Raw genomic sequence first — 57671 nt, forward strand, 5'->3', positions numbered from 1 at the left:
GGGGGGGGCGGGGCCGGCCCCGCCCCCCGCGCCCACGCCCGGTTGCGCGCTTTGTTGGCGGCCGAAAACACGCCGGTACGGCCCCCCCCCCAAAACGGGCCGGTTCCGCTCGGCTGAGCGGAACGGCCCTTTTCAGTTCGGCGTGGTTACTGCTCGGCGCCAGCCTGCTGCTCGGCGAGCTGCTTGCGCACCTCGTCCATGTCCAGCTCCTTCACCTGGGTGACCAGGTCTTCCAGCGCGGCGGGCGGCAGGGCGCCGGGCTGCGCGAACACCAGCACGCCCTCGCGGAAGGCCATGATGGTCGGGATGGAGCGGATGTTGGCGGCGGCCGCGAGCCCCTGCTCGGACTCGGTGTCGACCTTGCCGTGCACGACATCGGCGTGCTTCTCCGAAGAGGCCTCGAAGGTCGGCGCGAAGCTCTTGCACGGGCCGCACCACTCCGCCCAGAAATCGACGAGTACCACGTCGTTTCCGGTGACTACCTCATCGAAATTCTGCTGGGTCAGCGTCTGGGTGGCCATGACGTCCTCTCGTATACGGTGTGCCAGCTACAACGCCGACAGTTGCCTATATCTTCCACGGTCGATGGCGCGCGGACATTACTCACCCGCGATCGCCGACCGTCCCTACTACGGTTCTTCCCCGGCGAGCGCCGCCTGACACCCCGTGATCCGATCTCCAGGACATAGCGGTCCGCGCGCACGGTGGGTCGGTTCGCCGGCACTCCGGGCGCGGCGCGAAGATGAGGCGGTGAACGAGTGTGGCGTGCGACCCATGACGACAGGTCCGAAGTCGTGACCGAAACCGCATTGCGGCTGGGCCTCATCGACGGCGACGGCATCGGACCCGAGGTCGTCCGCGCCGCGCGACAGGTCGTCGACGAGGCGATAGCGGCGGCCGGCGCCGCGCCGATCGACTGGGTGCCGCTGCTCATGGGGCACCGGGCCATCGCCGAACACGGCGACCCGCTGCCGGAACCGACCCTGACCGCGCTCGACGGCCTGGATGCCTGGATCCTCGGCCCGCACGACAACGCCTCCTACCCGGCCGAACACCGCACCGCGGTGGCGCCGGGCGGCGCCATCCGCAAGCGGTTCGGGCTCTACGCCAACATCCGCCCGGCCCGCGCGTTCGCCGGGATCCGGGCCATCGCGCCGAAGATCGACCTGGTGATCGTCCGGGAGAACAGCGAAGGCTTCTATGCCGATCGCAACATGTTCGCCGGGTCGGGGGAGTTCCGCCCGACCGAGGACGTCGCCATGATGGTCGGCGTCGTGACCAGGCAGGCCTGTGCGCGGATCGCCCACGAGGCGTTTCGGCTCGCTTCGGCCCGGCGCAAACGGCTGACCATCGTGCACAAGGCCAATGTGCTGCCGATGACCATGGGCCTGTTCCGCGACGTCTGCTATGAAATTGCCCACGCCTACCCCGGCGTCGAAGTCACCGACGAACACGTCGACGCGACGGCCGCCCATCTGGTCCGCGCCGCCGCCGACTACGACGTCCTGGTGACCGAGAACCTCTTCGGCGACATCCTCTCCGACCTCGCCGGCGAGCTGAGCGGCTCGCTCGGCCTGGCCGCTTCGCTCAACTGCTCGGCCACCCACGCCATGGCCCAGGCCGTGCACGGCGCGGCGCCCACGATCGCCGGACACAATCGCGCGAACCCCGCCGCGCTGCAACTGTCCTCGGCAATGCTGTTGCGGTGGTTGGGGACTCGCGATAGCAAAAGCGCACTGCTGCACGCCGCCGAGCGGGTCGAACGAGCCGTCGCGGCCACGTTCGAAGCGGGCATCGCCACCGCGGACCTGGGCGGACTGGCGTCGACCAGCGAGTTCACCGAACAAGTTTGTGCTAGGGTCCACCGCCGGTAGTCAGAGTGTGCTAGCCCGGAGTGTTCAGCAAGGAACGGATGAAAGTTCCGTTACTGTCCAGCACGAAGCGTCTCGGTCGCTTAGATTGCCAACGGGTGGTGACACCCGGGTTTCTTGAATCCGAAATGTGGAGGGCTGCTGTGTCTGTTCGATCGGTTCTTGGCAGGCGCGCCCTGCAGGCGGTGTGCGTACTCGCCGTAGGCGCACTCGCCCTGACGGGCTGTAGTAATTCCGAAGACTCCGGACCAGCGGTCGAGAAGGTGAAGGTCGACAAGGTCGACTCCATCGCGGCGCAGCTCCCCGACAAGATCAAGCAGTCCGGCAAGCTCGTCGTCGGCGTCAACGTGCCCTACCAGCCCAACGAGTACAAGGACCCGAGCGGCAAGATCGTCGGCTACGACGTCGACCTGATGGATGCCGTCGCCGCCACCCTCGGCGTGAAGGCCGAGTACCTCGAGTCCGCCTTCGAGAAGATCATCCCGACGATCCAGGCGGGCACCTACGACGTGGGCATGTCCTCCATCACCGATACCAAGGAGCGCGAGGAGCAGGTCGATTTCGCGACCTACTTCAACGTGCGCACCCAGTGGGCGCAGCAAAAGGGCAAGCCGATCGACCCGGACAACGCCTGCGGTAAGCGGGTGGCGGTGCAGGCCACCACCATTCAGGACACCGACGAACTTCCGGACAGGAGCAAGAAGTGCGTCGCCGAGGGTAAGCCCGCCATCGACATCAAGTCGTTCGAGGAGCAGAGCGCCGCGACCAACGCGCTGGTGCTCGGCCAGGTCGACGGCATGGCCGCCGATCTGCCGGTGACCGTGTACGCGATCCAGAAGAGCGACGGCAAGATCGAGAAGGCCGGCGCCGCGTACGGTGCCGCGCTCTACGGCTGGGCCACGCCGAAGGGTTCGCCGCTGGCCGGTGTGTTGCAGAAGGCCGTGCAGAGCCTGATCGACAACGGCAAGTACCTGGAGATCGCCAAGAACTGGGGCGTCGAGGAAGGCGCACTCACCAAGTCGGTCGTCAACGGCGCAACGAGCTGATCGATGACGTCGAACGAAACCATGCCGGCGCCCGGTGACCCCGGGCCCGGCGCGGCGGACCCATCCCAGGAGCCGGAACCGATCAAAGCGGTTCCGCTGCGCAGGCCCGGCCGGTGGATCGCCGCCGCGGTCATCCTGGTGCTCGTCGGACTCTTCCTCTACGGCGCCGCGACCAACGACGCCTACCAGTGGTCGACCTACCGGAAGTACCTGTTCGACAGCAGGATCGTCAACGGCGCGGTGGTCACCCTCGAGCTGACCGTGCTCGCCATGGCGATCGCCGTGTCGCTGGGTACCTTGCTCGCGGTCATGCGCTTGTCACCGAACCCGGTGCTGCGCGCCGCGGCCTGGGTGTATCTCTGGATCTTCCGTGGCACACCGGTTTTCGTGCAGTTGGTGTTCTGGGGCCTGTTCCCCTCGCTGTACAAGCACATCGTGCTCGGCATCCCCTGGGGGCCGCACCTGATCGACCTGGACGTGCAGAGCATGCAGGCGGCGTTCGCCTTCGCGGTGATCGGCCTCGGCCTCAACGAGGCCGCCTACATGGCCGAAATCGTCCGTGCCGGAATCAATTCCGTCGGTGAGGGGCAGCGCGAGGCGTCGACCGCGCTGGGCATGTCCTGGAGCCTGACCATGCGCAGGACGGTGCTGCCCCAGGCCATGCGGGTGATCATCCCGCCGACCGGCAACGAGCTCATCGGCATGCTGAAGACCACCTCGCTGGTCACCGCGCTTCCGCTGAGCACCGACCTCTACGGCCGCGCCCGCGAGATCTACGGGGTGAACTTCCAGCCGATCCCGCTGCTGCTGGTCACCGCGACCTGGTACCTCGCGATCACCAGCGTGCTGATGGTGGGGCAGTACTACCTGGAGCGCTACTACTCGCGCGGCCTGTCCCGGCAGCTGACCGGCAAGCAGTTGCAGGACCTTGCCGATGCCCAGACGATTGTGAAGGCGAAATGAGCACGGACAGCGTCAAAGACGCTCAACCCATGATCCTCGCCGACCGGGTGTGCAAGAACTTCGGCGCGTTGCAGGTGCTCAAGGGCGTCTCGCTGGAGATCGGCCGCGGCGAGGTGCTGTGCGTGATCGGGCCTTCCGGTTCGGGCAAGTCGACCTTCCTGCGCTGCATCAACCACCTCGAAGAGGTCAACGCCGGCCGGCTCTACGTGGACGGCGAGCTCGTCGGCTACCAGGAGAAGAACGGCAAGCTCTACGAGCTGCACCCGCGCGAGGCCGCCCGGCAGCGCCGCGAAATCGGCATGGTGTTCCAGCATTTCAATCTGTTCCCGCATCGCACGGTGCTGGAGAACGTGATCGAGGCGCCGATCCAGGTCAAGAAGGTGCCCAAGGCCGAAGCCGTGGCGAAGGCGCAGGAGCTGCTCGACCGAGTCGGCTTGGCGGAGAAGGCGAATGCCTATCCGGCGCAGCTGTCCGGCGGGCAGCAGCAGCGGGTGGCCATCGCCCGCGCGCTGGCCATGGATCCCAAGCTGATGCTGTTCGACGAGCCCACCTCGGCGCTCGATCCGGAACTCGTCGGCGAGGTGCTCCAGGTCATGCGCGAGCTGGCCCAGTCCGGCATGACCATGGTCGTGGTGACGCACGAAATGGGTTTCGCCCGTGAGGTGGCCGACAAGCTGGTCTTCATGGACGGCGGCGTGATCGTGGAGGCGGGGGTGCCGCGCGACCTGCTGGCCAACCCGAAACACGAACGAACCCAAGCGTTCCTGTCCCGGCTGCTCTGAGGCGGCCGTTCCGGGGGCCTGTGCGCCTCACTGAGCGTCCATGCGGTCCGCGGGGTCGGAGAATCCCGCGCTGACCGCATGGGCGCTCTGTGCGTCGCACTGGGTGTTGCGAGACAGGCAGGCGCTGTTCGGGATCCAGCGTCTTCTTCCGGCTTCGCACGTCGTTCCGGTGCGGCCGCAAATGGGGCCGATCCCCAGATGCGTGGAACCCGGGAATCGACCGCACGGTGGAGCTGCGTAACCGTTCAGGGTGTGGGTTGCGCAGCGGTTCGCTGTGTCTTCGCTTTGCCGCCCAAGGCGATACGTAGTTGGCCCAGTAGCACTTTGGCGGCGGGGCCGGCCGGGCGGTCGGTACGCCAGACGAGGGCGAGTCGCCCGCGCAGCTCCGGTTGGACGATCCGGATCGTGCGGACGCCGAAAGCCCGTGCCTCGTCCGGCGTCAGCCCGGGCACCACGGCGGTGCCGAGTCCGCGGGACGCGAGCTGGAGCAGCAGCGGGGGAGCGGCGGCCTCGAAGGCGATGTTCGGGACGAATCCCACCGCCGCGCAAGAGCGTTCGAAGACGCCGCGGAGCCCGGTGCCGGGCGGCAGGCAGATCAGCGAGTGGTCGCGGAGCTCGATCAACGGGATGTCGTCGCCGTGCGTCCGATCGTCGGCGGCGACCGCGGCCACCACGGCGGTTTCCAGCACCACGTCTACTCCGATACCGGAATCCATTGGCGCACCCGTCATTCCGATCAAGGCGACGTCCAGATCGCCCCGGCTCAGTGCGGCGAGCATCTGTTCCGAGGTGTCCTCGGTCAGGCTGATGCCGACCTCCGGATGGTCGTCGTGGAAGTCGGCGAGGACGGACGCGACATCGAGTTCCTCGGTGGCGGCCCCGGAGATCAACCCGACCCGCACATGCCCGCGCAGCAGCCCGGCGAACTCGTCCACCGTCTCGGTGATGCGCTCGGTCGCGTCGAGCGCGGCCCGCGCGTGCTTCAACACCGCCGCCCCGATCTCGGTCGGCGTGACCGTGCGCCCGCCCCGGTCGAGCAGCTGCTGCCCGAGCTCGCGTTCCAGCTGACGGATCTGCGCGCTCAATCCGGGCTGCGCCAGGTGCAGGCGGGCGGCGGCGCGGGTGAAGTTGGCTTCCTCCACCACGGTGACGAAATAGCGGAGCTGACGCAGTTCCATAACTGATGATTCTAGTTGCCAGAAGAACTATCTGTTGTACTTCTAGATCAACGCGGAGCATCGTCGAGGCATGGCAACCAACGCAGAAAACCTCACCGACACCTTCACCGGCCCGGTCTTCCGTCCGGGCGACCCCGGATACGACGAGGAGGTCGCCGGCTTTCAGACCGCCGATACGCACCGGCCCGCGCTGGTCGTCGGCGCGGTGCACGCCGAGGACGTCCGCGCCGCGGTGGAATACGCTGCGCGCCAGGGTCTTCCCGTCGCGGTGCAGGCGACCGGGCACGGCCTGTCGGTCGCGGCCGACGGTGGCGTGCTGATCAGCACCCGCCGCATGACCACCCTCGACATCGACCCCGAGGCCCGCACCGCCCGCGTCGGTGCCGGTGTTCGCGCCGGCGCCCTGGTCGAGGCGGCCGCGGTGCACGGACTCGCGCCGTTGAACGGTTCCTCGCCGTCGGTCGGCGTGATCGGCTATCTCCTGGGCGGCGGAACCGGCCTGCTGGCACGGGAATTCGGCTACGCCGCCGAGCACGTCCGAGCCATCGAACTGGTCACCGCGGACGGCCGGGTGCGCAGGCTGGTCCCCGGCGACGAACTGTTCGGCGCGGTCCTGGGCAGCGGCGGCAACTTCGGCGTGGTCACCGCGCTCGAGCTGGGCCTGCTGCCGGTCACCGAGGTGTACGGCGGCCAGCTCATGTTCGACACCCCGCTGGTCGAGCAGGCGCTGGAGGTCTGGCGGCAGTGGACCACCACGGTTCCCGACGAACTGACCTCCACCGTCGCCATGCTGGCCTTCCCCGACATCCCGCAGGTTCCGGCCCCGCTGCGCGGCCGCTACGTCGCGTCGTTCCGCATAGCGTTCAACGGTTCCGCCGAGGAAGGCGAGCGCCTGGTCGCTCCGCTGCGCGCGGTGGGCGATCGCCTGAAGGACGACCTGCGGACGATGTCCTACACCGCATCGCACACCATCCACAGCGACCCCGACCACCCGCACGCCTACGCCGCCACCAACGCGCTGCTCCGCGAGCTGAACGGAGAAACGTTGTCCGCCTTGCTGTCCGCCGCGGGTCCGGAGTCCGGCGCCGGCGCGGTCGTGGACATCCGTCATCTCGGCGGCGCGCTGAGCGCCCCGAGCCGGACCGGCACCGTCGTCGACCATCGTGACGCCGCCTACATCGTCCGCGTCATCACCGACCCCGACGACGACACCGCGGCCAAGGACAAGGTCCGCACCGCGCTCGCCCCGTGGACCATCGGCCACAGCCTCAACTTCCTCTACGGCGCGGGCGCCGAGGCCGACGAGGCCCAGACCCGGGCCGGTTATGCCGCCGACACCTACCCGCGCCTGGCGGAACTGAAGGCAAAGTACGACCCGCACAACATGTTCCGCTTCAACCGCAACATCCGCCCCGCGGCCCGGTGATCCGCCGTGCCCCGGACGCCTCGCCGCCGGCGAGGCGCCCGGGGCTTTTCGGTGGTGCCGTCGCCGCCGATCCTCTGCTATCTTCGTGATATCACTTTGATACTTGGAGGATGTCATGAAGCTTCGGCCCGCATTCCACGTCAACGGCTTCTCGGTGCTGGTGGCCTGGCTGGTGCTCACCCTCGTCTTCGGTGGCGCGGCCGCGCTCGGCTACGTCGCGATGGCGCAGAATCACAACGTGCCCGCGCTGGTCGGCGCGATCGTGGCCAGCTTCGTGGTGCTCGTGCTGCTGCTCGCGGCGACCGGGCTGGTCGTGGTGAACCCGAACGAGGCGCAGGTCGTCCAGTTCTTCGGCCGCTACGTCGGTTCGGTCAGCGAACCGGGCTTCTTCTCCGTGCTGCCGCTGACCGATCGCAAGCGAATCTCGTTGCGCGTGCGTAACTTCGAGACGCAGAAGCTGAAGGTCAACGACGCCGACGGCAACCCGGTCGAGATCGCCGCCGTCGTGGTCTACCGCGTGGTCGACAGTTTCAAGGCCGCGTTCGCCGTCGACGACTACGAGGAGTACGTGCAGACCCAGTCCGAGGCCGCGGTCCGCCACCTCGCCACCTCGCACCCCTACGACTCGCACGACAACACCCGCACCAGCCTGCGCGACGGCGCCGAGGTGGCCGAGGAACTCACCGTCGAACTGCGCGAGCGCACGCTGCTGGCCGGCATCGAGGTGCTCGAGGCCCGCATCACCCACCTCGCCTACGCACCGGAAATCGCCCAGGCCATGCTGGTCCGGCAGCAGGCCGCCCAGGTGGTCGCCGCCCGCACCCAGATCGTCGAGGGCGCGGTCGGCATGGTCGGTCTCGCGCTGGACCGGCTCACCGAGCAGGGGGTGGTGGAACTGGACGAGGAGCGCCGCGCCACCATGGTGTCGAACCTGCTGGTCGTCCTCTGCGGTGATCGAGCCATCCAGCCCGTCGTGAACACCGGCTCCCTCTACAACTGAGCGGCGGCGCCATGGCTGAGCGCAAGAAGCTCCTGCTACGGCTCGACCCGGCGATCCACGAGGCCATCGCCAAGTGGGCGGCCGACGACCTGCGCAGCATCAACGCCCAGATCGAATACGCCCTGCGGCTGGCGCTCGAGCAGGCGGGCCGCAAACCGAAGTAGCCGAAATGCGCACCCGCGAGGGTGCGCATTTCGCTGAACGCGAGGGTGGTTACGGTGAGGTGTGCCGATCTCGTTCGATACCAACGGACTACAGCCGGTCGATGGCAACTCGTGGCGCGATCCGAGTACCGGGGACATGGTGACGACGAACTATTTCGACCTGACTCCGGACCTGCCCGCCCCGCTGGACGACGTGGATGTGTTGCGGCGGGGGCTGGCCGAGCGGTCCGCCGAATCCGGTTGCCTGATCGAGGCTTTCGTCATCTGGGTGGACCGAGAGCCCGCATTGCTGCGGATGGAGAAGTTTCCGCTGCCGAATCAGCAGCACGGCCTGGCGTTCGTCGCGTCGATCATCGTGCCGAAGGATCGGTGCAGCGCGGTCTTCCAGATCCTCTGCTCGGAGACCGGCACCACCGGCGTCCGCGAGGCCGTGCTGATGACCCGGATCGGCTACGAGCACATGTTCCCGCCGCACCCGTACGCGCCCGGCCTCAGCGGTCGCCTGCCCTATAACGCCGCCGACGAAATCCGCTGGGACGACCAATTCCCCGACCACCCGCTCACCCGAGCCCGCCGCTGGGTCGCCCGCACCGTCCCCACCGCTCGCCTGGCGCCCGCCTTCGCCGCGCTGCCCCCATTCACCGGCCCGCGCACCTGATCCGCGGCGGCTCGGCTATGCGGGCTTCTCGGTGACGAAGATGGCGGTGCCGGGGAAGATCTCGCCGCGTAGCGGGCTCCACTGGCCCCATTCGCGGTCGAGCCATTCCGGCCAGTCCGGTTCCACGATGTCGATCACCAGCAGTCCGGCTCCGACGATCTCGCGAACCCGATCGCCGACGGTGCGGTGGTGTTCGACGTAGGTCGGCTCGCCTTCGGCGTCGACCTCTACATAAGGCGTGCGATCGAAGTAGGGGATCGCGGCGGTCAACCCGGCCGGACCGGGATCGTCGGGGAAGATCCAGCGCATCGGATGATTCACCGAGAACACCCAGCGCCCGCCGGGCCGCAGCACCCGGGCCACCTCGCGCATCACCTGCGCCGAATCCGCGACGAACGGGATCGCGCCGAACGCCGAGCAGGCGAGGTCGAAGGACGCGTCGGCGAACGGCAGCGTCTCCGCGCCGGCCTGGATCAGCGGCACCTGCGGTCCGCCGCGTGCCATCGCGGCGCGGCCCCGCTCCAGCATTCCCATCGAGAGATCGAGCCCGACCGGATGCGCCCCCTGCCCGGCCAGCCAGCGCGCGCACGGCGCCGAGCCGCAGCCTATTTCCAGGATCCGCTTGCCCGCGAGCTCGCCGAGGAATCGCATATCGCCCTCGTGCAGTCCCTCCGGGCACCAGACGAATTCGCCGTCTGGGGAATCGACACCGAGGAAATCGGCGTGCGTCTCGTGGTACTGGCCGGCGTCGGCGTCCCACCAGCGGCGACTGGCCCGCTGACTAGCGGCGGAGCCGATTCGGGCGCGTGCGGTCCCCGCGGTTCCGAGCAGTGTGTTTGCATATGCATGGCGATCCTCCGACACGCCGTCAGCGTATCCCGGTGTGGCGACCGGACCGGTTTGCCCGGCCGGACCAAGGTCGCGTACGCTGAACGCGCGAGTGCCTTAGGTACAGCCGTACCGGAGTCAATCACCCGCTGAGTTTCATGTGCGTCACGTGCGGTACGTTCCTAGTGTCCGTCTTCACACCAGCGCGGTGAATTCGCCAGCGTACCGAAAGTTCCAATGTCCGCAACCGACCACAATCCGTCCGGAGCAAACCGACATATGCCCACCACCGTCACCTCGCCGCAGGTAGCCGTCAATGACATCGGCTCCGCCGAGGATTTCCTCGCCGCCATCGACGCCACGATCAAGTACTTCAATGACGGCGACATCGTCGAAGGAACCATCGTCAAGGTCGACCGCGACGAGGTCCTGCTCGACATCGGTTACAAGACCGAAGGCGTCATCCCTTCCCGCGAACTCTCCATCAAGCACGATGTCGACCCGAACGAGGTCGTTTCCGTGGGCGATGAGGTCGAGGCTCTTGTTCTCACCAAGGAGGACAAGGAAGGCCGCCTGATCCTGTCGAAGAAGCGGGCTCAGTACGAGCGCGCGTGGGGCACGATCGAGGAGCTCAAGGAGAAGGACGAGGCCGTCAAGGGCACCGTCATCGAGGTCGTCAAGGGCGGCCTGATCCTCGACATCGGTCTCCGCGGCTTCCTGCCTGCCTCGCTCGTCGAGATGCGCCGGGTCCGCGACCTCCAGCCGTACGTCGGCAAGGAGATCGAGGCCAAGATCATCGAGCTGGACAAGAACCGCAACAACGTGGTCCTTTCCCGCCGCGCGTGGCTCGAGCAGACCCAGTCCGAGGTCCGCAGCGAGTTCCTGCACCAGCTGCAGAAGGGCCAGGTCCGCAAGGGTGTGGTCTCCTCGATCGTCAACTTCGGTGCCTTCGTGGACCTGGGCGGCGTCGACGGTCTGGTGCACGTCTCCGAGCTGTCCTGGAAGCACATCGACCACCCGTCCGAGGTTGTCGAGGTCGGCACCGAGGTCACCGTCGAGGTGCTCGACGTCGATCTGGATCGCGAGCGGGTTTCGCTGTCGCTCAAGGCGACTCAGGAAGACCCGTGGCGTCAGTTCGCCCGGACCCACGCGATCGGCCAGATCGTGCCCGGCAAGGTCACCAAGCTGGTTCCGTTCGGTGCGTTCGTGCGCGTCGAAGAGGGCATCGAGGGCCTCGTCCACATCTCCGAGCTGGCCGAGCGCCACGTGGAGGTCCCGGACCAGGTTGTCGCCGTCGGCGACGACGCGATGGTCAAGGTCATCGACATCGACCTGGAGCGTCGCCGGATCTCGCTGTCGCTGAAGCAGGCGAACGAGGACTACCACGCCGAGTTCGACCCGTCGAAGTACGGCATGGCCGACAGCTACGACGACCAGGGGAACTACATCTTCCCCGAGGGCTTCGATCCCGACACCAACGAGTGGCTCGAAGGCTTCGACAAGCAGCGTGAAGAGTGGGAAGGCCGGTACGCCGAGGCCGAGCGTCGCCACAAGATGCACACCGCTCAGATGGAGAAGATGGCGGCCGACGCCGCGGCCGAGGCCGCGAACGGCGGCGGCTCCTCGAACTACTCCTCCGAGAGCGGTTCGCAGGCTTCGTCTTCCTCCTCCTCCAGCTCGTCCGAGTCGGCCGGCGGTTCGCTGGCCAGCGACGCGCAGCTGGCGGCTCTGCGGGAGAAGCTCTCCGGCAACGCCTGATAGGCACTGTGCCGAAGGCCCCGGTCCACTGGACCGGGGCCTTCGCCCGTTCCGGGGCCGAGTTGGCGTTTCCCGGAGTGGGCTCCCGGTATTCTGAACGATGATGTCCGATGCCGCTGTTGAGCTTCCGTCCACGTCCTGGGAGCGCAGGAAGATCGAGGCGATGAGCCGGATCCAGCGGGTCGCGCTGGATCTGTTCGACGCGCACGGGTACCGGAACGTGACGATCGAGCGGGTGGCGGCCGCGGCCGAGGTGTCGCCGAGCTCGGTCTACCGCTACTTCGGCACCAAGGAAATGCTCGTCCTCTACGACGAGGCGGACCCGAAGATCCTGGACGCGGTCCGCACCGCGGGCGGAAACACCGCCGTCGAACCCGCGGACCTGATCGCGGTCGCGCGCATGCTGCTGCCGCTGTTGACCGAATCGCTGCTGACCGAGGAGGCGGAGCGGCGGATCCGGCAGCGGCTGCAATACACCGCGGCGATCCCGGAGATCAAGGTCGGCCAGACCAAGCAGATGCGCGAACTCGAGGATCAGTTCCGGACGCTGTTCGCCGAACGAACCGGCTTCGACCCCAACGAGTTACGCGTGCGGATGGCCGCGGCCACCGCCGTCTGGGGTTGTGTGGCGGCGCTGGATCATTGGGCCGGAAAGGGTTTCGCCGGACGGCTGAAGGACGTCTACACCGAGGCGATCGGATCGATCATCGATCAGATCGAGACGATGTTCCGGTAGGTGTCCGGAGCCTGGGTAGCCACCAGTTCCAGCGGCCGAACAGCCGCATGAACGCGGGCACCAGCACCAGGCGCACCAGGACCGCGTCGATCGCGATGGCGACGGCCAACGCGAAGCCGATCTGCTTCAGCTCCAGCACATTCGCGGTGACGAAGCTGGCGAAGACCGCGACCATGATCGCGGCCGCCGCGGTGATCGGCCGGGCCGTGCGTTGCAGACCGTCGGCGACCGCCGCCGCGTTGTCGTGGTGCACATCCCAGTGCTCCTTCATCCGGCGGATGAGGAACACCTCGTAGTCCATGGACAGGCCGAACAGCACCGCGAAAACCAGCATGGGCAGGTAGATCTGGAGAAACCCGCTGCTGTGGAAACCGAGCGCGGACTCGCCGATGCCGTGCTGGAAGACCGCGACGGTAATGCCGAGGGCCGCACCGGTGGCCAGCAGGTTCAGCAGAATTGCCTTGAGCGCCAGCACGATACTGCGAAACGCGACGACCAGGAAGGCGAGCGAGACCGCGAGCACGAGGGCGATCACCCAGGGGAATCGGCCGGTAATCCGTTGGGACACATCGACGAACAGTGCGGTCGTGCCGCCGACCTTGACCTCGGCGTCACCGAGAGATGCTGCGCGGGAACGGAGATCGGTGACCAGATCGGTGGCGGCCGTCGAGCCGAACGCCGCGCGGGGGACGACCGCGGCGAACATCCGGCCGTCCGCGTACTGCGGGAGCACCGTGGCGATCCGGTCGTCGCGGGAGAGTTCGCCGATGAACCGATCGGCCTCGGCGCGGGCGTCGCTGGTCAACGGGGACGCGTCGGTGCCGGTCGCGACCACTTCGATCGGTGCGAGCAGGCCAGGGATGAAGTTCTGTTCGACCAGGGCGATCGCCTGCCCCGAGGGGCGATCGGCGAGCGCGTCGGTCCCGACGTCGACGCCGTAGCGAAGGCCGGTGAGCGGGGACGCCGCGGCGAGCAGGAGCGCGACGCCGACCGCGCCGAACAGCACGGGCCGCGCCATCACCAGGTGCGCCCATCGCGCCCAGGCGCTGGACGCCGTTGTCGACCGCACCTCCGCCGGCCGCAGCCGTTCGGGCAGCGCACCCCGATTCACCGCCGGGCCGAGCGTCGCGAGCAGCGCGGGCAGCAGGGTGAACGCGCCGGTCATGGTCGCGATCACCGCGGTGACCACGCCGACGGCGATGCCGTTCAACATCGGCAGGCCGACCACGGCCAGCGAGCACAGCGAGATCATCACGATCAGCCCCGACGCGAGCACCGTCCGTCCGGTGGTGTCCATCGCGGCGCCGACGGCCGCCTCGATCGCGGTGCGATCCCGGCGGTTTCGCACGCCGCGCCGAGTCAGTTCCTCGTTGAACCGGCTGACGATGAACATCGCGTAGTCGATCGCGGTGCCGGTGGCGATCATCGTCGCCACCGAAAGCACCAGCGAGTCGAAGGCGAGGAAGGTGGTCAGACCGAACAGCACGCCGACCGCGATCGCGATCCCCGCCGCGGTCACCGTGATCGGCAGCAGCGCGGCGGTCAGCGCGCCGAGCGCCAGCACCAGCAGCACCGTCGCCACCGGAATGCCGAGGGTTTCGGCGCGCTGCAGATCGCTCGTCTCGATCTGCATCAGCTCGTCCTGAATCGGCGCGTACCCGGTGAGCATGACCTGGACCTCGGCCCCCGGCCCGGTCTCCACCGCGGACCGCAACCCCTGCACGATCCGCACCCGCTCGGCGATGTCTCCGTCGACGCCGACAATGCCGAAAGCCGTTCGCCGATCGGCGGATATCTGCGCGGCGTTCCCATCGAACGGCCCGACCGCCCCCGCGATCCCCGACGTCTGCCTGGCGATACCGACAACCCGATCGATCGCCGCCCGGACGGACGGCTCATCGACGGTACCCGCATCCGAATGAAAAACGATCAGATCCTGTTCGATCCCGAACCGCGAAAAGTGCTCCGCGACAAGCTGATCCACCGCCACCGAAGCAGACCCAGGCACCGAGTAATCGGGCGTCCCGAGCCGCGAGTGCAACGCCGGATAAGCCGCCCCGCACACCACGACAAGCAGCAGCCAAACCCCGAGCACCACCCTCCGGTGCCTGGCCATCGCGACACCCCACCGCCCGGCCGCCCCCAGCCGCCGCGTCGGATGTTCCGGCCGTTCGAGGATGGTCGCCATCGCCCCTCCAGGGTTCGCTACCTGATAGTCACTATCAGGTTCCGTGGGCAAGCATACGAAAGCGAGAGGAAAATTAGCAAGGGACTGTCACTTGCCTCAGCCTGCCGAGCAGACCAACCCGACGTCAACGCACACCGTCACACCGCCGCAGATCGGCTGTCGAGTGGCGAAGGTCAAGCCGCACACCTCCTGACTTCACGCGCACGGACTCGCTGTGCTGACACGCGTGCGTGCGTCAGAAGGTACGCGGCTGCCCGAGGATCATCGTCCGCGCTGTGCCCTTCCGCGGTGTGGGCGGTGGATTCCGCCGCGGGACGGCTTGGTGGTGCCGCGCCGCACGACCGGGGTGGTGGCGGGTGGGTCTGCTTGTTCGTTCGGCGCCTTTGTCTGGGCGGTGGTGAGGGCTACGACCTGGATTTGTTCCAGGCGCAGACCCAGGGCGGCTAGGCGGGCGATTACGCCGAGGCGGTGTTCTGGGAGGCCGGGGCGGATCGGGAGGGGGGATCGGCCCGGCCTGCGCAGGACGTAGGTTCGGCGGTCGGGGTCGAATTCGATCGGGGCGCCGTCGCGGACCGCGCGGTAGGCGTCGAGGTCCAGGTCGAGGTGCCGGATCGGGTCGATCAACAGAGCGTCGATCAGCCGTTCGGCATGTGCGAGGCGCATGTCGCGGTCCGGCGGATCCAGGAATTCCACCCGTTCCGCGACCCGTCGCCGATAGTCGTCGGCGGCGGAGCGCAGCAGGTGCCGATGCCGTTCGATTTCAGCCGCCAGCTCGACCAGCCGGTCGACGTCGATGTGCATCGGGTCACGCGGGTCGGGCATCGAAGCTGGAACGTCAGGCATTGCGCCTCCTCGGTCGAGTTGCCAATTACGTTGGGCAACAACTCGATCGACGTCCGACCTGAATCCATTGTGACAGCAGGGTACGACAGGTTTCAGTAGCCGACGGTGAACCGCCGCTGGAGGAACCGCGGCTGCTCGACCTCGTCGAGAAGCGCGACCGCGAGATCTTCGGCGGACAGATCGCCGGCCCCGCCGATGAGCAATTGGTCCCCGCCGACCCGGAAACGACCCGTGCGCTCACCGGGCTCGATCCGCCCCGAGGACGGGCTGACATAGGTCCAATGCCGATTGGACAGCCGATATACGTGCAACGCCGAGCGCAACGCGCGCACCACCTCGACATACTCGGCGGGAACCGCGAGATCCTCGGTGAGAGTGCGGATGAACGCCGCGCCGGTGTCGACCAGTTGCAGTCCGGGGGAGACCTCCAGACTGCCTGCGCCGCCGACGGCGATCACCCGGGTCCGCGGATGTCGCGCGAGCGCGCTGACCATCGCCTCGGCCCCGACGACGAAACGCTGTGCGTTGGTGATGGTGTCGGCGATGCCGTGCCCGGCGTTGACCGCGCTGATCACCATATCGAGACCGCCGATCGCATCCGCGATGCTGTCCGCGTCGAGCCAGTCCGCGACCTGCCACGCCACATTCCCCCGCTCGCCGGGGAACCGCGAGGCGTCCCTGCTGAACGCGGTCACCCGATGTCCGCGCCGCGTCGCCTCCGCGACGGCCCGACCGCCGATGACCCCCGTCGCCCCGAATATCCCGATCTCCACGATCTACTCCCTAAACGTTGTTCATTTACTACACGCCGTTCAGTTACGACACGGGAGATAGTAGCCAAACGCTGTAGAGTGTCAACCGTGGTGGAGGTGCGGAGTCGCAGAGCACGCATGCGCGAGCAGGCGTCCGGCGAGATCAAGGACATTGCGCTGCGGTTGCTGGCCGAGGGCGGCCCGGACGCGATCTCGCTGCGCGCCATCGCCCGCGACATGGGCATGACCGCCGGCGCGATCTATGGCTACTACGCCACCCGCGACGACCTGATCAGCACCCTGATCTCCGACGTCTACACCGCACTGCTCGACCAGGTCGAGGCGGCCCGGGACGCGATCCCCGCGGACGACCCGGCCGGGCGCATCGTCGCCTGGGGCGAGGCCGTGCGGGACTGGGCCATCGCCCATCCGGCCGAGTTCCGGCTCATTTACGGCGATCCCGTCCCGGGCTACCAGGCGCCGCCGGGCGGTCCCGCCGCCGCTGCCGAACTGCGCGCCTGCACCGGCTTGGTCGGCCTGACCGCCGCCGCCTGGCCGCACGCGAAACGGCGCCAAACCCGCGGCGACACAACGTGGTCGGAGTTCGACCCCGGTCTCGTCGAGCACGTCCGCGAAGGCTTCCCGGACCTGCCGCCCGCCGCCCTCGCCCTCGCGCTGCGCATGTGGGGCCGCATGCACGGCCTGATCGCGCTCGAGGTCTACGGCCACCTCGTGCCCCAATCCCGGGAGCCGGCAAAGCTTTTCCACGACGAGATGCTGGACCTCGTCCGCTCGCTCGGGTTGTAGCCGGTGAGCGATCTGGTCGCCACCGCCGGGAAACTGGCGCCGGTGGCGCTGGTATTCGGCGCCGGAGTCGTCTTCGCCCGGCGCAAGATCATCGGCGCGGAGGCGTCGAAGGCGTTCTCCGAGTTCGCCTTTCTGTTCGCGATCCCGTGCTACCTGGTCGGCTCGCTCTATTCGAGCGAGCTGGGCAGGCTGTTCGATCCGCGCGCCATCGCCGCGTATCTCGTCACCGCGCTGCTCGGCATGGTGGCGGTCGGGTTGTGGTCACGGCGGGTGAGCGGGGCCGATGCGCGCGGCGTCGCGTTGCGCATCATGGCGGGTGTACAGGTCAACACGACCTACTTCGCGATTCCGGTGTTCGTGCTGCTGTTCGGCGACGTCGCGCCGATCTTCCCGATCATTCTGCTGCAGGTCTGTGTGCTCACCGTGGTCGTCATCGCGGTGCTGGAATTCGGTGCGGGACAAGCCGATCCGGACCAGCCGGCCGGCGGCGCGGTGCTGCGCGGGGTGCTCTCGGCCCTGGCGACGCCGATCGTGGTGGCCTGCTACCTCGGCATCGGCGCGAACGTCGCGCAGGTGCCGGTGCCGCGCTGGCTGCTGGACGCGTTGTCGTTCGCCGGCCACGCCGCCGCGCCCGTGGCCCTGTTCGCCCTCGGCCTGCACCTCGGCGGAACCGGACTGCGACTGCGCGGCGTCCTGCGCGACGAATACGCGCTGATCGCGTTCAAGTGCCTGGCCTTCCCGCTGCTCGCCCTGCTGATCTGCAAGTACCTGTTCGATATTCAGGGGACCTGGCTGACGTATCTGGTGCTGATCGCCGCGATGCCCGCGCCGCAGAATCTGTTCATCTTCGCCCAGCGCTACGACACCGACGTCGACCTGGCCGCATCGATCGTGGCCAAGACCTCGCTGCTGGCGCTCGTTCTGTTGCCTGTGTGGTTGCTGGTCGCCCGCTAGCCGAGTTCAGAGCCCGAGGTAGCCCACGGTCGCCGCGAACATGATCCCGGTGAACAACGGCCAGAACAGAATCTTCGGCAGCAGATTGTCCCGCCACGCGATCGCCTTACCGAAGGCGCCGTGCAACAGCATCGTCGCGTTGAGCGCGACGAGCAGCGTCATCACATACAGGGTGAAATACCAGTACTCGATGTAGGAGATGCCGGACGCGCCGATCTCCGTGCGGGCCGCGTTGTCGTTGACCGCGACCACGAGCACGGTGGACACGGAGAAGGTGATGATCGCGAACGCGGTGAAGCCCGAGATCGGCCGCCGGTCCGGGTCGGTGGTGATCACGAACAGCGATAGGAACATCAGCACGGCGAGCAAGAGCACCGGCACGATCCGGCCGAGCAGCGGTCCCAGTAGGCCGCGGCTGACGCCGACATTGAAGTACAGCTCGTCGGTATTGGCCAGGCCGGGATGGGCCAGCATGCTGTATTCCTGGCGATTCAGGCTCCACACCGTGTAATCGGGTTCCCAGTCGCCGAACACCAGGCCGGGGTCCAGGCCGTTCAGCGCCCGCGCGTCCCACGGCGGGAACGATTCGAACGACGGCACCAGCTGGACCTGATGAATCATGTCGACCGGGCGCATGCGCAGCCAGATGTCCTGATGATCCAGCGGATAGTCCTCGTAGTTGAACTGCTGGCGGATGATCGTCGAGAACGACCAGACGACCACCCGATTCGCGCCGAGCGGATACTCGAAAACCTTCTTGGGGCAGTGTGGGTCCTCGGCCTCGAGCAGCTGGACGCCGATCTCGATGTTGTCCGGGAAGTTCGGCGGTATGTGCTGCCAGATGTGCCCGGTGGCCTTGACGTTGTGCGCGTTGACGAATTGCAGCGAGCTCAGCAGCACGCCGGTAGACAGCCGGGGGACCGCCGCGTCCTTCGGCAGGTGCGGCGTCACCACCGTTTCCGCCTCGGCATAGCTGGAGATCGTCGTGCCGATCTCCGCGACCGGCGCGTGCCTGCTGCCCGCGTGCGTCCAGGAGTACACGGTGCCGGCCGCGAGCAGCAGGGACAGGGCAATGGCGGTCAGCCACAGCAGCAGCTTCCCTCTCGGCACCACGCGTGAGACCGCATCCCGGATCGGCACAGGCAGGAGATTAGCTCGAGGTTAGCCGTGTGATCGGTATCCGCCCTGCCGATGGGTATGTCGCGCCCGGCTCGGTGCATGTGTCCGATTTCACTGATAATGCTAATGAAAATCATTACCAGTAGTCTACGATGCTGAGCATGGCTTTATTTCGGATCGGGATGTGTGCTGCCGCAACGGCATTCGTAGTCGGACTGACGGCATGTTCGGCGCCGGGGCAGACGTCGGGGGATCCCGAGCAGTTCGTGGTGATCGACACCGAGGAGCTGGGCGACTTCAGTCCGCTGCTGGGGCAGGGGAAAAACGGGGAATCGAAGATCTTCGAGAGCCTGTACCGGATCGAGGAGGGGGTAACCGACCGGATACCGGCGGCCGTGCCGGTGCTGGCGGTGGGCGCGCCGGAGCCGGTGAACGGGGACCTGTCGCGGTGGCGGGTGCATACCCGGACCGGCGTGACCTTTTCCGACGGCAGCACGTTCGGCCCGGAAGACGTTGTGGCGACCTATAACTCGCTGATCGATCCGGCGTTCGCCGCGCCGATCGCCGCGGACTACGACTTCCTGCGCCGCGCCGAGCAGATCGGGCCGGACACCGTCGAATTCCAATTGACCGGCGCGTACGCCGATTTCGATCACCGGCTGTTCCTGGCGATCGCGCCCGCGGAGGCATTTGCGCAGCCGGGGCCCGCCGATCGGGCCGAGCTCAATCGGCATCCGATCGGGACGGGCCCGTACCTGCTCACCGAATCCCGGCCGGACCAGGTGGTACTCGCCGCGCGTGACGACTACTGGGGCGAGCGGGCACGGGTGCGGAAGTTCGTCATTCGGCGCAGTGACGACGACAACGCCCGCGCGAGTCAGTTGCGCGACGGCGCCGACGGCACCGTGCTGCCGCCGGAGTTGGCCGACGCCGCGGCCAAGGACGGCTATCGGGTCGTGCCCGCGGTGGCGAACGACTGGCGCGCAATCACTTTGCCGTCCGGAAACCCGGTGGCCGGCGATCCCGCGGTGCGCAAGGCGCTGAACTTCGCGGTGGACCGGCCGGGGATGGTCGAGCACATCCTCGGCGGTCACGGCGCGGCCATGTCCACCCTGATCAACCGGGTGTACGGCGATATCTACGACCCGGCACAGGATTTCGGCTACGACCGGGCCGAGGCCGAGCGGGTGCTCGACGCGGCGGGCTGGCGGATCGGCCCGGACGGCATCCGGGCGCGCGACGGCCGCCGGGCCAGCTTCGAGATCGCCTACTACCCAACGGAAGTGCTGCGCCGGGACCTGACGATGGCGGTGGTGTCCGATGCGAAGAAGGTGGGCATCGAGATCACCCCGGTCGCGGTGGACAAGCAGCGGATGACCCCGCAGTACCTGGCGCAGACCGCGTTCCTGCTCGGTGGCGGCGGCCAGCCGTACACGGTGGACAGTCAGCTCTACACCAAACTGCACTCCCGCTATGCCGCGCCGGGAGCCGGGTCGAAGTGGGACAACGCTTCCGACTACGTGAACCCGAAGATCGACCAACTGCTGGATGCCGCACGCGGGGAGGCGAATCCGCAGCGGCGAACCGAGCTGTACCGGCACGTGCAGGCCGAGTACCACCGCGACCCGGCGATGCTCGCACTGGTCACCACGAACCACGTCTATGTCATGCGGGACAACGGCTGGCGGGTCACCCCGACCGCGCTCGAACCGCACTCACACGGTGTCGCGTGGGGGCCGTGGTACGGGCTCGCCCGCTGGACCCGGTGATGCGCGGCAGGGCAGGCAGGTTGATCGTTCGCCGGCTCGCCGTGGCGGTCCCGCTGACCGGGCTGGTCTCGCTCGCGGTGTTCGCGCTCGCCGCGGCCAGCCCGTTCGACCCGCTGGACGCATACCTCGGCGCGCACGGCGACGGGTTCACCGAGACGCAGCGGGCGGCGCTGCGGGACCGGCTGGGGTTGCAGCGCAACTGGTTCGACGCGTGGTGGTCGTGGATCGGTGACCTCCTGCGCGGTCAGCTCGGCGAATCACGGTCGTATCGGCAGCCGGTCACGCAGGTACTGGCCGAGCGGCTGCCGTGGAGCCTGCTGCTCGGCGTGCTCGGCGGGGCGGTCGCCCTGGTGCTCGCGGCGATCCTCGGCGCCTGGGCGGGACTGCGGCGCGGCGGGTTCATCGACCGGACGATCAGCGCGGCCGCGGTTGTGCTGCAGGCTGTTCCGCCGTTCGTGCTGGCGCTGGGCGCGGTGCTGCTGTTCGCCTCGACGCTGCGCTGGTTCCCGGCTGCCGGGTTGACCGATCCTGGCGGTGGCGTGACCGCCGGTTCGACGGCCCGGCACCTGGTGCTGCCCGCCGTACTGCTCGGTGTGACGCAACTGCCGTGGCTGGTGCTCGGCCTGCGCGAGACGGTGGCCCGCACGTTGGACAGCGACGCGGTCAAGGGCGCGCGGGCGCGCGGATTGCCCTGGCGGGTCATCGCCCTCCGGCATGTGCTGCCAGTCGCGGTGGTGCCGTTCCTGGCGCTGTGCGGAGCGCGGCTGCCGGAACTCGTGGTCGGCGCCACCGTGGTCGAAACCATCTTCAGCTGGCCGGGATTGGGCTCGGCGACGGTGGCCGCCGCGCGCAGCGTGGACTTTCCGCTGCTGGCCATCCTGACCGTGCTGATCACCGCGCTGGTACTGCTCGGCAACCTGGCCGCCGATGCCGCCGCGGTGCTCATCGACCCGCGGATCGACGCCGATGGGTAGGGCGCGGCCGGTGCTCGTGCTCGCGGTCGGGGTACTGGTGTTCGCGGTGCTGTACGCCACGCTGGTGCCGCTGCTGCGGCCGGTGGACGACGTGCTGGTGGACTTCTCGATCAGCAGGCGCCCGCCGAGCCTGGAATTCCCGTTCGGCACCGATAACGCCGGGCGCGACGTGTTCGTGCGGGTGGCGCAGGGCATGCGGATCTCGCTGCTCATCGCGGCGACCACGGCGCTCTGTTCGGCGATCCTCGGCGTGCTGATCGGGGTGAGCGCCGGGGCGTTCGGCGGCTGGTGGGACCGGATCGCGATGCGGCTGGTGGACGCGGTGAACTCGTTGCCGAGCCTGTTGCTCACCCTGCTGATCGTGGCCATGTATCGGGGATCGGTGCTCGCCATCGTGGTTTCGCTGGTGCTCACGCACTGGACGTCGATCGCCCGGGTGGTGCGCGGCGAGGTGCTCGCGCTGCGGCACGCCGAATTCGTGCAGGCGGCACAGTTGCGCGGCCTGCCGCGGTGGCGGATCGTCCGGCGGCACTTCGTTCCGGTGGCGATGGGGCAGGCGCTGATCGGGGTGGTGTTGCTGATCCCGCACGCCATCTGGCACGAGTCGACGTTGTCCTCCCTCGGGGTCGGGTTGCCGCCGCATCGCGCGTCGCTCGGCACGCTGCTGTCCGACGCGCAGGCCTCGATCCTGCTGGGCGACTGGTGGTTGCTGGTCTTTCCGGCCGGCGTGCTGGTGCTCGTCACCCTCGCGGTGTCACTGCTCGGCAGGCACTGGCAGCAGCGGGTACGCGCACTCCAGGGGGTGGCCGCATGATCCCGGTTGAATGCGTTGTTCAGCAGGAGGTTTCGCGATGACCCTCACCCTCCGGCAGGTCACGGTGCGCATACCGCTGACGCCCGGTCGTACGGTGCACGCCGTCACCGCGGCGGACCTGGTGGTGCGGCGCGGGACGGTGCACGGGCTGATCGGCGAATCCGGTTCCGGCAAGTCGATGTTGGCCGCGACGATCACCGGGCTGCTGCCCGAGCGGGCACACCTGACCGGCGAGGTATCGCTGGAACTCGACGACCGCAGGTTGAGCACCCGGGAGATCTGGGCGTCGCGCGGCCACACCGTGGCCTGGGTGCCGCCCTCGGCGATGACCTACTTCACGCCGGTCCGGCGGATCGGATCGCAACTGGCCGAGACGATCCGGCAGCTCGGCACCGCGCACGATCCGGTCGGACTCGTCACCCGCGTGGGCTTGGAAGCCGCCGCGTTGCAGCGGTATCCACACGAGCTCTCCGGCGGCATGGCGCAACGCGCGGCGATGGCGTTCGCCTTGGCGGGGGACCCCGCGTTCATCATCGCCGACGAACCGACCTCGGCGCTCGACGCCGAGCGGGCGGCGGCGATCCTGCGACTGCTCGGCGAGTTCGCCGCGGACGGCGGCAGCGTCCTGCTGGTCACGCACGATCTCACCGCGCTGCGGGCGTCCGGGATCTGCACCGACCTCTCGGTGATGCACGCCTCTCGGATAGTCGAATCCGGCAGCGCCGGAACGATTCTCGACAGCCCGGCGGAGCGGTACACGAGAGACCTGCTCGCCGCGCTGCCGGAGAACGGGTTGTCCCCGTTGCCGTTCAGCACACCGGAGCTGGTGAACCTGCCCGCCGACTACCGATATGGCCCGTCATGAACCAACGATCAATTGCCGCACAGCACATTTCGGTCCGGCTCGGCGGACGCCGGGTACTCACCGACGTGTCCATCGAGATCGGTCACGGGGAGGTGGTCGGGCTGGCGGGGCCGTCGGGCACCGGCAAAACGACGCTGGCCTATGTCCTCTCGGGGCTGCGCAGACCGGATCGCGGCCGCGTCGTCATCGACGGCGCACCGCTGCCCCGGCGGCGAACCGGCCGGATCGCGATGCTGTTCCAGTCGCCTCGCCGCTCCTGCGATCCGCGGCTGAAGCTGCGCCAATCCATCGCCGAACTGGCGCGCGGACCGGTGGATTGGGACGCCGTCGCCGGCTCCGTCGGCATGACCACGGATCTGCTCGATCGCTATCCCGCGCAGGTCTCCGAGGGCCAATTGCAGCGGGCGGCGGTCGCCCGGGTCCTCGCCTCGAAACCCGACTACCTGCTCTGCGACGAGATGACCTCGATGCTCGACCCGGCCACCACGGCCACCGTCGCCCGCACCGTGACCGGCCTGGCCGCCACCGGTGTCGGCGTGCTGTTCATCAGTCACGACCTGTCCCTGCTCGCCGTGTGCACGGATCGAATCGTGCACCTGGGCGACAACCTTTCGCACGATTCGCTCGACGACATCGGAGTTCTATGAGTAACGCACTGCACATCCTCACCCGCACCGACCTGGCCGACATCGACCTGCCTCCCGCCGAGGTGATCGAGCTGGTCGAGGACGGCTACCTGGCCTTCGCCCGCGGCGAGTCCCGCTGCCCGGTGAAGCTGATGCTGCCGATCCCGAAGCCCGAACGCGACGCGGTGTCGTATTCGATGCTCGGCTACGACAGTTCGCTCGAGCACCTCGGCTTCAAGACGTCCTACCGGCAGGGCAGCGAGAGCGCGGACAAGTACTACACGACGATCAGCCTGTACGACGACACCACCGGATTGCCGTTCGCGTTCATGGATTGCCAGCGCGTCGGCGCCGCCCGCACGCCGGCGACCACCGCCATCATCGCGAAACACTGCGCCCGCACGGACGCGCGCAGCGCGCTCATGCTCGGCACCGGCGTTCAGGGTCGAAACACGTTGCCGTACCTGCTCACCGCGCTGCCGCAGCTCGAGCGGCTGCGGTTGTTCGGTACCCACCCCGGGGGCATCGCGGACAGTGTGGCCGCGCTGCACCGCTGGTTCCCGGACCGGGACATCGAGCTGGTCGAGGACGTGCCGGCCGCGGTCGCCGAGTCCGACATCGTCGTCGTCGCCTCCGGCCGGGCCGCGCATCCCAAGGTGCGCACCGAGTGGCTGCCGCCGGGTGGACTGCTGATCTCGGTGGCAAGCAAGGGCGTCGAGAGTGGCGCCCTGCGCGCCGCCGACTACGCGATCGCCACCAGCGCAGGACAACTCGGCGTCACCGGTACCCGGCTCGCCGGACCGGACGGTCAGCCGGTCATCGACGCCGAACTGCCGGAGATCGTGGCAGGCAAGGCCGCCGGGCGAACCAGCGCAGGCGACCGAGTGTTCGCGTTCGCCAGCGGCATGATCATCACCGATATCCCGGTCGCCCATGCGCTGGCGACCCGCGCGGTCGCGGCCGGACGCGGACAGCGGGTGGAACTGTGGTCCTGAACACCGCACTGATCGAACTGCCCGCGCTGGAACCGGAATGGCAGCGGCGGGTACGCGCGGACCGGCAGCTGCTCTTCGACATCCGGCACGCGGTCGGCGGGCCGTTCCACCTGGTCTATCCGGAACAGTTCGCGGACAACCTCCGGTCGTTCCAGAAAACGCTTGCCGGACATGGGGTCAGCGGGCAGGTCTACTACGGCAAGAAGGCGAACAAGGCGGGCTGCTGGTTACCGGCGATCGCCGACCTCGACGGGGCCGTGGATGTCGCCAGCGAGCCCGAACTCGTGCACGCACTGGCCAACGGAATCCGAGGCCGCGACATCGGGGTGACCGGTGCGGCCAAAACCGATGCGCTGCTGCGACTTGCCGCCAGGCACGACTGCGTGATCGCCATCGACGCGCTCGACGAGCTGGCCCGGCTCGCCGAGATCGCCCGCGGCGCGGGCCCGGTACGGGTGCTGCTGCGCCGGTTACCGCCGAATGCCCCGCACAGCCGCTTCGGTTTCTCGGCAGCGGATCTCGGCACCGCGATCGAGCTGTGCGCACGATCGCGTCCGCAGATCGAACTGATCGGGTTCTCGTTCCACCTGGACGGCTACGCGGTCGCGCCGCGGGCCGAACTCGCCTACGACCTGATCCGGTTGTGTGCCGAGACGAAAGCACGGGGCCTGCCGATCACCACGCTCTCGATCGGCGGTGGCTTCGCCTGCCGTTATCTCCGGGACGACGACTGGAATGACTTCCGCGCCCACCGGAACGACGAGTGGTTTCACGCGGGAAAGCAGTTCGACACGTTCTATCCGTACGCGCAAGGCCCCACCGGCGCCGACATGCTCGACGCCATCCTCACGACCACATTCGACCGGAAAACGCTCGCGAATCATCTGCGTGACAACGGTATTCGGCTCCTCATCGAGCCCGGCCGGGCCCTGCTCATCGACGCAGGCTGCACCGTGTTCCCGGTGCTCGGCTACAAGCAGAACGCCGACTACGGCATCACCACCGTGCACGGACTCAGCATGAGCGTCTCCGAGCAGTGGAAGGGCAGCGAGTTCCTGCCGGACCCGATCCTGGTGCCCCGCAACCCGAATCCCGCGGCGGCGCCGATCGCGAGCTGCGTCGGCGGCGCCAGCTGCATGGAATACGACATGCTCACCTGGCGCAAAGTCCCACTGCCACAGCGCCCGGCGCACGGCGACCTGCTGCTGTACCCGAATACCGCCGGCTACCAGATGGACAAGAACGAAAGCGAATTCCACCAGCTGCCGTTACCGCCCAAGGTAGTCATCACGCACGAGGAGGGCCGGTTCCGGTGGCGCTTGGACAAATGACCGCGCGTACGTTGCCCACCCCACTGCCGCGGCTGCGCGAAAACGTCGTCCGCACGGCCTCCGAGCTGATCGGTTCCACCCCGCTGCTCGAACTCATCCGCACCGGCACCGGCACCCGCCTGCTGCTGAAACTGGAGCAGTTCAACCCGACCGGCTCCGCGAAGGTCCGGATGGCCCGGGAAATGGTGCTGCACGCCGAACGCAGCGGCGAATTGCGCCCCGGCGGCCACATCGTCGAACCGACCTCCGGCAACACCGGTACCGGACTGGCCCTGATGGCCCTCGAACGCGGCTACACCTTCACCGCGGTCGTCGACGACCACGCCGCCGAAGACAAGCTGCGCGCTATGAAAGCGATGGGCGCCCAACTGGTTTCGGTCGACAGCGGCAGCACCGGCGGACCGAGCACCGTGGAGCGGCGGCGCGTCGCCGCCGAGATCGCGGCTCGCACCGGCGCGTATCGCCCGGATCAGCACAACAATCCGCACAACAACGCGGGTTACCACGACCTCGCCGGAGAACTGCTGTCCGACCTCAACACCGACGTCGACTATCTGGTGGGCGCCGTCGGCACCGGCGGATCCCTCTGCGGCACAGTCGAAGAGCTGCGCCGGCTCGGATCCCGCGTCTACTCGCTCGGCGTCGAGCCCACCGGCTCCATCATCTTCGGCGGCGCGGGCGGCAGCTACTGGCAGACCGGCGCGGGCAGCCCCGCCGGATTCCCGGTGGGCGGCAACGTGAAATACGAGGCCATCGACGAGGACTGCCGGGTCCGCGACATCGACGCGTTCGCCACCGCCCGGGTGGTCGCGCGCCGCACCGGCATCCTGGTCGGCGGCACCGGCGGCGCCGCGATCCACGTGGCGCTACGCCGCCTCGTCCACCTGCCCGCGAGCAGCACGGTCGTCGTGCTGGTGTGCGACGCGGGGGAGAAGTACCTCGACACCGTGTACGACGACGACTGGCTGCGTGCACGGGGCCTCTATGACGAAGCGGCCCAGCAGCGAATCATCAGACTCTGCCGGGCATATGACGAATCGGTCCGGCTCGCGGCCGTCGAGCGGGCGGGAGCGTAGATGGACGTGCGACAGTATCGAGCCATCATCGCGCTGGCCGCCCCGATCGCCGGCATCCAGCTCGCCCAGGTGGCGTTGACCACCGTCGACCTGGCCATGATGGGCCTGCTCGGCATCGCCGCCGTGGCGGCGGGCGGCCTCGCGCTGCTGCTCTACAACCAGCTGCGCACGATGTGCGTCGGCATGATCACCGGTGTCGGCAACCTGATCGCTCAGGCGGCGGGCGGCAGCGAAAAACGCACCGGCGGTGCCGATATCGACGACCAGGCGCGCGCCGAGATCCGCGGGCTGGTTCGCGCCGCCGCACTCGTGGCCACGGTGACCGCGACGGCGGGCGCGCTCATCCTGATCATCCTCGGGTACGCGCTGCGCTGGCTCGGCCAGGATCCCGAGGTGCTCCGGTTGGCCCGCCCGATCATGTGGACGCTCGCCCCCGGCCTGATCCCCATGCTCTGGTTGAACGTGTTGCGGCAGTTCGCCGTCGGCCTGCGCCGGGCCGGCTCCCTGCTGCGCGTCACGTTGCTCTCGATCGGGGTCAACGTATTGCTCAACGCGCTGTTCATCTTCGGCTGGCTCGGCGTACCGAAACTCGGGCTGGCCGGAATCGGCCTGTCCACCACGCTCGTTCAGCTCTGGACCTTCGGTCTCTACCTGCGCACCGTCCGCCGCGATCCACTGCTCGGCGAGCTGTTGTCCCTGCGCGCCTGGCGAGCCGACCGGGCGACGGTCACCCGCATCGTCCGGCTGGGCACCCCGATCTCGTTGACCTACGGCGCCGAGGCGGCGATCACCTCCATCGCCGCGGTACTGATGGGTAGCCTCGGGCCGGTCGCGCTGGCCGCCGGCAATATCGTCAACCAGCTCGCCTACATCGTCTACCAGGTCAATATCGGTCTGTCCCAAGGCTCTTCGATCCTGGTGAGTCGCACGATCGGCCAGGACGACCGAGACGCGGTGGCGGGCATCGCCCGCCGCACGTTCACCCTCGGCTTCGCGTTCATGACGGTGATCGGCGTCGGATATGTGTTGTTCCCCGCGGCGGTGCTCGCGCCGTTCCTCGGCTCGCATCACGACGACGCCGCCGTCATCGCCGCGGCCTCGACCCTGTTGTGGTTCGCGATCATTCAGCAGTACTGCAAGGGCTCGCAGAACCTGTCCATCGGCCTGCTGCGCGGCATCGGGAACACCAGGGCGGGCATGCAGAGCACGCTGATCGGCTATTTCGCGATCGGCGTGCCCGCCATGGCCGGCTTCGGGTTCGGGCTGGGTTGGGGCGCACCGGGTATCTGGCTCGGTCTGTGCCTTGGTTTCGGCGCCACGGCGTTGCTGGTGTGGCGCAGGTTTCAGCGCGGCGTCGCCGACATGGTCAGGCCCACTCCGGAATCCGTGCCATCGATTCGGTGAAAGCGGGCAAAAGGGGTGAAACACTCAGAACGGTGCGACATTTCGGTGGGCAACCATTCAGGAATCGCCGCCCACATCGTGGTTCTGCTCACTTCGCGACTCGGCTAAACGATCTTTCTCTGCGGCGTCGCAGCACGTCGGGTATGGTCGGCGCGGATCGTGAAACGGTGCTCGACAGCCCTGGCGGAAAGGTCGGCCGAACAGATGTGCGCAGCGGGGCCGTTCAGCGGACTCAATCGCAGACAATTCCTAGCGAAGGCGGCAGCGGCCGGTGCGGTGGGCGCGTTGGCCTCCTGGGCCAACCCGATCATCGAGCGTGCCTATGCCGCCGACCCCGCCGGGATGGGCGGCCTGGGCGATATCGAGCACTTCGTCCTGCTCATGCAGGAGAACCGGTCGTTCGACCACTACTTCGGCACCCTGTCCGGCGTGCGCGGCTTCGGCGAGGCGTCGCCGGCCTGGCGGCAGTACGGCTGGGCGCCGGGCGCCGGGCCGGGCCCGGACGGCTTCGTGAATCCGTTCCGGCTCGACACCACTCGCGGCGCGAGCCTCGACGGCGAATGCATCAACGACCCGGACCACTCCTGGGCAGGCATGCACGAGGCCTGGAACGGCGGCCGCAACGACCGGTGGATGCCGATGTCGGTGGCCGGCGTCGGCCCGGCGAACGCGCCCGCGGCGATGGGTTACTACCTGCCCGAAGACATTCCGATCCACACCGCGCTCGCCGACGCCTTCACCCTCTGCGACAACTACCACTGCTCGGTGCTCGGCCCGACCGACCCGAACCGGTTGTACTGGATCAGTGGCACCATCGATCCGGACGGACTGGCCGGCGGTCCGCTGGTGGAGACCCCGGCGATGATCCCGCAGCACGTCTACAGCTGGCGCACCTACCCGGAGAACCTGTCCGAGGCCGGGGTCAGCTGGAAGGTCTACAACAACCGCGACGTCGGCCCGCTGTCCTCGGTGATCCTCGACGGCATGCTCGGCTGCTTCACCCAATCCGCCGACCCCAACTCGGAATTGGCGCGCCGTGGCCTGGCCCCGGTGTACCCCAACGACTTTCAGGCCGACGTCGCCAACGACACGTTGCCCGCGGTCTCCTGGGTGATCCCGTCGCTGCTGAACTGCGAACATCCAGCGCTGCCAGCGGCTTTCGGCGCGTTCGGGATCGTGCAGCTGCTGGACATCCTCACCTCGAACCCGAAGGTGTGGGAGAAGACCGCGCTGATCATCAGCTACGACGAGAACGGCGGCTTCTTCGACCACGTCACCCCGCCGACGCCGCCGCCGGGCACCCCGGGCGAGTTCCTCACCGTGCCGCTGGACCGCGTGTCCGCCGCGAAGGGCATCGCCGGTCCGATAGGTTTGGGCTATCGCGTTCCCGCGCTGGTGATTTCGCCCTACACCCGGGGCGGCCTCGTCGCCTCGGAGACCTTCGACCACACCTCACAGCTGCGACTGCTGGAAACCAGGTTCGGCGTGGAGGTGCCGAACGTGACCGCGTGGCGACGCGGGGTCACCGGCGATATGACCTCCACATTCGATTTCGGCACGGCCCCGGATATCGCGAAACCGGTGCTGCCGGATCCGAAACCGAAAATGGATGCCGCGGTCGCCCAATGCGGCCCGAATATCGCGTTGGGTACGGCGACCACCGGGATTCCCTATCCGGTGCCGCCGAATTCGATGCCGACACAGCAACCCGGAAGCCGGCGCAAGCCGAGCGGGTTGGTTCGGGCATGAGAGTGGCCCAGCCCTGGCGGGGGCTGGGCCACTTCTCGAACGGATGAGGTCAGCTTGCGGTGGCGGGCACCCACCGGACCGACGGGACGACGGAGCGTTTTCGCATCGCCGCGAAACTGTGTCGGGCCGGGCTGATCAACGCGGTGAACCAGGTACGGCGGTGTTCGGCCAATGCTGCCGCGACGGCGGGGATGTGGACGCAGTGCACGCCGCCCGCCATGCCCAGGCGGTGGCGAGCCGTCTGGTTAGTTCTGGTGCCCAATGGTGTTCCTTTGCTTGCTGGTACTGGCGCCTCGATCGCCAGGGCGAAGATTAGCCGAACGAAAGTGCCGCGCAGAGTATTTTGCGCAAGTAATTGCCTCGGCGTGTCGGAAAGTTGTCGACGCGCTCCCCGGTTCGGCCGGAATTGTTGCGAATCGGTCTCGGCCGCGTCACGGATCGGGCAATTGCGGCGGCGGGAGGTGGAAAGCGCGGCCGGGCTGGGTAATCATGTTGATTGTGTCGTCGTAGTCGAACGGCGGTGTCGGTGGCACCGACGCACAGTGGGGGTGGCGAGTGGGCGGCGGGTCCGCCGTCGGCGGCGGGATGCGAGACTTGTCGAATGTTGCGGATCGGCCTCACCGGAGGCATGGGAGCGGGCAAGTCGACGGTGGCGCGGATGCTGGCCGACCTCGGCGCGGTCATCATCGATTCCGACGTGATCGCCAGGGAGGTCGTCGCCCCGGGTACCGAGGGTCTCGCGGCGCTCGTCGGGGCGTTCGGCCCGGAGATCCTGGCCGATGACGGCAGCCTGGACCGGCCCGCGTTGGCGGCGAGGGCTTTCGCCGACGACGAATCGCGCGCGACCTTGAATTCGATTACCCATCCGCTGGTCGGTAAGCGCACCGCCGAACTCATTGCCGCGGCGCCCGATGACGCCATTGTCGTGCAAGATATTCCGCTGCTGGTCGAAAACGGGCTGGCGCCATTGATGAATTTGGTCGTTGTCGTCGATGTCGACGCCGAAACTCGGCTGCACCGCCTGGTCGAATTCCGCGGCGTCGCCGAGGCCGACGCGCGGGCGCGGATCGCCGCGCAGGCCACCGACGAACAGCGCCGGGCCGTCGCCGACGTGTTGCTCGACAATCGCGGGGCGCCGGACGCGGTCGAAGGCGCGGTGCGGCAGCTGTGGCAGGAGCGGCTGGTGCCGTTCGAACAGAACCTGCGCGCCGGAACTCCCGCGCGCCGCAAGGAAATTCGCGTCGTGCCCGCGAATCCGGAATGGCCGGTGCAGGCGCAGCGGCTGATCGCCCGGCTGTGGGTGGCGTGCGGTGCGTCCGCGTCGCGCATCGATCACATCGGGTCGACGTCGGTGCCGGAGCTGCCGGCCAAGGATGTGATCGATCTGCAGATCACCGTCGCCGACCTCGACGCCGCGGACGGCCTGCGAGATGCGTTGGGCGCGGCGGGTTTTCCGGTCCGGCCGGAGATCACCGAGGACTGCCCGCGGCCGACGCCGCAGGACCCGGCGGGCACGGACGTGTCGCTGTGGACCAAGCGCTACCACCAGAACGCCGATCCCGGCCGGCTCGCCAATGTCCATGTGCGGGTGGCCGGTTCGCCGGGCCAGGAGTACGCGCTGCTGTTCCGGGACTGGCTGCGCGCCGATGCGCAGGCGCGCGCCGAATACCTAGAGGTCAAACGCGCGGCGGAGGCGAAGGCGGCCGGGCTGGTCGGCCCGGAGGCGATGACCGCCTACAACGACGTCAAGGAACCGTGGTTCGCCGCCGCCTACCCGCGCCTGCTGGCCTGGCGGGATCGATAGCGGCGCAACAGCTTTGCGGGCGTCACCGCCAGGTAAGGGGGACGCCGAGCGAGTCGAGCCAGTGCCCGAGGTCGTAGTCGTGCGCCGCGATGCCGTCGATCGCGCGCGCGGCGGTCTCGATGGCCGCCTGCGCCTGGGCGGCGGTGACCAGCCCGGCGCCGAGCGCGGCGAGCAGCTCGTCGACGTCGAGCAGCTCGGTGCCGCGCCCGGAGCGCACGATGATGTCCAGGTAGTGGTCCACCGACTTCCACCGTTCGGGCGCTACCTGGCCGAACTCGCCGAGATCGAGGTAGAAGTCCTGGTCCCGCTGGTGCTCGGGGTAGTAGTGGAAGACGGTGGCCCGCAGCGCCAGGTCGGGCAGTAACCACGATTCGATGTAGTGGAACTGTTCATGGTCGGAGGTGCGCGCCATGTACAGGCCCCACGGTTCGACGCGGTACTGCTCGACCGGCCGCACGAATCCCTTCGGATCCGTATTCGTCAGGTCCGCTAGATCGAAGTACTCGACCTTGGGTCGATGCACGTCAACGGAGGATGCCTGGGTCATGCATTCAGAATCTACCGCCGCGACGCCGGAGTCGAGTGGCCTGAGGGTTACATCCAGGTGAGCGTGATGCCCTGGGTGGCCAGCCAGTCCTCGACGCAGTGGTCGTTGGCGGCGAGTCCGTCCAGCGCGGCGGTCGCGCACTCGAAGGCCCGGTGCGCCTGCGCGGTGTCCACCAGTCCGGCCGCGTGGGCGGCCAGCAGGTCGTCGACGCCGAGCAACTCGACCCGGTGACCACGGTGCACCTCGATGTCGAGGTAGTGGTCGACGGCCTTCCAGCGTTTCGGCGCGACCTGGGTGAACTCGCCGATATCCAGGTGGAAGTCGTGGTCGACGTGGTGCGCGGGGTTGCGCCGGGCGCAGGTGACCCGCAGCGAGAGGTCGGGCAGCAGCCACGACTCCAGGTAGTGATGGTGCGGCACCGGGACGATGCGCGCCATGTAGACGCCCCACGGTTCGTGGTGGTAGCGCTCGACCTGGCGGACGAAGCCCTTGCTGTCGGTGCTGGTGAGTTCGGCGAGGTTGAAGAACTCGACGTGCGGCCGATGCGGCGGGTGACCGGGCGGTAAGGCGGTGTTCGGCGGGGCGGCGGCATTGTTATTCAGGCCCGGCACCGCTGCGCGAAGGTGTCGGGCGATAGATCCTGCGAAGCCGGTGGTCGGCACGGTATTGAGCAATGGAATCAGACCTCTCATGGCTCTTTAGTCCTTCGCCACATCCGAACATGTTGTCCGAACAACCAAGTCAGAGTACACCCGGGTATTGGCAGTTGGGCGGAATGACGCGATATGTTTTTGGATACGAAATGTGTTGCCGCAAGGGACATTTCGGACACGTAACGGCGCCTGAGAGTGAAACGGTATTGCTCCGGTAAAGCGCGGATTATCTTCCGGGAATGTCGCGCGCCCGCCCGCGGTTTTAAACATCGGGATCCCGATGGTGACGTGGACCCGATATCCCTCTGCCGGGCGTGCGGTGACCACCGCCCACACGACCGGAGAAACTTGTCGGTGGGTGGGCTTAGGCTGGTGAGCATGGCATTCGCAACCGAGATTCCGACGGAAGGCTACGCGGAGAGGATCGCGGCCGAGACCCCGCTCGCCCACTCCGAGCACCGGCCGGTCGGCGAGATCGAGCGCAGCGACGCGCGCTTCGAAGTGGTCAGCGAGCACGTGCCCGCGGGTGACCAGCCGGCCGCCATCGAGGAGCTGGAACGCCGGATCAAGGCGGGGGAGCGCGACGTCGTGCTGCTCGGCGCCACCGGCACCGGCAAGTCGGCGACCACCGCCTGGCTGATCGAACGGCTGCAACGCCCGACGCTGGTGATGGCCCCGAACAAGACCCTCGCCGCGCAGCTGGCCAACGAGCTGCGCGAGATGCTGCCGAACAACGCCGTCGAGTACTTCGTCTCGTACTACGACTACTACCAACCCGAGGCGTACATCGCCCAGACCGATACCTATATCGAGAAGGACAGCTCGATCAACGACGACGTCGAGCGGCTGCGGCACTCGGCCACGTCGAGCCTGCTGTCCCGGCGCGACGTGGTGGTGGTCGCGTCGGTGTCCTGCATCTACGGCCTCGGTACCCCGCAGTCCTACCTCGACCGGTCGGTGCAGCTCGAGGTCGGCACCGAGGTGGACCGCGACGCGCTGCTGCGGCTGCTGGTCGACGTGCAGTACACCCGCAACGACATGGCGTTCACCCGCGGCTCGTTCCGGGTGCGCGGCGACACCGTGGAGATCATCCCGTCCTACGAGGAACTCGCGGTCCGCATCGAGTTCTTCGGCGACGAGATCGAGGCGCTGTACTACCTGCACCCGCTGACCGGCGACGTGGTTCGTCAGGTCGACATGCTGCGTATCTTCCCGGCCACCCACTACGTCGCCGGCCCGGAGCGGATGGAACGCGCGGTGCGCGACATCGAGGCCGAGCTGGAACAGCGGCTGGCCGAGCTGGAACGCCAGGGCAAGCTGCTGGAGGCCCAGCGGCTGCGCATGCGCACCCAGTACGACCTGGAGATGATCCGGCAGGTCGGGTTCTGCTCCGGCATCGAGAACTACTCGCGGCACATCGACGGCCGCCCGGCCGGATCGGCGCCGGCGACGCTGCTCGACTACTTCCCGGACGACTTCCTGCTCGTCGTCGACGAGTCGCACGTGACCGTGCCGCAGATCGGCGGCATGTACGAGGGCGACATGTCGCGCAAGCGCAACCTGGTCGAGTTCGGCTTCCGGCTGCCGTCCGCGGTGGACAACCGGCCACTCACCTGGGAGGAGTTCGCCGAACGGATCGGCCAGGCGGTGTATCTGTCGGCCACCCCCGGGCCGTACGAACTGGGCCAGGTCGGCGGCGAGGTGGTCGAGCAGGTCATCCGCCCGACCGGCCTGGTCGACCCGCAGGTCGTGGTGAAGCCGACCAAGGGCCAGATCGACGATCTGGTGCACGAGATCCGGCTGCGCACCGAGAAGGACGAGCGGGTGCTGGTCACCACGCTGACCAAGAAGATGGCCGAGGACCTCACCGACTATCTGCTCGGGCTCGGCGTGCGGGTGCGCTATCTGCACTCGGAGATCGACACCCTGCGCCGCGTCGAACTGCTGCGGCAGCTGCGCCTCGGCGAGTACGACGTGCTGGTCGGCATCAACCTGCTGCGTGAGGGTCTCGACCTGCCCGAGGTATCGCTGGTCGCGATCCTGGACGCGGACAAGGAAGGTTTCCTGCGCAGCAGCACCAGCCTGATCCAGACCATCGGCCGCGCGGCGCGCAACGTGTCCGGCGAGGTGCACATGTACGCGGACAAGATCACCGACTCGATGCGGCACGCGATCGACGAAACCGATCGCCGCCGGGCCAAGCAGGTCGCCTACAACACGGAGATGGGCATCGACCCGAAACCGTTGCGGAAGAAGATCGCCGACATCCTCGATCAGGTGTACCGGGAAGCCGAAGAGACCGAGGTCGAGGTCGGCGGCTCCGGCCGCAACTCCAGCCGCGGTCGTCGTGCGCAGGGCGAACCCGGCCGCGCGGTCAGCGCCGGCGTCTACGAGGGCCGCGACATCAAGTCGATGCCGCGCGCCGAACTCGCGGACCTGGTCAAGGAACTCACCGCGCAGATGATGAACGCGGCCCGCGAGCTCCAGTTCGAGCTCGCCGGCCGGTTGCGGGATGAGATCGCCGATCTCAAGAAGGAACTGCGCGGCATGGACGCCGCCGGATTGAGTTGAGCGACAGCGCCCGTCGCGGGTCAGCCCTGGGTGGCCATCCACTCGTCGACGCGGCGCTTCGCCTCTTCCGGAGAGACGTCTTCGACCTTGGTCATGATCGCCCAGCGGTGGCCGAACGGATCGATCATGACGCCGAAACGGTCGCCGGTGACGAAGGTCTGCGGCTCCTCGGCACTGCGCGCGCCGTGTTCGAGCGCACGCTTGATGACGCCGTCGACATCGGGGCAGTAGTGCACGATCGAGGTGTGCACCCACTCGCCGTTCGGGGCGAGCACGTTGTTGTCCGGCATGGGCATGCCCAGCTGCAGGGTCGAGTCGCCGATCTTCAGCTCGGCGTGCGCCGGCTGACCGTCCGGCAGATCGTTGCGGGTGATCACCTCGGCGCCGAGGACGGCGGTGTAGAAATCGATGGCCTTGTTGCCGTCGCCGACCGCGAGGAAACAGGTGATGGAGTGGTAGCCCTCGGCAATGGGGTTCACGGTGTTCGTCATGCGATCAATCCTGGTCGGGCGGGCGTCGCCGGTCTTGTAAGAACGCGACACGGTGCCCGGCGGGAGCGAAATCATGCCCGGCAGCGCTGATTCCGGGCTGCCCCGGAATCCGGTCGCCCCGGCGGACACCACCGGCATCCTGCACCCGGACGAGCAGGCCAAGTACCGCACGCTGGCCCGGCTGCCCGCCGGACCGGCCGTCGACCGGTTCGTCGAGTGGTACTGGTCGGTGCGCTGGGACCTGCGCGGCCGGCCGCCGTACCTGGCCGAGGTGCTGTCCTACCCGAGCGTGAACGTCACCTTCGAGCGAACCGGCACCGGCACCGGCAGTTTCGTCAACGGCGTGTGCACCACCAAGTTCATCCGCGAACTCAGCGGCGAGGGCGAGGTCTTCGGCGTCCGGTTCCGCGCGGGCGGCTTCGGCGCCTTCACCGGGCTCGACGTCGGATCGTTCCGCGACACCACGGTTGACCTGACCGAGGTCATGCCGGACGCGCACGGCCTGGCCGACCGCGTCCTCGCCGTCGCCACCGACGAGCAGCGCCGCGCCATCCTCGAGGACTTCCTCGCCACCCGTCCCGCCGCCGACGATCCGACCTACCGCCTGGTGCTGCGCATCGTCGACGCGATGGCCAAGGACGGGGAGCTGACCAGGGTGGACCAGATCACCGACCGGTTCGGCGTTCCGACCCGCACGCTGCAACGGATGTTCCGGCGCTACGTCGGCGCGGGCCCGAAATGGGTGCTGCGCCGTTACCGCCTGCAGGACGGCGCCGAGCTACTCGCCCGCGGTCGCACCGAAGATCTCGCCACATTGGCCGCGGAGCTGGGATACTTCGATCAGGCGCACTTCTCGCGAGAGTTCACCGCGGAAGTCGGAATGGCTCCACTGGAATACGCCAAGAATTCGCTACGCTCGCGCAACGAGGTCACGGCGAAGGTCATCCCGGCCGGGATGTAGTTGCGGAGCCGATCGTATTCGACCATTCGGCCACGACTCGGGGGATAGCTCCCGAGTTGCTTAGTTGAATGTTGCACTACCTACTGTCAGCCGAAAAAGGAGCTGGACATGGATGTTGTGGTGTTGATCGGACGGGTGTTGTTCTCGGTGCTGTTCCTGAGCTCCGCGCTCGGGCACTTCACGCAGACCGAGGCGATGGCGGGTTACGCCGCGAGCAAGGGTGTGCCGATGGCGAAGCCATCGGTGCTCGGCTCGGGCGCGCTGTTCGGCCTCGGCGGTTTGAGCGTGCTGCTCGGCGTGTGGGCCGATCTCGGTTCGCTGCTGCTTGCGGCGTTGCTGGCGGTGACCGCCGTGCTGATGCATCAGTTCTGGAAGGAAACGGATCCGCAGGCCAAACAGGGCGAAATGGTCAACTTCAACAAGAATCTGGCGCTGGCCGGCGCCGCGTTGATGCTGTTCGCCTTCTTCGCCCACGTCGACGACCTCGGATTGACCATCACCGGACCGCTTTTCGACCTCTGACCCCGCTCGCCGCGCTAATATTGCGCGTTCTTTTACTTGCAGGGAGAGGAAGGCATGGACATCATCGGAGCGATTCTGGGCTTATTCTGGGCGAACTACCAACAGTGGCCGTAATGGCACGGTAGTCCCAGGCTCCAGCGGCCCGTCACGGTGCGTGATTTACGCGCCGAGGCGGGCCGATATCTGTCCGGTCCGGCCTGGTATGTGACGAATATCCCAGGGGGACAAGACCGTTCGACGCGGTTGTGCTTGATCACAGTTTCGCGGCCGGATAATTGTGTCTGCCCAGCTTGCCGATGCCGTTCCCGCATTTCCTGGCGAACGTGTGGCGCCAATGGCCGGACACCGTCAATGTGATGTGCTGCGATTTCTGTTAATTCCGGTCTGTTTGCCGCTAGGGTCGACCCAAGTCGCTGCGCCGGGGCACGTCTTGGTGGTGCACCCGGGCGTAGGCATCCTGACACAGTTGGAGGAGAGAATGACCGCCTACCGGACCATTGTTGTCGGTACTGATGGCTCGGACTCGTCGTACGTCGCCGTCGAGAAGGCCGCCGCGCTGGCTGGAGTGTCCGCCGCGACCCTGGTCATCGCGTGCGCTTACTACCCGACCGACGACCGTGACGTGGCCGCCGCCGCGGACGTGCTCAAGGACGAGGCCTACCAGGTGCGCGGGTCCGCCCCCACCAACGAGATCCTGCGCACCGCGCGGGACCGGGCCGTCGCCGCGGGCGCGAAGGACATCGTCGAGCGCGCCGTGGTCGGCGAGCCGGTCGAGTCCCTGCTCTCGCTGCTCAAGGAATTGGACGCCGACCTGCTCGTGGTCGGCAACCGCGGCCTGAACACCCTGACCGGCCGCCTGCTCGGCTCGGTCCCGTCCGACGTAGCCCGCAAGTCCCGCTCGGACGTCCTGATCGTGCACACCGTCCGCTAGTTTTCCGGCCGAGGTCCGCACGATAGACAGACCAAGGCGCCCTTCGGTCGAGCGAACAGTCTCGACCGAAGGGCGCCTTCGTTTGTGTGGTCAGGCCAGTGCGGCCAACACCTCGGGGAGTTCCGCGCTGTGGATGACGCCGAGGCGCTGTGTGGCGCGGGTCAGGGCGACGTACAGGTCGTTGAGGCCGCGTGGGGATTCGTCCAGGATTGCCTGTGGCTCAACGAGATACACCGCGTCGAACTCCAGGCCCTTGACGTCGTGCACGGTCAGCACTCGCACCGAGCCGTCGGCCAGGTCGGCCAATTCGTCGAGCATTGTGTGCGGCGCGATCACCGCGGTCGTGCCCGGACCGGTCTCGCCTGCCACCAGTTTCGCGACCTGGTCGCGCACTTCGCCCGCGGTGACCCGATATCCGCGCGGCGGGTTTCCGGTGTCGCGGACCGAGCGGGGAGCGGACGCGGACGGGTCGATCGCGGCGAGCACGTCCGCGGCGACGTCCATGATCTCGGCCGGCGTCCGGTAGTTCACGGTCAGCTCGGTGAGCTTCCACCGCTTGGCCACATACGGTTCCAGCACGCGCTGCCAGGACGAGGCGCCCGCCGGGTCGCCGGTCTGCGCGACGTCGCCGACCACCGTGATCCAGCGATTCGGGATGCGCCGCATCACCATTCGCCAGGCCATCTCCGACAGCTCCTGCGCCTCGTCCACGATGACGTGCCCGTAGGTCCAGGTGCGGTCGCCCGCGGCGCGCTCGGCGGTGGTCTGCCGGGTGCGCACGTCCTGGCGTTCGGCGAGCTGGCTGGCGTCGATCAGGTCGTAGGCCATCAGGATTTCCGGGTCGAGCTCGTCCTCGAGATCCTGTGGCGCGGAACCGGTCAGGATGTCCAGCGCGTCCTGCGCCTCGGCCAGCTGGGCCCGCCAGCGCCGCCGGGAACGTTCGCGTTCCTCGGTGTCGTCCACGCCGAGCAGCTCGGCCAGCTCGTCGAGCAGCGGTGCGTCGGCGGCACTGAACTCGCCGTTGTCCGGGCGGACCAGTTCGGCGCGGTCCTCGGCGGCGAGGGTGCCCGCGGCGCGGTCGAGGCGCTTGGGGTCGGCGAGCAGATCGGCGAGCACGTCCTGCGGGGACAGCAGCGGCCACAGCTTGCCGATGGCCTGCTGGATCTCCTGGTCGGCCCGCATCTCGTCGCGGATCTCGGCGATGTCGGTGCGGCTCAACAGACTTGGGCCGCCGGACAGATCCTTACCCATCGTCTCGGCCAGCTGTTCGGTGAGCGCGTCGATGACCGCGCTGGTGAAGATCGGCTTGGCCAGGTTGTGCGGACGCCGCGAGGATCGGGCCCGCCCGCGCGCCCTGGTGGCGATCTTGCGATCGAGGGTCACCTGGTAGCCGTCGAAGCTGAGCCGGACCGGTTCCGCAGGCACCTCCTGCCGGTCGCGCACGGCCTGCTTGAGCACCTCCAGAATCTCCAGGGAGCCCTTGATCTCGCCCGCCCGCAACGAATCCTCGCGCGTCGCCTTCACCCCCGGGTACAGGTCGCCGATGGTGGACAGCAGCACACCGGTCTCGCCGAGCGAGGGGAGCACCTGGCCGATGTAGTCCAGGAAGGTGGCGTTCGGGCCGATGATCAGCACGCCGCTCTTGGCCAGCTGCTGGCGATAGGTGTAGAGCAGGTAAGCGGCGCGATGCAGCGCGACGGCCGTCTTGCCGGTGCCGGGCCCGCCCTGCACCACGAGCACGCTCTTGTGCTCGGAGCGGATGATCGCGTCCTGCTCGTGCTGGATGGTCTCGACGATGTCGTTCATGTGCCCGGTGCGGGCCGCGTTCAGCGCGGCGAGCAGCGCGCTCTCGGCGCCGACGCCCGCGTCCCCGTCGGCCGCGCCTGCCTGCCGGGCGGCGTCCAGGTCGAGGTATTCGTCGTTGATCGCGGTGACCTTGCGGTTGCGCGAACGGATGTGCCTGCGCCGGGTCACGCCGTCCGGCGCGGCGGTGGTGGCCAGGTAGAACGGGCGGGCCAGCGGGGCGCGCCAGTCGAGCAGCAGGGTCTCGTAGTCGTCCTTCTCGTCGAGAATGCCGAGCCTGCCGATATAGCGGTATTCATCGGCCAGATCGATCCGGCCGAAACACAGACCGTGTTCTGCCGCATCGTATTTGGCCAGATCCTCGTTATAGAGCTGGCTGAACGACTCGCGCTCGCTGCGCGCCTGCGGGGTGCCGCCGGATTCCAGCAGCACGGTGCGCAAACGGTTGCGCGCGTAGTCGCGCATTTCGTCGAGCCGGTCGTACAGCACCGACAGGTACTTCTGTTCCTGTTCGGTCTCGCGGGTCAGCTCGGGCGTACCGGTCTGGGCGGCACGATCCTGAGTGAGGTCGGGCAAACTGAACTCCTTCACCGCGATGAGCCGAGCGAACGCTACACACGCAGGGCAATAGCCGCGCGAACGTTCGGAAAACAAGGTTGTCGAGTCTACTGCGATTGCGGCGGGGTCGCCGTAACCGCAGGTGTACCCGGTGTCGTGCCGCCCGACGGTCGCCGTTGTGCGCGACAGTTACTGGCGTGCGGTGCTCGACCACCGGGAACAGGTCATAGAAGTGGTGCAACAGTTCCCCGCACCGCGGGTATTCCGCTGATCCGGGAAATCCTCGAACAATCATGGATCCGGCGGTCAGGACGCGTGTGTGCTGTTCGGCCTGCGCCCCAAGCCGGCCGCGCCGTCGCGGTGCCCGGACGGCTTGGCCCGGTACATGGCCAGGTCGGCGTCGTGCAGCACGGCCTCGGGGGTGCGGCGGTCGCCGACGCTGAGCGGGGTGACGCCGATCGAGGCGTTCACCTCGATCCGGTGCCCGCGCGCGATGATCGGCTCGGCCATGGTCGAGCGCAGCCGGGCGACCAGCGCGTCGATGTCCACCCGCCGGGTTCCGCCGGAGAGCAGCACCAGGAATTCGTCGCCGCCGAGCCTGCCGACGATGTCGTCGCCGCGCAACGCGCGCTGCAACCGTTGCGCGACGATCTGCAACACCGTGTCGCCGATGGCGTGCCCGAGTGTGTCGTTGATCGCCTTGAACCCGTCCAGGTCGATGAACAGCACCGTGGACACCGGCAGGTTCTCGCTGGTGGCCAGGGCGCTGGCCAGTTGCGAGAGGATCAGCGAACGATTCGCCAGCCCGGTCAGCGAGTCGTGCGTGGCCTGGTATTCCAATTGCCGTCGGCTGGCCCGGAATTCGGTGATGTCGGCGAAGGAGGAGACCGCGGACGAGCGCCGGTCGCCCGGGTTGAGCAGGCGGCTGCTGCCGGAGAGCCAGCGGCGCTGCCCGTCGGCGCGGTCGACCCCGAACACGTAGCCGGTGATGGTCTCGCCGGTGGCGAGGGTACGGGCGATCGGGTGCCGGGTCGGCGGCAGCGGCTGGGCGTTCGCGTCGAGCAGGGTCAACGGTAGCGACTGGATGGTCTTGCCGATGAGCGCGTCCTCGGACTCCTCGTTGCCGAAGATCCGCATCGCCGCCGGGTTCGCCGACTCGATGCGGCCGCTCGGATCGATGACCACCACGCCCTCCTCCAGCTGCGAGACGACCGTGGTGAAGTGCTGCTCGGCCAGGCGCTGCGCGGCCTCGGCGTGCCGCTGGGCGGTGAGGTCGTGGATGACCACCTGGTAGGCGAGGTGGTCGTGCCAGGCGGTGAGCACCGACACGGTGGTCACCGGCACCACCTCGCCGTCCATCCGGATCAACAGCATCTCGGTCGGGTCGGAGGCGGCGCCCTTGGTGGTGAGGTGACTGATGCGCTCCAGCATCCCCGGGATGGAGTTGGGATGGACGAATTGGGTGAGCGGCTTGCCGATCAGCTCGTCGGCGCTCTCGGCGGCCACCAGGCGCACGGTCGCCGGATTGACGTAGACCACGATGCCGCGCTCGTGCACACAGATTCCGTCGGGCGTGTGCTCGACGAGAGAACGGTAGCGCTCAGCCAGCTGCTCGGCGGCGTCGACCGCAGCGGCTACCTTGTCCTCACCCACTCGAACCCCCGATCGTCGACCCGATTATGGCCATTGGAACATGGGATTATTCTGGTATCGACGTGCAGAACATCACAGCGTCGAGGCTATTGCTTCGATCACAGTTCGCGCACTTAATCGGGCACTGTCTGGTGATCATTACAGAACCGGTTTTCTAGTAATTGTCGGCCGATGGTGGTTCGGCCGAGGAATCGGTGAAGGAGCGATGCTATGCCGGGCGCCAACTCGATCAGCCGACAACAGCATCAAGATCATATGACGTTCGCCGGGATCGGTGCCGTCAGTGCGTACGGCTGGGGACGCGACGCGTTGTGGCAGGGTCTGCTCAGCGGGAAGTCCGCGGCCTCGGTCCAGTCGGGGTATGGACCCGGCCGCGACGAGGATGCCTGGGTGGCCCTGGTTCCCGACGGCGGTGACCACACGGTCAGCACCAGCCGCTACGGGCGGGCCATGCACGAGTCGGCCAGAGAGGCGATCACCGACGCGCTCGGGCGCGGCTGGCGACCGGGGCGGACCGTCGGGCTGCTGCACGCGATCGTGCTCGGTGACGTGGTCAACTGGCGCGACTTCTACCTCGTCGACGACGGCCGCCGCAGGCCACGCGACTACCTGCGGCTGATCCCGTCCACCCCGGTCTCGGTGCTCATGCAGGAGTTCGGTTTCCACGGGCCCGCGATGAACGTGTCCGCGGCATGTAGTTCGGCCAACGTCGCGTTGATCACCGCGCAGCTGTGGCTGGACGCGGGCATCGCCGACGACGTGGTGTGCGTCGCCACCGACATGTCCGCCACGCCCGACATGGTCGATCATTTCGTCCGGCTCGGCGCCTCGGTGGCCGACACCGAACCGCTCGACGCCTGCCGCCCGTTCCAGGAGGGCAGCCGCGGTTTCGGCATCGGTGAGGCGTCGGTGGCATTCGTGCTGAGCCGTTCGGTGACGCGGCCGTACGCGGCGATACTCGGCGGTGGCATGACCAACGACGCCTATCACGTGGTGTCGGTCGACCCGACACACGAGCAGATCTTCGAGTGCACCCGCCGTGCCCTCGACAATGCCGGTGTGGTCGCCGACGATGTGCGCTATTTCAACGCGCACGGCACCGGCACCCGGCAATGCGACGAGGCGGAACGGGATCTGCTGACCAATATGTTCGGCGATCAACCGCACGTCTACGCGCTCAAGCCGCTGGCCGGTCACTGCCAGGGCGCGGCCGCCGGGGTGGAGGTCGCCGCGGCCGCGATCGGTTACGACCGAGGCATCGTGCCCGCCGCTCCGATCGTCGCGTCGCCGCATCCGCGCCTGCTGGACGGGCCGCAGCCGTTCGACGGCGGCATCACCGCGAAGTTGTCGCTGGGCATGGGCGGCAACAACTCCATGGTGCTGCTCGGCCCGGCCGGCTGAATCGGTCCTCACGGCAGTGGCACCGACCAGCACAGCCGGGTGCCCGGCAGGGCAGCGCCGTCGCCGGCCGGCCGCCCGGCCGCGCCGATGACGAACTGCCCGTCCGCCTTCTGCGCGCGCTGTTCCAGGTTGCGTAGCCCGCTGCGCACCACGTGATTCGGGATGCCCCAGCCGTTGTCGGTCACCACGATGGTCAGATCGTCGTCGACGCTGATCTCCACCGCGACAGTATCCGCCCCGGAGTGCCGGACCGCATTGCTGACCGCCTCACGCACCACGGCCTCCGCGTGATCGGCCAGCTCGGCCTCCAGCACCGAGAGCGGGCCGGTCACCGAGAGTGTCGACCGCAGGGTGGCCTCGGCGGTCTGCTGCCGGATCGCGTGCTCGATCCGCTGTTGCAGCGGGTTGCCGTTGCCGCCGTGCAGGTCGAAGATCGAGGTGCGGATCTCCTGCACCACCTCTTGCAGGTCGTTGACCACGGTCGAAAGGCGTTGCCGCACTTCGGGAACGGTGGCCTTCGCGACCGCGCCCTGGAGCGTGATACCGACCGCGAACAGGCGCTGGATGACGTGGTCGTGCAGGTCCCGCGCGATCCGGTCGCGATCGGCCAGGATGTCGATATCGCGCATCCGCTGCTGCGCGTCGGCCAGCTGCATGGCCAGCGCCGCCTGGTCGGTGAACGCGGCGGTCAGCTCGACCAGCTCGTCGGAGTACGGGGCGGCGCCGACCGGCCGCACCGTGGTCAGCACGCCGAGCGTGCTGTCCGGGGTGCACAGCGGCAGGATCAGCAGCGGTCCCGCGTCGGGCAGCGCGAGGCCGACGCTCACCGCGTCCGCGTCGTCGAAGCGCAGGGGAGTGCGGCGGGTGAACGCCTCGCCGAGCGCCGTCCCCTCGGTGTTCACCACCTTGCCCTCGTATCCCTCGCCGGGCCCGCACCACTGGGTGACCGAGAGCGCCGCAGGCTCGTCCACGTCATCCGGGCCGGTCAGGAAGGACTGATGCGAGCCGGTCAGCGTGCGCGCGTGCTCGACCACGTGCGCCAGCACCCGGTCGGACTCGGTGCCGGCCAGGAACTCGGTGGCGATGTCGCGGGTCGCCGCGATCCAGGCTTGCCGGGTGCGGGCCGATTCGTAGAGCCGCGCGTTGTCCACCGCGATGCCCGCCGCGGCCGCGAGCGCCTGGACCAACACGTCGTCATCGTCGGTAAACGGTTGCCCGCCTGCCTTTTCGGTCAGGTAGAGACTGCCGAACACCTCGCCGCGGATTCGCACCGGCACCCCGAGGAAGGTGTGCATCGGCGGGTGATTGGGTGGAAGGCCCACGGAGTCAGGGTGTTTCGAGATCTCCTCCAGCCGCAGCGGCTTGGACTGGTTGAACACCACGCCGAGCACGCCGTGCCCCTCCGGCAATCGCCCGATGGCCCTGCGGGTTTCGTCGTCGATCCCCTCGTCGATGAACTGCACCACCTGCTGGTCGTGGCCGCGCACGGCGAGCGCGCCGTAGCGGGCGTCGACCAGGCTGATCGCGGTGCGCACGATGGTGCGCAGGGTCTCGTCCAGGTCCAGGCCGGAGGTGACGGCCAGCATCGCCTCGACCAGACCGTCCATCCGGTCGCGGGAGTCGAGGATGAGCTCGACGCGCTCCTTGACCTCGCTGAGCAGTTCCCGCAACCGCAGTTGCGAGAGGGTGTCGCGCACGGAATAGGGGTCGTTGCCGTGGTCCTCGGTCATATCGGGTTCCCCTTGTGGTGGGCGCGCGAACTGCGCCTTGCGCCAGTCTAGTTCGCCCTTCGGGGACTTTCGGCCCTGTTCGCCACGGCATTGCGATGGTGACATGGGGCGACGGGATCTGAATATCGAAGGCAGGGCGTGTCGCATGAAGTCGTCGGGGCTGTTGAATTCGTCGTCAGCACAACACTGGCTCACCGCAAGCGATCTCGATCTAGCGGTGACCACGTTCGGCGCGGTGCCGGACGTGGACGTGACGAGGGCAGTCCGGGCGATCGGCCGGGTATTGCGCAGGCACCACCTGGACGCGGCGACCAGGGTGCGGGTCACCGCGCCGGCCGCGGCGGGCGAGGCGACCGTGGTGCAGGCCAACATTCGCTGTCGCACTATCGCCACGCGCGTGCAGGTGACAGGCCCCGGCGGATTCGCGGTCACGTTCGCCGCCGAACGGCTGGACCGGCAGCTGGCCCGGCTCGCGACGACCCAGTCCAGGGATTGGCCCGATCCCGCGCGGCCGCCGCTGGCCGAGGTCACCGAGCCGCGGCCGATCGTGCGCCGCAAGCGGGTCGAGTTGCTCACCGGCTCGCCCGCGGAGGCGACGGCGGTGATGGACGCGATGGACTACGACGCCTACCTGTTCACCGACGCCGAGTCCGGCGGGGAGGCGGTGGTGGCCTGGGGCGACCCGCTCGGCGTCCGGCTGTTCCGCCAGGACGTGGCGGTGCGCATCCCGCCGACGGTGAATCTGCTTCCGCTGACCGTGGATTCGGAGCCTGCCCCGGTCCTCGACGAGGACCGTGCCGCGCAGGTCCTGTGCCATCACGGACTGCCGTTCCTGTTCTTCACCGAGCCGCACAGCGGTCGCGGCAGGCTGCTGTACCGCCGCTACGACGGTGACCTATCGCTCGTCGAACCGGTCTGAACCTCAGCTCAGCGGCGCCGACCAGTGCACCCGCGTGCCACCGGACGGGGCCCGCTCGATGCTGCACCGGCCCTCGGATTCGGCCGCCCGCTGCGCGAGATTGGCCAGGCCGCTGGCGATTACGTCCTCCGGAACGCCGGAACCGTTGTCCTGCACCAGGATGGTCAGCTCGTCGGCCACGGTGATCTCGATCGTCACCGCGTCCCCACCCGAGTGCCGCACCGCATTGCTCACCGATTCGCGCACAACGGCTTCCGCGTGATCGGCCAGCGCGGGCCCGACCACCGACAGCGGCCCGTCGACCCGCAGCCGCGCCCGGATCGGGGCCGCCGCGGTCTGCTGCCGGATCGCGTCCTCCAGGCGCCGGCGCAGGGAGGCGCCCGCGCCGCCGTGCAGATCGAAGATCGTCGTGCGGATCTCGTGCACGATCTCCTGTAACCGATCGATCTCGTCCGAAAGTCGTTGCTGGACTTGCGGATCGTCGACCCGTGCGGCCATGCCCTGCAAGCCGAGTCCGACCGCGAACACCCGCTGGATGACGTGATCGTGCAGATCGCGCGCGATCCGGTCGCGATCGGCGAGCACATCCAGTTCCCGCGCCCGGCGCTGCGCCTCGGCCAGTTGCATGGCCAGCGCGGCCTGATCGGTGAACGCCGCGGCCAGCGCGCCGAGCTCGTCGGAGTACGGCTCCGCATCGACCGCGCGCGCCACGATCAGCACGCCGAGCACCACCCCCGCGGTCTGCAGCGGCAGGATCAGCGCGGGCCCGGTGGCGTCGATCGGCGCACCGAGGTCGACGCCGCGCGCGTCGGCCAGCCGGACCGACGCGCGCTCGGCGAAGGCCCTGCCCGCGGCGGTGCCGACGAGCCGCACGACCTGCCCCGCGTCCGGCTCCGCCGCTCTGGACCATTGCGCCACAACGAGTTCCGTGGCCTCCTCGGGCGGGATGCCCGGCTCGACCACCGCGAGGATCGCCTGCTCCGACCTGGTCAGCGTGCGCGCGTGCTCGACCACCTGGGCGAGCACCCGGTGCGGTTCGGTGCCCGCCAGGAACTCGGTGGCGATGTCCCGGTTCGCCTCGATCCACGCCTGCCTGGTGCGCGCCCATTCGTAGAGCCGCGCGTTGTCGTCGGCGATCCGGGTCGCGGTGTCCACTATCGTGCGCAACGTGTCGAACACGCTGTGCGGCACGTCTGTCATGCGCGGAGTCAGCGCTCGCCGAGCTTGCTGGCCAGCACCGCCGCCTGGGTGCGCCGCTCCATGCCGAGCTTGGCCAGCAGTCGTGACACGTAGTTCTTGACCGTCTTCTCGGCCAGGAACATCCTGGCCGCGATCTGCCGGTTGGTCAGGCCCTCGCCGAGCAGCGCGAGCAGCCTGCGCTCCTGGTCGGTGAGCCCGGCCAGCGGGCCGTCGTCGTCCGGCACGCCGTCGCGCAACCGGGCTCGCAGCGCCGCCGCCGCCCGGTTGTCCAGCAGCGAACGGCCCGAGCCGACCGTCTTGATGGCGGCGGCCAGTTCCATCCCCTTGATGTTCTTCACTACGTACCCGCTGGCGCCGGCCAGAATCGCGTCGAGCATCGCCTGCTCGTCGGTGTAGGAGGTGAGGATCAGGCAGCGCAGCCCCTCCACCTCGGCGAGCAGGTCGCGGCACAGTTCGATGCCGTTGCCGTCGGGCAGCCGCACGTCGAGCACCGCGACATCGGGACGTAGCACCGGGATCCGGGCCATCGCCTGGGCCACGTCACCGGCCTCGCCGATCACCGTCAGCTCGGGATCACCCTCCAGCAGATCGATCAGACCACGCCGGACGATCTCGTGGTCATCGACCAGAAATACCTGGAGCATGTCGACCTCCTCGTCGTCGCCTAACGGACGAAAGCAGCCCCTACGAATACCACGGGTAGACCTCGCGGTTCCGGGTAAGCTTGCAATGAAGTCAACCAGAGGGGCCGTGGGCAGCGGAGCCGTAAGGCTCATATGTGCATGGGAACTCGAGCGATGACCTATTCAGCGACACTAGATTTCAGTGCGATCTTCGGATCGCCGCGTGCCTGTCCCGGCTGCGGCGCGAACACCTTCGACCACCGACCCGGAACCGCGACGCATTGCGCGGGCTGCGGCACGCGCCTGGGTCCACCCGAGGAAGGACGTGGCGCCGAAGAACGCAGGCGCCCATGAGAATCGGACAGATCGTCCCGCCCTGGGTCCCGGTGCCGCCGCCGGCCTACGGTGGCACCGAAGCGGTGGTCGGCAACCTCGCCGTCGGACTCGACCAGCTCGGCCACGACGTGCACCTGTTCACGGTGGGCGAATCCACCTGCCCGGTGCGCCGATACTCCCTCTACGAGCATCCGACCGAGCAGATCGGCGTCGGTGAAGCCGAATTGATGCACGTGCTGGCCGCCTACGAGACCCTGGCCGACGTCGACATCATCCACGATCACACCTCGCTCGGCCCGTTCGTCGGCGCGCTGGAGAACTCGCCCCCGGTCGTGGTCACCAACCACGGACCGTTCTCCGCGATGCGCCAGGAACTGTTCCGGTCGATGGCGCGCCACGCCAGCATCGTCGCCATCTCCGAGGCGCAACGCCGGATGGCGGGCAGCGTGCCCATCGCCGAGGTGATCCAGCACGGCATCGACCTCGACGCGCACCGATTCGGCCCTGGCGGTGGCGGTTACGTGGTGTTCGTCGGCCGGATGAACGAGACCAAGGGCGTGCACCGGGCAGTGCAGATCGCCCGGCTGGCCCGACGCAAGCTGCTCATGATCACCAAGATGCGCGAACCGGAGGAGCGGCGCTACTACACTGAGCGGGTGCGTCCACTGATGGGCCCCGACGACCCCGAACCGCGCGAGGAAGCCACCGAGCGCCGGGTCGAACTGGTGCGCCACGCCGACGCGTTGATCAATCCGATCGAATGGCCCGAGCCGTTCGGCCTGGTCATGGCCGAGGCATTGGCCTGCGGCACACCGGTTCTCGCGTTCCCCAACGGCGCCGCGCCGGAGATCGTCGAGCACGGCAAGACCGGCTTCCTGTGCCGCGACGCCGAGGCGATGGTGGACGCGCTCGACCGGGTGCACACCATCGATCGACGGGACTGCCGCGCGGCGGCCGAGCAGCGGTTCGGCCGGCTGCGCATGGCCCGCGATCACGAGCGGCTGTATCGCCGCATCCTGGCCGAGCGGACGACCCGGGTCATGGCGCCCATTACGGTGGCGTGAGCTTGCCGAGGTCTGCGGCGTGACCCATCCCTGGGGCGACGGCTCGGACACGGAGGCGCCCACGGCGATCAACGCCGGCGTGACACTCGTCGAGGGCTCGACGTTCTGCATCAGCGACACCAGCGGTGGGATCACGCCGAACCGCGCGGCGGGCTTGTTCGTCCGGGACACCAGGGTGCTGTCGCACTGGCGGCTCACCGTCGACGGGATGGAACCGCAGCCGTTGACCGTGCGCTACGACCAGCCGTACAGCGCGACGCTGCTGGCCAGGACCGCGCCCAGGGCGGGCACCGCGGACAGCACCGCGCTGGTGATCATCGGCAGGCACGTCGGCGACGGGATGCGCGAAGACCTGGTGGTGCGCAACCTGTCCGGCGCGCCGCTCGAGTGCGCGATCAAGCTGGAGCTGGACGCCGATTTCGCCGATCTCTTCGAGGTCAAGGAGGGGCGCACCGGCCACGACGTGGTCACCGCGGCGCGGGCGCTGGGCAACGCGGTGCGGATCACCAGGGCCGAGCTGGACGTGGCGGTGACCGTCAGCGGCAGCGGGGCCACGGCGGAGGGGCGCGAATTGTGCTGGGAGGTCACCCTTCCCGGGCGTGGTGAATGGTCCGCCTGCGTCGAGTATCTGCCCGCGCTCGGCACCGGCGACACGGCACCGCGTTATCCGTGCGGCATACCCGTGAGCCGCAGCACGCCCGCGCAACGCCTGCGCGAGTGGTACAAGAACTCGCCGACCGTGCAGACCGACGACGAGACCCTCGCCGCGGTACTGCAACGCACCCTCACCGATCTCGGCGCGCTGCGCATCTTCGATCCCGACCATCCCGAGCGCGCGGTGGTCGCGGCCGGGGCGCCCTGGTTCATGGCGCTGTTCGGCCGGGACTCGTTGCTCACCTCGTGGATGGTGTTGCCGCTGGACCGCAGGCTCGCGGTGGGCACCTTGCAGAGCCTGGCCGATCTGCAAGGCACCGAGACGCAGGCCGCGACCGAGGAGCAGCCGGGCCGGATCCCGCACGAGGTGCGGTTCGGCCGGGCGGCGACGCTACTGCTCGGCGGCGGCACCGCCTACTACGGCACCGCCGACGCCACCCCGCTGTTCGTGATGCTGCTCGGCGAGCTCTACCGCTGGGGACTGGACCCGAAGATCCGTGACGACCTGTTGCCGCACGCGGATCGCGCGCTGGACTGGATCGAACGATACGGCGACGCGGACGGCGACGGATTCGTCGAATACCAGTGTGCCGCCGATCACGGGCTGGCCAATCAGGGGTGGAAGGACTCCTGGGACGGGGTCAACTTCGCCGACGGCACGCTGCCCGAGGCGCCGATCGCGCTCGCCGAAGTGCAGGGCTACACGTACGCGGCGTATCTCGCGCGCGCCACGCTGGCCGCGGGCACCGGCGACCACTCGACCGCGGAACGCTGGCGGGCCAAGGCCGCGCGGCTGAAAACCCTGTTCAACGAGGCGTTCTGGTTGCCCGATCGCGGCTGGTACGCGATCGGCCTGGATCGGGACAAGCGGCCGATCGACGCGCTCACCTCGAATATCGGGCACTGCCTGTGGACCGGGATCGTCGACGACGACAAAGCGAAGCGGGTCGCCGACCATCTGCTCTCGCCGGAGATGTTCAGCGGCTGGGGGATCCGCACGCTGGCCACGTCAATGGGTGCTTACAACCCGGTCAGCTATCACAACGGCTCGGTCTGGCCGCACGACAACGCGATCTGTGCCGCAGGACTGATGCGCTACGGGTTCACCGAGCACGCGAACCAGGTGGTATCGGCCATGCTCGACGCCTCGACCCGGTTCGGTCACCGGCTGCCCGAACTCTTCAGCGGCTTCGACCGCGCCGAATTCGACGTCCCCGTCCCGTATCCGACGTCCTGCTCGCCGCAGGCGTGGGCCGCTGCCGCGCCGCTGTTGTTTTTGCGTACGCTGTTGAGACTGGAACCGAGCGTTCCGGAGGGGGTGCTGTCGGTCGCGCCGGTGGTCCCCGCTCGCTATCTCCCGCTGCGGGTCGGCGGGCTGCGGGTCGGCTCGGACGTGCTGTCGGTCACCGTCGACGCGGAGGGCTGGCAAGTCCGCGGCCTGTCCGGCGACCTGCGACGGAGCTAGCACCCACCCCGGTCGGCAACCTTCGCAATATTGCCGGCGTCGGCGCTGTTGTAGCTGGTACGCGTCGCGCGAGCGAAACTTGTCGGTGGGCGCGTTTAGCATGACGGCCGGATACGTCTGGAAGCCGTTTAGTCGGTTCACTCGAACACGATGAGAAGGGAATCACCTGGTGGCGGAACGCCTGACTGTGCGCGGTGCTCGGGAACACAACCTGAAGGGGGTCGACCTGGACCTGCCTCGCGACAGTCTCATCGTGTTCACCGGACTCTCCGGCTCGGGCAAGTCGAGCCTGGCGTTCGACACGATCTTCGCCGAGGGACAGCGGCGGTACGTGGAGTCGCTCTCGGCATACGCCCGGCAATTCCTCGGGCAGATGGACAAGCCGGACGTCGACTTCATCGAGGGGCTCTCGCCCGCGGTGTCGATCGACCAGAAGTCGACCAACCGCAACCCGCGCTCGACCGTCGGCACCATCACCGAGGTCTACGACTACCTGCGCCTGCTCTACGCGCGCGCGGGCACCCCGCACTGCCCGGTGTGCGGCGAGCTGATCGAGCGGCAGACGCCGCAGCAGATCGTCGACCAGGTGCTCGCCATGGAGGAGGGCATCAAGTTCCAGGTGCTGGCGCCGGTGGTGCGCACCCGCAAGGGTGAATTCGTCGACCTCTTCGAGCAATTGAACACCCAGGGCTACTCCCGGGTCCGGGTCGACGGCGTGGTCTATCCGCTGACCGACCCGCCGAAGCTGAAGAAGCAGGAGAAGCACGACGTCGAGGTGGTGGTCGACCGCCTGTCCGTCAAGCCGAATTCCAAACAGCGGCTCACCGATTCGATCGAGACCGCGCTGCGGCTGGCCGACGGCATCGTGGTGCTCGACTTCGTCGATCGCGACGAGCACGCGCACGACCGCGAGCGCCGCTTCTCCGAGCGCCTGGCCTGCCCGAACGGGCATCCGCTCGACATCGAGGACCTGGAACCCCGGTCGTTCTCGTTCAACTCGCCCTACGGCGCCTGCCCGGACTGCTCCGGTCTCGGTATTCGTAAAGAGGTCGACCCGGATCTGGTGGTGCCCGATCCGGCGCTCAGCCTGAACGACGGGGCGATCGCGCCATGGTCGCGCGGGCAGACCGCGGAGTACTTCACCCGGCTGTTGTCCGGGCTCGCGTCGTCCATCGGCTTCTCCATGGACACGCCCTGGGAGCGGTTGCCGCTCAAGGCGCGCAAGGCCGTGCTCGAGGGCAGTTCCGATCAGGTGCACGTCTCCTACACCAATCGGTACGGGCGGAAGCGTTCGTACTACGCCGATTTCGAGGGCGTGATGCCGTTCCTCCAGCGGCGCATGGAGAGCACCGAGTCCGAGCAGATGAAGGAGCACTACGACGGGTACATGCGCGACGTGCCGTGCCCGGTCTGCCACGGCGCCCGGCTGCGCCCGGAGATCCTCGCGGTCACCATCGACGCCGGCGGCGACCACAAGTCGATCGCCGAGGTCAGCGACCTGTCCATCGGGGAGTGCTCCAAGTTCCTGAACTCGCTCACGCTGGGGGAGCGGGAGGCCGCGATCGCCGGGCAGGTGCTCAAGGAGGTGCAGGCGCGGCTCGGCTTCCTGCTCGATGTCGGGCTGGAGTACCTGTCCCTGTCCCGGGCCGCGGCGACGCTGTCCGGCGGTGAGGCGCAGCGCATCCGGCTCGCCACCCAGATCGGGTCCGGCCTGGTCGGCGTGCTCTACGTGCTCGACGAACCGTCCATCGGCCTGCACCAGCGGGACAACCGGCGGCTCATCGAAACCCTCACCCGGCTGCGCAATCTCGGCAATACGCTGATCGTGGTCGAGCACGACGAGGACACCATCCGTGCCTCGGACTGGGTGGTCGACATCGGCCCGCTGGCCGGCGAGCACGGTGGTCGAGTGGTGCACAGCGGCACCTACCAGGAACTGCTCGCCGAACCCGAATCACTGACCGGCGCCTACCTTTCCGGCCGGGAGCGGATCGAACTGCCGCTGGTTCGCCGCCCGATCGACAAGAAGCGCCAGATCACCGTGGTCGGCGCGACCGAGCACAACCTGCGCGACATCGAGGTGAACTTCCCGCTCGGCGTGCTCACCGCGGTCACCGGCGTCTCCGGTTCCGGCAAGTCGACGCTGGTCAACGACATCTTGGCGACCGTGCTGGCGAACAAGCTCAACGGTGCCCGGCAGGTGCCCGGCCGGCACACCAGGATCAAGGGGCTCGACGATCTGGACAAGCTGGTCCAGGTGGACCAGTCGCCGATCGGCCGCACCCCCCGGTCCAACCCCGCCACCTACACCGGCGTGTTCGACAAGATCCGCACCCTGTTCGCGTCGACCACCGAGGCGAAGGTGCGCGGCTACCAGCCGGGCCGGTTCTCGTTCAACGTCAAGGGCGGTCGCTGCGAGGCGTGCTCCGGTGACGGCACGCTGAAGATCGAGATGAACTTCCTGCCGGACGTGTACGTCCCGTGCGAGGTCTGCCACGGTGCGCGCTACAACCGGGAAACGCTCGAGGTGCACTACAAGGGCAAGACCATCGCCGAGGTCCTCGACATGTCCATCGAGGAGGGGGCCGAGTTCTTCGAGCCGATCAGCTCGATCCACCGCTACCTCAAGACGCTGGTGGAGGTCGGTCTCGGCTACGTCCGCCTCGGCCAGAGTGCCCCCACCCTGTCCGGCGGCGAGGCCCAGCGGGTCAAGCTGTCGGCGGAACTGCAGAAGCGTTCCACCGGCCGCACCGTCTACATCCTCGACGAGCCGACCACCGGCCTGCACTTCGAAGACATCCGCAAGCTGCTCAAGGTGATCAACGGCCTGGTCGACAAGGGCAACACGGTGATCGTCATCGAACACAACCTGGACGTCATCAAGACGGCCGACTGGGTCATCGACATGGGTCCCGAGGGCGGTTCCGGCGGCGGCATGGTGATCGCCGAAGGCACCCCGGAAGACATTGCCGCCGTGGCGGAAAGCTACACCGGCCAGTTCCTGCGGGAGGCCCTGGAGCAGGCCGACCAGCCTTCGACAAAGAAGGCACCCGCCAAGAAGGCCGCGGCCAATACAACCGCCACCAAGACCCCGGCCAAGAAAACACCCGCGAAGAAGGCGGCAGCCAAAACCCCGGCCGACAAGCCGACCGAGGCCCAGGCAGCCGCAAAAACCGCCGCAAAACGGTTGTCCCGCAAGGCAGCCGCCCTGCGCTGACCCCACCCCACCAACAATCGCGCCCCGGGCAACCCCCGGGGCGCGATCGCGTTCATTCGGTCCGGTGGGCGCACGGTTTCGGAATCCGCACTCCCACTCGGGATCCGCACGCGGAATAAGGGTAAAGCCGGTGCGGATCCCGAGTGGGAGTGCAGGTTTTACTGATTGGTGGAACTGCACAGCTGTTTTGTGCAGTTCTATAGGGCTAGTAGAGGTATCCGAAGGATCGCTCGAGTGCGTGATGGAATTTGGATTCGGCGTCTCGGTAATTGCTTTAAGGGTAGGGCAATTGGGGAAGGGTGGGCCTGGGGTTTTGTTTTTCCCCAGTCGGGGGTGGGCTCGGTGGCAATAGGGTGTGATTCCATTTGTAGGTATGAACTTTAAATGGAGAGCTGGGGGTCGTCGGCTCGTTACGGTCGTAATCGCAATGGTGGCAGTGGGTTTCGGGGGTGTGCCCAGTTCGCTGGCGGAGCCGCCGGTTGCGCCGGCGCCGCCGGGGGTGATGGTGCCGCATACGGAACCGGTTCCGCTGCAACCGGATCAGCAGTCGCGGATCTATTTCAAGATTCCGGCGGCCAATGAAATGGTGCGGATGCAGACGCATTTCGTGGTTCCGGCAAAGCCGGCGCGGGTGGGGACCATGTTTCTGTGGCCCGGTCTCGAGCCGCGGGAGGGCGGCCGCAACTACTATCCGATCGGGCTCGGCGTCCTGCAGCCCGTGCTCACCTGGGGTGACGCTTGCGCTCCGGTCCAGCAGCCGCCGACCTATTCGACCTGGTGGATTTCCGGGCAGTACGTCAACGTGTACTCCAAGGATCCGCGCTACGCCGACTGCCACTCCGGTCGTGCGATGTCGGTGAAGGTGGGCGAGGCCCTCGACATGGATATCGCGCTCGACCAGGCGACCGGCGTATGGACGCAGACCATCACCGGTCAGTCGGGAACGGTCCGCTACTCGATCAACCTGCGCGCCCAGGCCCAGAACATGGCCCTCTTCGCGATCGAACCGTGGGACAACGCCAGAATCCCCAACCGCCTCGTCTTCACCGACACCACCATCACCTTCCGCGACCCGGCCCAGCAAGCCTGCCTGACCCCCGAACTCACCTACACCGGCACCGGTGGCACCCTCACCCCGCCCACCACCTCCGACGGCCGCCGCTGCCACATCGACACCGTCACCGTGAACCCGCCGCGCAGCGCCGACTGACCTGGCGGCCATCACGCGAAGTTCCCTAAACTTCCCTATTGAGAAATTCAATAGGGAAGTTTAGAGTATTTTTGTGACTGATCGCGTCTACTCTGTGGAGCAGGTGGCCGAACGGCTGGGCCTGCATGTGCGCACGATCCGCAACTACGTGCGGGACGGGCGGCTCCATGCGGTGCGGATCGGCAAGCAGTATCGGATCGCGGAGGCGGATCTGGAGGCGTTCACCGGGTTGCCGGTGCCCGCGCCGGTACGCGAGACGGTGGGGCGGCAGCGGCACACCGAGGTGTCGAGCATCGTTCAGGTCGAGGCGATCAGTCGCGAGCTGGCCGAGCGGGTGACCACGTTGCTGATGGCTGCGGCCAATACGCGTTCCGGCGAGGGCGACCCGTTGCGCATCGAGACGCTGTACGACGCGGAGCGGGCGCGCCTGAAAGTCATTGTCCTTGGCGGGCTCGCGGACACGGCTCGGCTGTTCGACTACATGGAAGGGGTGCTCGCGTCATGAGCGAGCGGAACATCGGCACGACGGATTCCGGGCGCGGGGGAGTAGACCTGGCCACGATCTACAAGTCGGAGCGCGGCGCGCGCAAGGTTCGGCAGCGCTACGCGGAATTGCTGGCGGAATGGCCGGTACCCGCTGAGCATCGGCGCGTGCCGACTCGCGAGGGCGAGACTTTCGTCG

The 57671-nt window shown here is 68.1% G+C and carries 51 protein-coding genes (1 of these 51 running past the window's edge); 35 read left to right on the forward strand and 16 right to left on the reverse strand.

Annotated features, from left to right (window positions below; translation table 11 throughout):
* Nucleotides 1–146: 146 nt before the first annotated feature.
* Complete coding sequence (gene trxA, locus ACFQ9K_RS31765) at nt 147–521, reverse strand: thioredoxin (RefSeq protein ID WP_378726495.1); 375 nt, start codon at nt 519–521, stop codon at nt 147–149.
* 273 nt (nt 522–794) lie between these two features.
* Here trxA and ACFQ9K_RS31770 point away from each other — a divergent pair, with 273 nt between their 5' ends.
* The 4 genes from ACFQ9K_RS31770 to ACFQ9K_RS31785 all read left to right on the forward strand — a co-directional run bounded on the left by ACFQ9K_RS31770 (nt 795) and on the right by ACFQ9K_RS31785 (nt 4662).
* Nucleotides 795–1874: an isocitrate/isopropylmalate dehydrogenase family protein gene (locus ACFQ9K_RS31770; protein ID WP_378726493.1), complete on the forward strand. Its 1080-nt coding sequence runs from the start codon at nt 795–797 to the stop codon at nt 1872–1874.
* 125 nt (nt 1875–1999) lie between these two features.
* Nucleotides 2000–2917, forward strand: coding sequence for an ABC transporter substrate-binding protein (locus ACFQ9K_RS31775; RefSeq protein ID WP_378726491.1), 918 nt, complete (start codon nt 2000–2002; stop codon nt 2915–2917).
* 3 nt (nt 2918–2920) lie between these two features.
* Nucleotides 2921–3880: an amino acid ABC transporter permease gene (locus ACFQ9K_RS31780; protein ID WP_378726489.1), complete on the forward strand. Its 960-nt coding sequence runs from the start codon at nt 2921–2923 to the stop codon at nt 3878–3880.
* 29 nt (nt 3881–3909) lie between these two features.
* Nucleotides 3910–4662, forward strand: a complete 753-nt coding sequence (locus tag ACFQ9K_RS31785) for an amino acid ABC transporter ATP-binding protein (protein WP_378726497.1) — start codon at nt 3910–3912, stop codon at nt 4660–4662.
* Between the two features lie 245 nt (nt 4663–4907).
* Here the strand turns inward: ACFQ9K_RS31785 and ACFQ9K_RS31790 are convergent, their stop codons facing one another.
* Nucleotides 4908–5840 carry a LysR family transcriptional regulator gene (locus ACFQ9K_RS31790; protein WP_378726487.1) on the reverse strand — a complete coding sequence of 311 codons (933 nt, stop codon included), beginning with the start codon at nt 5838–5840 and terminating at the stop codon, nt 4908–4910.
* Between the two features lie 70 nt (nt 5841–5910).
* Between ACFQ9K_RS31790 and ACFQ9K_RS31795 the strand changes: the two genes are divergently transcribed.
* The 4 genes from ACFQ9K_RS31795 to ACFQ9K_RS31810 all read left to right on the forward strand — a co-directional run bounded on the left by ACFQ9K_RS31795 (nt 5911) and on the right by ACFQ9K_RS31810 (nt 9088).
* Nucleotides 5911–7266 carry an FAD-binding oxidoreductase gene (locus tag ACFQ9K_RS31795; protein ID WP_378726485.1) on the forward strand — a complete coding sequence of 452 codons (1356 nt, stop codon included), beginning with the start codon at nt 5911–5913 and terminating at the stop codon, nt 7264–7266.
* A gap of 115 nt (nt 7267–7381) precedes the next feature.
* The gene (locus ACFQ9K_RS31800) at nt 7382–8266 is read left to right on the forward strand and encodes an SPFH domain-containing protein (RefSeq protein ID WP_378727286.1); all 885 of its coding nucleotides are present in this window, start codon (nt 7382–7384) and stop codon (nt 8264–8266) included.
* 11 nt (nt 8267–8277) lie between these two features.
* Nucleotides 8278–8430, forward strand: coding sequence for a toxin-antitoxin system HicB family antitoxin (locus tag ACFQ9K_RS31805; protein WP_150407577.1), 153 nt, complete (start codon nt 8278–8280; stop codon nt 8428–8430).
* Between the two features lie 61 nt (nt 8431–8491).
* Nucleotides 8492–9088 carry a hypothetical protein gene (locus ACFQ9K_RS31810; protein ID WP_378727111.1) on the forward strand — a complete coding sequence of 199 codons (597 nt, stop codon included), beginning with the start codon at nt 8492–8494 and terminating at the stop codon, nt 9086–9088.
* Between the two features lie 15 nt (nt 9089–9103).
* On the opposite strand, the gene ACFQ9K_RS31815 is transcribed toward ACFQ9K_RS31810, so the two are convergent.
* A complete protein-coding gene (locus tag ACFQ9K_RS31815; protein WP_378727113.1) occupies nt 9104–9952 on the reverse strand; it encodes a class I SAM-dependent methyltransferase in 849 nt (282 codons plus the stop codon).
* Nucleotides 9953–10195: 243 nt separating this feature from the next.
* Between ACFQ9K_RS31815 and rpsA the strand changes: the two genes are divergently transcribed.
* Nucleotides 10196–11674, forward strand: a complete 1479-nt coding sequence (rpsA, locus tag ACFQ9K_RS31820; protein WP_150407580.1) for a 30S ribosomal protein S1 — start codon at nt 10196–10198, stop codon at nt 11672–11674.
* Between the two features lie 103 nt (nt 11675–11777).
* Nucleotides 11778–12410, forward strand: a complete 633-nt coding sequence (locus ACFQ9K_RS31825) for a TetR/AcrR family transcriptional regulator (RefSeq protein WP_378726751.1) — start codon at nt 11778–11780, stop codon at nt 12408–12410.
* Here ACFQ9K_RS31825 and ACFQ9K_RS31830 read toward each other — a convergent pair.
* From ACFQ9K_RS31830 to ACFQ9K_RS31840, 3 genes are all read right to left on the reverse strand, one after another.
* On the reverse strand, nt 12379–14598 hold the full coding sequence (locus ACFQ9K_RS31830; protein ID WP_378726753.1) for an MMPL family transporter: 2220 nt from the start codon (nt 14596–14598) through the stop codon (nt 12379–12381). The two genes, ACFQ9K_RS31825 and ACFQ9K_RS31830, sit on opposite strands and share 32 nt — an antisense overlap.
* Before the next feature lie 261 nt (nt 14599–14859).
* Nucleotides 14860–15441: a hypothetical protein gene (locus tag ACFQ9K_RS31835; RefSeq protein ID WP_378726755.1), complete on the reverse strand. Its 582-nt coding sequence runs from the start codon at nt 15439–15441 to the stop codon at nt 14860–14862.
* A gap of 92 nt (nt 15442–15533) precedes the next feature.
* The gene (locus ACFQ9K_RS31840; RefSeq protein ID WP_378726757.1) at nt 15534–16214 is read right to left on the reverse strand and encodes an NAD(P)-dependent oxidoreductase; all 681 of its coding nucleotides are present in this window, start codon (nt 16212–16214) and stop codon (nt 15534–15536) included.
* Nucleotides 16215–16310: 96 nt separating this feature from the next.
* On the opposite strand from ACFQ9K_RS31840, the gene ACFQ9K_RS31845 reads away from it, so the two are divergent.
* Nucleotides 16311–17000, forward strand: coding sequence for a TetR/AcrR family transcriptional regulator (locus tag ACFQ9K_RS31845; RefSeq protein ID WP_378983964.1), 690 nt, complete (start codon nt 16311–16313; stop codon nt 16998–17000).
* 3 nt (nt 17001–17003) lie between these two features.
* On the forward strand, nt 17004–17954 hold the full coding sequence (locus ACFQ9K_RS31850) for an AEC family transporter (protein ID WP_378983967.1): 951 nt from the start codon (nt 17004–17006) through the stop codon (nt 17952–17954).
* 6 nt (nt 17955–17960) lie between these two features.
* On the opposite strand, the gene ACFQ9K_RS31855 is transcribed toward ACFQ9K_RS31850, so the two are convergent.
* Nucleotides 17961–19094 (reverse strand): hypothetical protein, encoded by a 1134-nt coding sequence (locus tag ACFQ9K_RS31855; RefSeq protein WP_378725040.1) that lies wholly within the window; start codon nt 19092–19094, stop codon nt 17961–17963.
* A gap of 140 nt (nt 19095–19234) precedes the next feature.
* On the opposite strand from ACFQ9K_RS31855, the gene ACFQ9K_RS31860 reads away from it, so the two are divergent.
* From ACFQ9K_RS31860 to ACFQ9K_RS31905, 10 genes are all read left to right on the forward strand, one after another.
* Complete coding sequence (locus ACFQ9K_RS31860; RefSeq protein WP_378725038.1) at nt 19235–20842, forward strand: ABC transporter substrate-binding protein; 1608 nt, start codon at nt 19235–19237, stop codon at nt 20840–20842.
* A complete protein-coding gene (locus ACFQ9K_RS31865) occupies nt 20803–21816 on the forward strand; it encodes an ABC transporter permease (protein ID WP_378725036.1) in 1014 nt (337 codons plus the stop codon). Before ACFQ9K_RS31860 ends, ACFQ9K_RS31865 begins: the two co-directional genes overlap by 40 nt.
* Nucleotides 21809–22630 (forward strand): ABC transporter permease, encoded by an 822-nt coding sequence (locus ACFQ9K_RS31870; RefSeq protein WP_378725034.1) that lies wholly within the window; start codon nt 21809–21811, stop codon nt 22628–22630. Before ACFQ9K_RS31865 ends, ACFQ9K_RS31870 begins: the two co-directional genes overlap by 8 nt.
* 37 nt (nt 22631–22667) lie before the next feature.
* Complete coding sequence (locus tag ACFQ9K_RS31875) at nt 22668–23495, forward strand: ATP-binding cassette domain-containing protein (RefSeq protein WP_378725032.1); 828 nt, start codon at nt 22668–22670, stop codon at nt 23493–23495.
* Nucleotides 23492–24142, forward strand: coding sequence for an ABC transporter ATP-binding protein (locus tag ACFQ9K_RS31880; protein ID WP_378725030.1), 651 nt, complete (start codon nt 23492–23494; stop codon nt 24140–24142). Before ACFQ9K_RS31875 ends, ACFQ9K_RS31880 begins: the two co-directional genes overlap by 4 nt.
* Nucleotides 24139–25116: an ornithine cyclodeaminase gene (locus ACFQ9K_RS31885; protein WP_378725028.1), complete on the forward strand. Its 978-nt coding sequence runs from the start codon at nt 24139–24141 to the stop codon at nt 25114–25116. Before ACFQ9K_RS31880 ends, ACFQ9K_RS31885 begins: the two co-directional genes overlap by 4 nt.
* Nucleotides 25107–26447 carry an alanine racemase gene (locus ACFQ9K_RS31890; protein WP_378725026.1) on the forward strand — a complete coding sequence of 447 codons (1341 nt, stop codon included), beginning with the start codon at nt 25107–25109 and terminating at the stop codon, nt 26445–26447. The genes ACFQ9K_RS31885 and ACFQ9K_RS31890 overlap by 10 nt, the downstream gene beginning before the upstream one ends.
* Nucleotides 26444–27523, forward strand: coding sequence for a PLP-dependent cysteine synthase family protein (locus ACFQ9K_RS31895; RefSeq protein ID WP_378725024.1), 1080 nt, complete (start codon nt 26444–26446; stop codon nt 27521–27523). Before ACFQ9K_RS31890 ends, ACFQ9K_RS31895 begins: the two co-directional genes overlap by 4 nt.
* Complete coding sequence (locus ACFQ9K_RS31900) at nt 27524–28927, forward strand: MATE family efflux transporter (protein WP_378725022.1); 1404 nt, start codon at nt 27524–27526, stop codon at nt 28925–28927.
* Between the two features lie 204 nt (nt 28928–29131).
* Nucleotides 29132–30676 (forward strand): phospholipase C, encoded by a 1545-nt coding sequence (locus ACFQ9K_RS31905; RefSeq protein WP_378725020.1) that lies wholly within the window; start codon nt 29132–29134, stop codon nt 30674–30676.
* 49 nt (nt 30677–30725) lie between these two features.
* On the opposite strand, the gene ACFQ9K_RS31910 is transcribed toward ACFQ9K_RS31905, so the two are convergent.
* The gene (locus ACFQ9K_RS31910) at nt 30726–30938 is read right to left on the reverse strand and encodes a hypothetical protein (protein ID WP_378723557.1); all 213 of its coding nucleotides are present in this window, start codon (nt 30936–30938) and stop codon (nt 30726–30728) included.
* A gap of 339 nt (nt 30939–31277) precedes the next feature.
* On the opposite strand from ACFQ9K_RS31910, the gene coaE reads away from it, so the two are divergent.
* Entirely contained in the window at nt 31278–32480 is a 1203-nt protein-coding gene (coaE, locus tag ACFQ9K_RS31915) for a dephospho-CoA kinase (RefSeq protein ID WP_378723530.1), read from the forward strand.
* Nucleotides 32481–32502: 22 nt separating this feature from the next.
* Here the strand turns inward: coaE and ACFQ9K_RS31920 are convergent, their stop codons facing one another.
* On the reverse strand, nt 32503–33027 hold the full coding sequence (locus ACFQ9K_RS31920) for a DUF402 domain-containing protein (RefSeq protein WP_378723532.1): 525 nt from the start codon (nt 33025–33027) through the stop codon (nt 32503–32505).
* A 47-nt stretch (nt 33028–33074) separates the two neighbouring features.
* Nucleotides 33075–33638 (reverse strand): DUF402 domain-containing protein, encoded by a 564-nt coding sequence (locus ACFQ9K_RS31925; RefSeq protein ID WP_378723533.1) that lies wholly within the window; start codon nt 33636–33638, stop codon nt 33075–33077.
* 420 nt (nt 33639–34058) lie between these two features.
* Between ACFQ9K_RS31925 and uvrB the strand changes: the two genes are divergently transcribed.
* Nucleotides 34059–36251, forward strand: coding sequence for an excinuclease ABC subunit UvrB (gene uvrB / locus ACFQ9K_RS31930; protein WP_378723535.1), 2193 nt, complete (start codon nt 34059–34061; stop codon nt 36249–36251).
* A gap of 20 nt (nt 36252–36271) precedes the next feature.
* Here uvrB and ACFQ9K_RS31935 read toward each other — a convergent pair whose 3' ends face one another.
* On the reverse strand, nt 36272–36742 hold the full coding sequence (locus ACFQ9K_RS31935; RefSeq protein ID WP_378723537.1) for a VOC family protein: 471 nt from the start codon (nt 36740–36742) through the stop codon (nt 36272–36274).
* Between the two features lie 73 nt (nt 36743–36815).
* On the opposite strand from ACFQ9K_RS31935, the gene ACFQ9K_RS31940 reads away from it, so the two are divergent.
* From ACFQ9K_RS31940 to ACFQ9K_RS31950, 3 genes are all read left to right on the forward strand, one after another.
* On the forward strand, nt 36816–37703 hold the full coding sequence (locus tag ACFQ9K_RS31940; protein WP_378723538.1) for a DUF6597 domain-containing transcriptional factor: 888 nt from the start codon (nt 36816–36818) through the stop codon (nt 37701–37703).
* A 108-nt stretch (nt 37704–37811) separates the two neighbouring features.
* Nucleotides 37812–38225, forward strand: a complete 414-nt coding sequence (locus tag ACFQ9K_RS31945; RefSeq protein WP_378723539.1) for a DoxX family protein — start codon at nt 37812–37814, stop codon at nt 38223–38225.
* Nucleotides 38226–38703: 478 nt separating this feature from the next.
* Nucleotides 38704–39156 (forward strand): universal stress protein, encoded by a 453-nt coding sequence (locus tag ACFQ9K_RS31950; RefSeq protein ID WP_378723541.1) that lies wholly within the window; start codon nt 38704–38706, stop codon nt 39154–39156.
* A gap of 90 nt (nt 39157–39246) precedes the next feature.
* On the opposite strand, the gene ACFQ9K_RS31955 is transcribed toward ACFQ9K_RS31950, so the two are convergent.
* Both ACFQ9K_RS31955 and ACFQ9K_RS31960 read right to left on the reverse strand, forming a co-directional pair.
* Nucleotides 39247–41535, reverse strand: coding sequence for a HelD family protein (locus ACFQ9K_RS31955; protein ID WP_378723544.1), 2289 nt, complete (start codon nt 41533–41535; stop codon nt 39247–39249).
* A 288-nt stretch (nt 41536–41823) separates the two neighbouring features.
* Nucleotides 41824–43170, reverse strand: a complete 1347-nt coding sequence (locus ACFQ9K_RS31960) for a diguanylate cyclase domain-containing protein (protein WP_378723546.1) — start codon at nt 43168–43170, stop codon at nt 41824–41826.
* A 255-nt stretch (nt 43171–43425) separates the two neighbouring features.
* Here ACFQ9K_RS31960 and ACFQ9K_RS31965 point away from each other — a divergent pair, with 255 nt between their 5' ends.
* Nucleotides 43426–44571 carry a beta-ketoacyl synthase N-terminal-like domain-containing protein gene (locus ACFQ9K_RS31965; protein ID WP_378723548.1) on the forward strand — a complete coding sequence of 382 codons (1146 nt, stop codon included), beginning with the start codon at nt 43426–43428 and terminating at the stop codon, nt 44569–44571.
* Between the two features lie 8 nt (nt 44572–44579).
* Here the strand turns inward: ACFQ9K_RS31965 and ACFQ9K_RS31970 are convergent, their stop codons facing one another.
* Complete coding sequence (locus tag ACFQ9K_RS31970; protein WP_378723551.1) at nt 44580–46301, reverse strand: GAF domain-containing protein; 1722 nt, start codon at nt 46299–46301, stop codon at nt 44580–44582.
* A 145-nt stretch (nt 46302–46446) separates the two neighbouring features.
* Between ACFQ9K_RS31970 and ACFQ9K_RS31975 the strand changes: the two genes are divergently transcribed.
* Complete coding sequence (locus tag ACFQ9K_RS31975) at nt 46447–47220, forward strand: sigma 54 modulation/S30EA ribosomal C-terminal domain-containing protein (protein WP_378723553.1); 774 nt, start codon at nt 46447–46449, stop codon at nt 47218–47220.
* Between the two features lie 3 nt (nt 47221–47223).
* On the opposite strand, the gene ACFQ9K_RS31980 is transcribed toward ACFQ9K_RS31975, so the two are convergent.
* Both ACFQ9K_RS31980 and ACFQ9K_RS31985 read right to left on the reverse strand, forming a co-directional pair.
* Complete coding sequence (locus tag ACFQ9K_RS31980; protein WP_378983974.1) at nt 47224–48420, reverse strand: GAF domain-containing sensor histidine kinase; 1197 nt, start codon at nt 48418–48420, stop codon at nt 47224–47226.
* An 8-nt stretch (nt 48421–48428) separates the two neighbouring features.
* Entirely contained in the window at nt 48429–49064 is a 636-nt protein-coding gene (locus ACFQ9K_RS31985; protein WP_378726378.1) for a response regulator, read from the reverse strand.
* Nucleotides 49065–49393: 329 nt separating this feature from the next.
* On the opposite strand from ACFQ9K_RS31985, the gene ACFQ9K_RS31990 reads away from it, so the two are divergent.
* From ACFQ9K_RS31990 to ACFQ9K_RS32015, 6 genes are all read left to right on the forward strand, one after another.
* Nucleotides 49394–50443 carry a glycosyltransferase gene (locus tag ACFQ9K_RS31990; RefSeq protein WP_378726376.1) on the forward strand — a complete coding sequence of 350 codons (1050 nt, stop codon included), beginning with the start codon at nt 49394–49396 and terminating at the stop codon, nt 50441–50443.
* 19 nt (nt 50444–50462) lie between these two features.
* Nucleotides 50463–52562, forward strand: coding sequence for a glycogen debranching N-terminal domain-containing protein (locus ACFQ9K_RS31995; protein WP_378726374.1), 2100 nt, complete (start codon nt 50463–50465; stop codon nt 52560–52562).
* Between the two features lie 169 nt (nt 52563–52731).
* Nucleotides 52732–55779 (forward strand): excinuclease ABC subunit UvrA, encoded by a 3048-nt coding sequence (gene uvrA, locus ACFQ9K_RS32000; RefSeq protein WP_378726372.1) that lies wholly within the window; start codon nt 52732–52734, stop codon nt 55777–55779.
* Nucleotides 55780–56206: 427 nt separating this feature from the next.
* On the forward strand, nt 56207–56989 hold the full coding sequence (locus ACFQ9K_RS32005; protein WP_378724682.1) for a hypothetical protein: 783 nt from the start codon (nt 56207–56209) through the stop codon (nt 56987–56989).
* Between the two features lie 73 nt (nt 56990–57062).
* Nucleotides 57063–57494, forward strand: coding sequence for a helix-turn-helix domain-containing protein (locus tag ACFQ9K_RS32010; RefSeq protein WP_378724684.1), 432 nt, complete (start codon nt 57063–57065; stop codon nt 57492–57494).
* Nucleotides 57491–57671: the beginning of an alpha/beta fold hydrolase gene (locus ACFQ9K_RS32015; RefSeq protein ID WP_378724687.1), read on the forward strand. It continues 725 nt past the right edge of the window; the window shows 181 of its 906 coding nt (coding positions 1–181); it begins with the start codon at nt 57491–57493; its stop codon lies off the right edge, out of view. Before ACFQ9K_RS32010 ends, ACFQ9K_RS32015 begins: the two co-directional genes overlap by 4 nt.

The organism is Nocardia sp. NPDC056564 (assembly GCF_042793755.1).
GTDB lineage: Bacteria > Actinomycetota > Actinomycetes > Mycobacteriales > Mycobacteriaceae > Nocardia.

Excerpts from the sequence above, each read along its gene's own strand:
- ACFQ9K_RS31780 (WP_378726489.1), top strand. The coding sequence starts at position 2,921 with ATGACGTCGAACGAAACCATGCCGGCGCCCGGTGACCCCGGGCCCGGC.
- ACFQ9K_RS31860 (WP_378725038.1), top strand. The coding sequence starts at position 19,235 with ATGGCTTTATTTCGGATCGGGATGTGTGCTGCCGCAACGGCATTCGTA.
- ACFQ9K_RS31945 (WP_378723539.1), top strand. The coding sequence starts at position 37,812 with ATGGATGTTGTGGTGTTGATCGGACGGGTGTTGTTCTCGGTGCTGTTC.
- ACFQ9K_RS31990 (WP_378726376.1), top strand. The coding sequence starts at position 49,394 with ATGAGAATCGGACAGATCGTCCCGCCCTGGGTCCCGGTGCCGCCGCCG.
- ACFQ9K_RS31985 (WP_378726378.1), bottom strand. The coding sequence starts at position 49,064 with ATGCTCCAGGTATTTCTGGTCGATGACCACGAGATCGTCCGGCGTGGT.
- trxA (WP_378726495.1), bottom strand. The coding sequence starts at position 521 with ATGGCCACCCAGACGCTGACCCAGCAGAATTTCGATGAGGTAGTCACC.
- ACFQ9K_RS31950 (WP_378723541.1), top strand. The coding sequence starts at position 38,704 with ATGACCGCCTACCGGACCATTGTTGTCGGTACTGATGGCTCGGACTCG.
- ACFQ9K_RS31825 (WP_378726751.1), top strand. The coding sequence starts at position 11,778 with ATGTCCGATGCCGCTGTTGAGCTTCCGTCCACGTCCTGGGAGCGCAGG.
- ACFQ9K_RS32005 (WP_378724682.1), top strand. The coding sequence starts at position 56,207 with ATGGTGGCAGTGGGTTTCGGGGGTGTGCCCAGTTCGCTGGCGGAGCCG.
- rpsA (WP_150407580.1), top strand. The coding sequence starts at position 10,196 with ATGCCCACCACCGTCACCTCGCCGCAGGTAGCCGTCAATGACATCGGC.
- ACFQ9K_RS31830 (WP_378726753.1), bottom strand. The coding sequence starts at position 14,598 with ATGGCGACCATCCTCGAACGGCCGGAACATCCGACGCGGCGGCTGGGG.
- ACFQ9K_RS31885 (WP_378725028.1), top strand. The coding sequence starts at position 24,139 with ATGAGTAACGCACTGCACATCCTCACCCGCACCGACCTGGCCGACATC.
- ACFQ9K_RS31795 (WP_378726485.1), top strand. The coding sequence starts at position 5,911 with ATGGCAACCAACGCAGAAAACCTCACCGACACCTTCACCGGCCCGGTC.
- ACFQ9K_RS31920 (WP_378723532.1), bottom strand. The coding sequence starts at position 33,027 with ATGACCCAGGCATCCTCCGTTGACGTGCATCGACCCAAGGTCGAGTAC.
- ACFQ9K_RS31980 (WP_378983974.1), bottom strand. The coding sequence starts at position 48,420 with ATGACAGACGTGCCGCACAGCGTGTTCGACACGTTGCGCACGATAGTG.
- ACFQ9K_RS31935 (WP_378723537.1), bottom strand. The coding sequence starts at position 36,742 with ATGACGAACACCGTGAACCCCATTGCCGAGGGCTACCACTCCATCACC.
- ACFQ9K_RS31790 (WP_378726487.1), bottom strand. The coding sequence starts at position 5,840 with ATGGAACTGCGTCAGCTCCGCTATTTCGTCACCGTGGTGGAGGAAGCC.
- ACFQ9K_RS31970 (WP_378723551.1), bottom strand. The coding sequence starts at position 46,301 with ATGACCGAGGACCACGGCAACGACCCCTATTCCGTGCGCGACACCCTC.
- ACFQ9K_RS31775 (WP_378726491.1), top strand. The coding sequence starts at position 2,000 with ATGTGGAGGGCTGCTGTGTCTGTTCGATCGGTTCTTGGCAGGCGCGCC.
- ACFQ9K_RS31785 (WP_378726497.1), top strand. The coding sequence starts at position 3,910 with ATGATCCTCGCCGACCGGGTGTGCAAGAACTTCGGCGCGTTGCAGGTG.
- ACFQ9K_RS31975 (WP_378723553.1), top strand. The coding sequence starts at position 46,447 with ATGAAGTCGTCGGGGCTGTTGAATTCGTCGTCAGCACAACACTGGCTC.
- ACFQ9K_RS31805 (WP_150407577.1), top strand. The coding sequence starts at position 8,278 with ATGGCTGAGCGCAAGAAGCTCCTGCTACGGCTCGACCCGGCGATCCAC.
- ACFQ9K_RS31880 (WP_378725030.1), top strand. The coding sequence starts at position 23,492 with ATGAACCAACGATCAATTGCCGCACAGCACATTTCGGTCCGGCTCGGC.
- uvrB (WP_378723535.1), top strand. The coding sequence starts at position 34,059 with ATGGCATTCGCAACCGAGATTCCGACGGAAGGCTACGCGGAGAGGATC.
- ACFQ9K_RS31835 (WP_378726755.1), bottom strand. The coding sequence starts at position 15,441 with ATGCCTGACGTTCCAGCTTCGATGCCCGACCCGCGTGACCCGATGCAC.
- ACFQ9K_RS31895 (WP_378725024.1), top strand. The coding sequence starts at position 26,444 with ATGACCGCGCGTACGTTGCCCACCCCACTGCCGCGGCTGCGCGAAAAC.
- ACFQ9K_RS31965 (WP_378723548.1), top strand. The coding sequence starts at position 43,426 with ATGACGTTCGCCGGGATCGGTGCCGTCAGTGCGTACGGCTGGGGACGC.
- ACFQ9K_RS31900 (WP_378725022.1), top strand. The coding sequence starts at position 27,524 with ATGGACGTGCGACAGTATCGAGCCATCATCGCGCTGGCCGCCCCGATC.
- ACFQ9K_RS31940 (WP_378723538.1), top strand. The coding sequence starts at position 36,816 with ATGCCCGGCAGCGCTGATTCCGGGCTGCCCCGGAATCCGGTCGCCCCG.
- ACFQ9K_RS31875 (WP_378725032.1), top strand. The coding sequence starts at position 22,668 with ATGACCCTCACCCTCCGGCAGGTCACGGTGCGCATACCGCTGACGCCC.
- ACFQ9K_RS31870 (WP_378725034.1), top strand. The coding sequence starts at position 21,809 with ATGGGTAGGGCGCGGCCGGTGCTCGTGCTCGCGGTCGGGGTACTGGTG.
- ACFQ9K_RS31800 (WP_378727286.1), top strand. The coding sequence starts at position 7,382 with ATGAAGCTTCGGCCCGCATTCCACGTCAACGGCTTCTCGGTGCTGGTG.
- coaE (WP_378723530.1), top strand. The coding sequence starts at position 31,278 with ATGTTGCGGATCGGCCTCACCGGAGGCATGGGAGCGGGCAAGTCGACG.
- ACFQ9K_RS31905 (WP_378725020.1), top strand. The coding sequence starts at position 29,132 with ATGTGCGCAGCGGGGCCGTTCAGCGGACTCAATCGCAGACAATTCCTA.